The organism is Paenibacillus sp. LK1 (genome assembly GCF_002750415.1).
Lineage (GTDB): Bacteria > Bacillota > Bacilli > Paenibacillales > Paenibacillaceae > Paenibacillus > Paenibacillus taichungensis.
The window spans coordinates 576715-634385 of the sequence record NZ_PEII01000002.1; the positions used below are offsets into that span (position 1 = coordinate 576715).

45 protein-coding genes and 1 pseudogene (2 of these 46 only partly in view) are annotated in these 57671 nt (G+C 44.8%); 11 read left to right on the plus strand and 35 right to left on the minus strand.

Going from position 1 to position 57671, the window contains the following annotated elements; translation table 11 throughout:
- From CS562_RS06260 to CS562_RS06280, 6 genes and pseudogenes are all read right to left on the minus strand, one after another.
- Window positions 1–2, minus strand: partial view of a YheC/YheD family protein gene (locus CS562_RS06260; protein WP_099854400.1) — a 2-nt sliver only. 757 nt of this gene lie to the left of the window's left edge; a 2-nt sliver of its 759-nt coding sequence is all that appears in the window; only part of the start codon is in view: it crosses the left edge, with 2 bases visible at window positions 1–2; its stop codon lies beyond the left edge, outside the window.
- Window positions 3–229: 227 nt separating this feature from the next.
- Complete coding sequence (locus CS562_RS06265) at window positions 230–5428, minus strand: S8 family serine peptidase (protein ID WP_099854402.1); 5199 nt, start codon at window positions 5426–5428, stop codon at window positions 230–232.
- A gap of 652 nt (window positions 5429–6080) precedes the next feature.
- Window positions 6081–6290 (minus strand): annotated as a pseudogene (locus tag CS562_RS06270) (YkvA family protein); the annotation flags it as partial.
- Window positions 6275–6415, minus strand: a complete 141-nt coding sequence (locus tag CS562_RS32840) for a hypothetical protein (RefSeq protein ID WP_175382700.1) — start codon at window positions 6413–6415, stop codon at window positions 6275–6277. The gene CS562_RS32840 and the pseudogene CS562_RS06270, both read right to left, overlap by 16 nt.
- A 12-nt stretch (window positions 6416–6427) precedes the next feature.
- Window positions 6428–7663, minus strand: coding sequence for an RICIN domain-containing protein (locus tag CS562_RS06275; protein ID WP_099854406.1), 1236 nt, complete (start codon window positions 7661–7663; stop codon window positions 6428–6430).
- 249 nt (window positions 7664–7912) lie between these two features.
- Window positions 7913–9370 (minus strand): alpha-L-fucosidase, encoded by a 1458-nt coding sequence (locus CS562_RS06280; RefSeq protein ID WP_099854621.1) that lies wholly within the window; start codon window positions 9368–9370, stop codon window positions 7913–7915.
- A 122-nt stretch (window positions 9371–9492) separates the two neighbouring features.
- Here CS562_RS06280 and CS562_RS06285 point away from each other — a divergent pair, with 122 nt between their 5' ends.
- A complete protein-coding gene (locus CS562_RS06285) occupies window positions 9493–10389 on the plus strand; it encodes an AraC family transcriptional regulator (protein ID WP_099854408.1) in 897 nt (298 codons plus the stop codon).
- Here CS562_RS06285 and CS562_RS06290 read toward each other — a convergent pair.
- Entirely contained in the window at window positions 10384–11454 is a 1071-nt protein-coding gene (locus CS562_RS06290; protein ID WP_099854410.1) for a glycosyltransferase WbsX family protein, read from the minus strand. The two genes, CS562_RS06285 and CS562_RS06290, sit on opposite strands and share 6 nt — an antisense overlap.
- A 29-nt stretch (window positions 11455–11483) precedes the next feature.
- Window positions 11484–12617, minus strand: a complete 1134-nt coding sequence (locus CS562_RS06295) for a glycosyltransferase family protein (RefSeq protein ID WP_099854412.1) — start codon at window positions 12615–12617, stop codon at window positions 11484–11486.
- Between the two features lie 198 nt (window positions 12618–12815).
- Between CS562_RS06295 and CS562_RS06300 the strand changes: the two genes are divergently transcribed.
- Window positions 12816–13214: a hypothetical protein gene (locus CS562_RS06300; protein WP_099854414.1), complete on the plus strand. Its 399-nt coding sequence runs from the start codon at window positions 12816–12818 to the stop codon at window positions 13212–13214.
- A 78-nt stretch (window positions 13215–13292) separates the two neighbouring features.
- On the opposite strand, the gene CS562_RS06305 is transcribed toward CS562_RS06300, so the two are convergent.
- From CS562_RS06305 to CS562_RS06330, 6 genes are all read right to left on the minus strand, one after another.
- Window positions 13293–14642 carry a glycoside hydrolase family 30 protein gene (locus CS562_RS06305; protein ID WP_099854416.1) on the minus strand — a complete coding sequence of 450 codons (1350 nt, stop codon included), beginning with the start codon at window positions 14640–14642 and terminating at the stop codon, window positions 13293–13295.
- Between the two features lie 22 nt (window positions 14643–14664).
- Window positions 14665–16308: a type 2 periplasmic-binding domain-containing protein gene (locus CS562_RS06310; protein ID WP_076288357.1), complete on the minus strand. Its 1644-nt coding sequence runs from the start codon at window positions 16306–16308 to the stop codon at window positions 14665–14667.
- A gap of 67 nt (window positions 16309–16375) precedes the next feature.
- Window positions 16376–17263 carry a carbohydrate ABC transporter permease gene (locus CS562_RS06315; protein WP_076288356.1) on the minus strand — a complete coding sequence of 296 codons (888 nt, stop codon included), beginning with the start codon at window positions 17261–17263 and terminating at the stop codon, window positions 16376–16378.
- A 15-nt stretch (window positions 17264–17278) separates the two neighbouring features.
- The gene (locus tag CS562_RS06320) at window positions 17279–18271 is read right to left on the minus strand and encodes an ABC transporter permease (RefSeq protein ID WP_218642251.1); all 993 of its coding nucleotides are present in this window, start codon (window positions 18269–18271) and stop codon (window positions 17279–17281) included.
- Window positions 18272–18388: 117 nt separating this feature from the next.
- Window positions 18389–19411 carry a LacI family DNA-binding transcriptional regulator gene (locus CS562_RS06325; protein WP_063563590.1) on the minus strand — a complete coding sequence of 341 codons (1023 nt, stop codon included), beginning with the start codon at window positions 19409–19411 and terminating at the stop codon, window positions 18389–18391.
- A 196-nt stretch (window positions 19412–19607) separates the two neighbouring features.
- On the minus strand, window positions 19608–19952 hold the full coding sequence (locus CS562_RS06330; RefSeq protein WP_099854417.1) for a thioredoxin family protein: 345 nt from the start codon (window positions 19950–19952) through the stop codon (window positions 19608–19610).
- 168 nt (window positions 19953–20120) lie between these two features.
- Between CS562_RS06330 and CS562_RS32845 the strand changes: the two genes are divergently transcribed.
- The gene (locus tag CS562_RS32845; protein WP_175382695.1) at window positions 20121–20258 is read left to right on the plus strand and encodes a hypothetical protein; all 138 of its coding nucleotides are present in this window, start codon (window positions 20121–20123) and stop codon (window positions 20256–20258) included.
- 112 nt (window positions 20259–20370) lie between these two features.
- Here CS562_RS32845 and CS562_RS06335 read toward each other — a convergent pair whose 3' ends face one another.
- The 3 genes from CS562_RS06335 to CS562_RS06345 form a co-directional block, all read right to left on the minus strand.
- The gene (locus CS562_RS06335) at window positions 20371–20664 is read right to left on the minus strand and encodes a DUF3817 domain-containing protein (protein ID WP_076288354.1); all 294 of its coding nucleotides are present in this window, start codon (window positions 20662–20664) and stop codon (window positions 20371–20373) included.
- A 176-nt stretch (window positions 20665–20840) separates the two neighbouring features.
- Window positions 20841–22049, minus strand: coding sequence for a macrolide family glycosyltransferase (locus tag CS562_RS06340; RefSeq protein ID WP_099854418.1), 1209 nt, complete (start codon window positions 22047–22049; stop codon window positions 20841–20843).
- Window positions 22050–22135: 86 nt separating this feature from the next.
- Entirely contained in the window at window positions 22136–23104 is a 969-nt protein-coding gene (locus CS562_RS06345; RefSeq protein ID WP_076288352.1) for a LacI family DNA-binding transcriptional regulator, read from the minus strand.
- Window positions 23105–23270: 166 nt separating this feature from the next.
- On the opposite strand from CS562_RS06345, the gene CS562_RS06350 reads away from it, so the two are divergent.
- A complete protein-coding gene (locus CS562_RS06350) occupies window positions 23271–24704 on the plus strand; it encodes a glycoside hydrolase family 1 protein (protein ID WP_099854419.1) in 1434 nt (477 codons plus the stop codon).
- A 131-nt stretch (window positions 24705–24835) separates the two neighbouring features.
- On the opposite strand, the gene CS562_RS06355 is transcribed toward CS562_RS06350, so the two are convergent.
- The 5 genes from CS562_RS06355 to CS562_RS06375 all read right to left on the minus strand — a co-directional run bounded on the left by CS562_RS06355 (window position 24836) and on the right by CS562_RS06375 (window position 29426).
- Window positions 24836–25840, minus strand: coding sequence for an ROK family protein (locus tag CS562_RS06355; RefSeq protein ID WP_099854420.1), 1005 nt, complete (start codon window positions 25838–25840; stop codon window positions 24836–24838).
- 116 nt (window positions 25841–25956) lie between these two features.
- Window positions 25957–26544 (minus strand): sugar O-acetyltransferase, encoded by a 588-nt coding sequence (locus tag CS562_RS06360; protein ID WP_076288349.1) that lies wholly within the window; start codon window positions 26542–26544, stop codon window positions 25957–25959.
- A 41-nt stretch (window positions 26545–26585) separates the two neighbouring features.
- Window positions 26586–27161, minus strand: a complete 576-nt coding sequence (locus CS562_RS06365) for a sugar O-acetyltransferase (RefSeq protein WP_180287047.1) — start codon at window positions 27159–27161, stop codon at window positions 26586–26588.
- Window positions 27162–27385: 224 nt separating this feature from the next.
- Window positions 27386–28561: an MFS transporter gene (locus tag CS562_RS06370; protein ID WP_099854421.1), complete on the minus strand. Its 1176-nt coding sequence runs from the start codon at window positions 28559–28561 to the stop codon at window positions 27386–27388.
- Between the two features lie 106 nt (window positions 28562–28667).
- Window positions 28668–29426: a TrmB family transcriptional regulator gene (locus tag CS562_RS06375; protein ID WP_099854422.1), complete on the minus strand. Its 759-nt coding sequence runs from the start codon at window positions 29424–29426 to the stop codon at window positions 28668–28670.
- 205 nt (window positions 29427–29631) lie between these two features.
- Here CS562_RS06375 and CS562_RS06380 point away from each other — a divergent pair, with 205 nt between their 5' ends.
- Window positions 29632–29760, plus strand: coding sequence for a DUF4023 family protein (locus tag CS562_RS06380; protein WP_036664828.1), 129 nt, complete (start codon window positions 29632–29634; stop codon window positions 29758–29760).
- 135 nt (window positions 29761–29895) lie between these two features.
- On the opposite strand, the gene CS562_RS06385 is transcribed toward CS562_RS06380, so the two are convergent.
- A complete protein-coding gene (locus tag CS562_RS06385; protein WP_373561688.1) occupies window positions 29896–31932 on the minus strand; it encodes a catalase in 2037 nt (678 codons plus the stop codon).
- 232 nt (window positions 31933–32164) lie between these two features.
- Here CS562_RS06385 and CS562_RS06390 point away from each other — a divergent pair, with 232 nt between their 5' ends.
- The gene (locus CS562_RS06390; protein WP_076288346.1) at window positions 32165–32428 is read left to right on the plus strand and encodes a hypothetical protein; all 264 of its coding nucleotides are present in this window, start codon (window positions 32165–32167) and stop codon (window positions 32426–32428) included.
- A gap of 82 nt (window positions 32429–32510) precedes the next feature.
- Here CS562_RS06390 and CS562_RS06395 read toward each other — a convergent pair whose 3' ends face one another.
- Genes CS562_RS06395 through CS562_RS06405 form a run of 3 tightly spaced genes read right to left on the minus strand, consistent with a single transcriptional unit; the run spans window position 32511 to window position 36023 of the window.
- Window positions 32511–34124, minus strand: coding sequence for a type 2 periplasmic-binding domain-containing protein (locus tag CS562_RS06395; RefSeq protein ID WP_099854423.1), 1614 nt, complete (start codon window positions 34122–34124; stop codon window positions 32511–32513).
- 38 nt (window positions 34125–34162) lie between these two features.
- Window positions 34163–35059, minus strand: coding sequence for a carbohydrate ABC transporter permease (locus tag CS562_RS06400; RefSeq protein WP_240342896.1), 897 nt, complete (start codon window positions 35057–35059; stop codon window positions 34163–34165).
- 40 nt (window positions 35060–35099) lie between these two features.
- Window positions 35100–36023, minus strand: coding sequence for an ABC transporter permease (locus CS562_RS06405; protein WP_099854424.1), 924 nt, complete (start codon window positions 36021–36023; stop codon window positions 35100–35102).
- Window positions 36024–36358: 335 nt separating this feature from the next.
- Here CS562_RS06405 and CS562_RS06410 point away from each other — a divergent pair, with 335 nt between their 5' ends.
- Window positions 36359–38110, plus strand: coding sequence for a cache domain-containing sensor histidine kinase (locus CS562_RS06410; RefSeq protein WP_257219402.1), 1752 nt, complete (start codon window positions 36359–36361; stop codon window positions 38108–38110).
- Complete coding sequence (locus CS562_RS06415) at window positions 38091–39701, plus strand: response regulator (RefSeq protein ID WP_099854425.1); 1611 nt, start codon at window positions 38091–38093, stop codon at window positions 39699–39701. The genes CS562_RS06410 and CS562_RS06415 overlap by 20 nt, the downstream gene beginning before the upstream one ends.
- Window positions 39702–39774: 73 nt before the next feature.
- Here CS562_RS06415 and CS562_RS06420 read toward each other — a convergent pair whose 3' ends face one another.
- From CS562_RS06420 to CS562_RS06445, 6 genes are all read right to left on the minus strand, one after another.
- The gene (locus CS562_RS06420; protein WP_099854426.1) at window positions 39775–41418 is read right to left on the minus strand and encodes an extracellular solute-binding protein; all 1644 of its coding nucleotides are present in this window, start codon (window positions 41416–41418) and stop codon (window positions 39775–39777) included.
- Between the two features lie 119 nt (window positions 41419–41537).
- Entirely contained in the window at window positions 41538–43196 is a 1659-nt protein-coding gene (locus tag CS562_RS06425; RefSeq protein ID WP_099854427.1) for a response regulator transcription factor, read from the minus strand.
- Between the two features lie 4 nt (window positions 43197–43200).
- Window positions 43201–44952 carry a sensor histidine kinase gene (locus tag CS562_RS06430; RefSeq protein ID WP_099854630.1) on the minus strand — a complete coding sequence of 584 codons (1752 nt, stop codon included), beginning with the start codon at window positions 44950–44952 and terminating at the stop codon, window positions 43201–43203.
- Between the two features lie 76 nt (window positions 44953–45028).
- On the minus strand, window positions 45029–45919 hold the full coding sequence (locus CS562_RS06435) for a carbohydrate ABC transporter permease (protein ID WP_076288339.1): 891 nt from the start codon (window positions 45917–45919) through the stop codon (window positions 45029–45031).
- A gap of 15 nt (window positions 45920–45934) precedes the next feature.
- Entirely contained in the window at window positions 45935–46840 is a 906-nt protein-coding gene (locus CS562_RS06440) for an ABC transporter permease (RefSeq protein WP_064638694.1), read from the minus strand.
- Window positions 46841–47066: 226 nt separating this feature from the next.
- Window positions 47067–50918 (minus strand): alpha-L-arabinofuranosidase C-terminal domain-containing protein, encoded by a 3852-nt coding sequence (locus CS562_RS06445; protein WP_099854428.1) that lies wholly within the window; start codon window positions 50916–50918, stop codon window positions 47067–47069.
- Window positions 50919–51306: 388 nt separating this feature from the next.
- Between CS562_RS06445 and abnB the strand changes: the two genes are divergently transcribed.
- Window positions 51307–53721: an arabinan endo-1,5-alpha-L-arabinosidase AbnB gene (abnB, locus tag CS562_RS06450; protein ID WP_099854429.1), complete on the plus strand. Its 2415-nt coding sequence runs from the start codon at window positions 51307–51309 to the stop codon at window positions 53719–53721.
- A 98-nt stretch (window positions 53722–53819) separates the two neighbouring features.
- On the opposite strand, the gene CS562_RS06455 is transcribed toward abnB, so the two are convergent.
- Window positions 53820–54374, minus strand: coding sequence for a helix-turn-helix domain-containing protein (locus tag CS562_RS06455; protein WP_099854432.1), 555 nt, complete (start codon window positions 54372–54374; stop codon window positions 53820–53822).
- A 133-nt stretch (window positions 54375–54507) separates the two neighbouring features.
- On the opposite strand from CS562_RS06455, the gene CS562_RS06460 reads away from it, so the two are divergent.
- The gene (locus CS562_RS06460) at window positions 54508–55089 is read left to right on the plus strand and encodes a LysE family transporter (RefSeq protein WP_099854434.1); all 582 of its coding nucleotides are present in this window, start codon (window positions 54508–54510) and stop codon (window positions 55087–55089) included.
- A 65-nt stretch (window positions 55090–55154) separates the two neighbouring features.
- Here the strand turns inward: CS562_RS06460 and CS562_RS06465 are convergent, their stop codons facing one another.
- On the minus strand, window positions 55155–56126 hold the full coding sequence (locus tag CS562_RS06465; protein WP_099854436.1) for an MBL fold metallo-hydrolase: 972 nt from the start codon (window positions 56124–56126) through the stop codon (window positions 55155–55157).
- 172 nt (window positions 56127–56298) lie between these two features.
- On the opposite strand from CS562_RS06465, the gene CS562_RS06470 reads away from it, so the two are divergent.
- Entirely contained in the window at window positions 56299–56832 is a 534-nt protein-coding gene (locus CS562_RS06470; protein WP_099854438.1) for a DUF1572 family protein, read from the plus strand.
- Window positions 56833–57096: 264 nt separating this feature from the next.
- On the opposite strand, the gene CS562_RS32545 is transcribed toward CS562_RS06470, so the two are convergent.
- Window positions 57097–57671 carry the end of a discoidin domain-containing protein gene (locus CS562_RS32545; protein WP_125477241.1) on the minus strand. The gene runs 3733 nt beyond the window's last position, so the window shows 575 of its 4308 coding nt (coding positions 3734–4308); its start codon lies beyond the right edge, outside the window; its stop codon occupies window positions 57097–57099.

Here is a 57671-nt window from a genome sequence, read left to right on the forward strand (position 1 = left end):
ACAGTTCGTTCCTCCCGTCTTCATATCCAACACATATCGCTGTTTCATTAAGTTCATGCATCATATGCAATTTAATTGAACGAATCTTAGGCAATACTTCATGAATTTACACGCAAAAAGCCGACAAACCCTATTCTTTGGGCTTGTCGGCTTTTCAACTTAACATTTTCAAATCATCGTTCCCGTTTCAATTTGAAACTGGATTATAAGCATCTCTGTGATGCTTCAATTATGGCAACAGATTTTCGTCAACTGGCACATTCGCGTCCGGAACTTCTGCTGCAGATACGAACAACCGTCCGGGCGCTTCCACTTCGACTTTGTTCCCTGCTGCATCCTGAGCACGGATCACGATCACTCCACCCTCAAGTACCAGCGAAGAAGCAGTAGTGTAGGTGCCTGTATAATGACCAGGTTCTGTCTCCACCAATGGAATCTCTGCGCCAGCCTGTGTGCTCAAATTGGATGGCAGTTCAATCCGGAAAGAAGCCTGTAATTTGGGGGTACTATTGAACGAAACCGTTACGGTTTCTCCTGCCACAATGCGTACATCCTCAGCCGGAGAGATATTGGTTAGTTCAGGCAAAGACGTTTCAACATACACAGTCCGGGTCACGGTTGTTTTATTGCCTGCAATATCTGTCGCTATAATTGTAATCGTGTTCTTGCCCTCATTTACAAGTACTCGGTGATTAAAGCTGCTATCTTGTTCCAATTTCACCTTCTGTCCGTTAATGGTCACTTTGTCGAGGAATTGGTCCTGTACATTGCCCGTCACATGAACCACTTCGGTGTTGGTTTGACTTCCTTCTTCAGGTGTAAGGACCGTTAATACAGGTGCTGTCTGATCCAAGATGATCACAACTGGAAGGGAGCGATCTGTCGTTTTGCCGTTAACTACCGCCTCGGCAGTAATGGCATTAACCCCTGCACGAAGTTTAACATTCAGCTTGAATTTTCCATTTTCCACTGTCGTTGTTCCGGCTAGTTCTTTCCCGTTATATATCTTGATTTGAGCCCCAGAAGCCGGGGAAGTTCCCGATACAACAAATGTCGTCTGGTTGGTATAGGTGTTCGTCGGTTGTGTCAGTACAGGTGCATTCACCGGATATTTTACCACTGCACGAATCATATAATTACCCTCTTCTGCTGGTGCAGTACTCCATACGCCGCCTACACGCTGCCAGCTACGCCCTGCATTCACACCATTTTCATCGGTTGCGAGTCCCGGTGCGCTCGTTCCGACAGCAGTCTGTACATAGACGATATAGAAATCACCTTGTACCACTACAGGTTCAGGAAATTCAACGGTTGTCCACTGATCATTGCGCAATGCCGTACCATCGAACGGACCCGCCAGCAATCGGCCTGGCGCTCCACCTGATCCAGTGGCATCATAGACGGCATATTTGAATGCTGTTCCTCCTGGTACTGGCCATTGTGTATTCCAGAATCGAAGTGATGCACCTGTAAGTTGTGCTGTCTCCAATTCTGGCGTCATACGTACAGCCCATGCGTTATCTGCGGCCACAAAAGCTCTTGCATTTTCAGCCGATCCATCGTCATAAGCGATTTCACCAGGAAATCCGATAAATGGTTTTAAGGCAACTTTCGCTTCGACAGTACCGTTTCCAGGTACCGTTACATTTACAGTTTTGCTATAGTAGTCCGTCGCGATGATCGACAGTGTATAGCTTCCTTCCAGAACATCCAGAGCAAATTTACCGTCTGCTCCTGTGCGTACAGCACCTACTTGAGCATCTTCCAACACGAGGACGGATGCTCCAGAGATAGGTTTCCCTGTCCGCTCATCGCTCACAATACCTTCAATTTTTCCTTGAGGAATGGTTTCCAGATTAAAGTTGGCTGTTGCTCCACTTCCATCCGTGATGGTTACCGTCTTTGTTTGAGGATAATAGCCATAAGCCTCAGCCTTTAACGTGTAATCACCCGCCACGTGTGTAAAATTGTATTTGCCTGTCGTCGGGTCCGTCTTCACTGAACGTCCTGTTTCCAGAACGGTAACCGTAGCACTTGCAGGCAAGCTTTGAGGCGTTACAGAGCCTGTTCCAGGTTTCTGTACTTCGGGCTGTTCCTGCTTGGTTTTATTGAATTCAGCCTTGTCCGTACTTGAAATTTTGTACCAAGAAGTATCATATTCCGGCTTAGGTTTGTCGCTGTTCAGAACAACTGCCGTATCTTTCGTAACCGTCTCAGCGGCGATACCCAGTATGCGGAAGTCATCGAGGTACCAGCCTTGCTTGACGACACTACTGTCTGAAGTCAATCTGAACCGGAATTGAACTTCATTCCCCTTTAATGCTGCCAGATCGTAGAATACTGGAGCCCATTGTTTTCCATTTGAAGAATGAGAGAATTTACCAAGCTCCGACCATGTGTTACCACCGTCTTTCGTGGCTTCAACATAACCGTAATCGTATCCACTTTCGATTTCATACCAATGATTGAACGTCAGCGTAGCTTGATCCACCTGAGTTAGATCCACGACTGGCGATACCAGAGAATAGTTCGAACCATTCTCATAGGTGCTGTCCAGATCGGTTGCCCATACATTCGGCGGAGAAACTGCACTGGCAGGTCCAACGACGGGAACTCCGCGTTCCCACTCATCCTTGGTGCCCGAATGAGTCCACCCATTGTCACTGTTACCATCAAAGTGATCGATGAAGATATCTTCAGGGACCTCCACGGTCACGGATACCTCATTCGACTTGTCACTCTCATTGCCACTATAATCAAGAGCGGCTACCGTATAAAAATAAGTCGAATCTGTTACTGTAGCCGTATCCGTAAATGTCGTTGCAGATGTATTTCCGAGCAATTCATAACCTGAGCCGGAATTCGTTGAACGATACACGTTATAGGATTTCAGATCCTCATCGTCGGATCCCGTCCAGGACAAGTTTACATTCCCCAGAATGTCGGCAGAAGCGGACAATCCGCTTGGCGCTCCTGGAGCAATATCATCTGGAGCTTGTACTGAAAAGTCATCGATATACCAACCCGTCTTTTGAACGGAATTGTCACTGGTCAGATTAAACTTGATAAACACCTGTTGACCAGCGTATTCACGTAAGTCAATATATTGCGTTTTCCAGCCTCCACCTGCACCTGTAAAGCTCAATGCCTCTTCAAATACGAAGTCACTATCCTCTGTTGCAATGTACACTTTACCAAAATCGATATTGCTCTCCAAATCATACCAGTGCTTGAAGGATAACAACGCTCCATCAGAGCTCTCGGTAAGATCAATTGGTGGTGCGAGCAAGTAGGCATTGCTGTTGGCTGCATATGTCCCTGTCAGATTGGTTGCAATCACCTTGTCACCAGAGTAAGCACTTCCCGGTCCACTCGTTGGTACTCCCCATGCCCAGGTATTTCCAACTCCGCCCGAGGTAAAGCCCAGATTGTCTTCCTCAAAGTCTTGCAGATACCCAGGCTGAACTCCATTGGAGACAGCGACCTTATATACTTTACTCTCGAATCCGTTATTGCCATAATCATTGACCCGGATATAGTACTCCAAGCCTTGTGACTCGATCAGAAATGCCGGAATTGTCGCTGAGTAAGTTCCATCTTTGGCATCCCCAGCTACTCGATTCATCGGCAGATATACGTATTGGCTCGTGCCCGTTGTTTTGGCAAAAGCCTCCACTGTGGTTACACCGACATTATCGGTAACACGTGCAGTAAGTGGAATATCAAGCCCCGTAAAAGCAGAATTTACAGGCGTATGTTCCAGAACCGGTGCTTCCAGATCGTCACCTGCTGTGACAACCCTGCCGGATACCGTGCCTATACCTTCGAGGACGGAGCCCACTGCATCCAGTGCATTGATAATGCCGTGACCGTAGCCGTTATTGGGCGAAGTTGGATACCGGCTGTCTGTTCTCGGTGTCGCTGTATCCATAATAATTTGCTCCAACTGATCAACCGTAAGGGAATGATTGGCTTGAAGCAGGAGTGCGGCCAGTGCAGTGGTATGTGGGCCTGCCATGGACGTGCCGTTCCAGCCACCCTCATATACTCCGCCCGGAACAGATGAACGGATGTTAACACCTGGAGCCGAAACTTCCGGCTTAATTTCCTCATAAGGGGAAGGACCCAGTAGAGAGAACGAAGCCAGATTCCCGTTGATATCCGTTGCTCCCGTAGCGAAGCTCTCTGGATAGTTCGCAGGGTTCGCGACTGAACCTGGACCTCCCGGATTCGTTAGTGTCACATTCCCGGCTGAGAATTCCGGAAAGATCTGTGCATCACGCCAAGCTTGTACCATTGGACGGAACCACTCGTCCAATCCTACACCACCACCCCAGGAATTGTTAACCACATCCGGGGCAAGCTCGGGGTGCAAGTTTCCTTCAGCATCTACTGGAGCAATCAGCCATTGCCCGCCATCCAGTATAATGGCATCGGTCGTACTCGGATTAAAAATCCGAACAGCAATCCATTTTGCTCCGGGAGCAACCCCAATCTTGTTGGTGCCGTTCGCTTCGGAGCCTACCATTGTACCCATGGTATGTGTACCATGACCGTCTCCATCCGTAGGAAGGGAGGCATTACTATGGGGATCATACCAGCTTAGCTCGGGATCAACGATATTTCCCGAAGCATCCAGCCCTCTCCATTTGCTGCGGAGGGCTGGATGGGTATAATCAACCCCGCTGTCCAGGTTGGCAACAACAATTCCTGTACCGTCGATTCCTCTATCCCAGACTGCTGGCGCATTGATAGAATCGATGTTCCACTCAACGTTCTCTGTCTGCAGGCTCTTATCGTTAGCAGCTGCACTTTCCTTATTATCTGCCTCTTTGGCTGGTGCCTTGGCAGACTCCGTTGCTGGAGCAGCTGTTGCATTTTCGCTACTAATCTCGGTTTTCTGCATATAACGCTGCTCGTTAGGCAGTATTTTATCCACCTCGGGAAGAAGTGCAATCTGTTCCATGACTTCCTTCGTGCTCGTTACTGCGAGTGCATTAACGATGAAATAGCTTTTATATTCTTTGACCTTGCCAAGGTCAAGTTCCTTTTCAAGAAAACTTTCCAGGGTGTACTGAGATCGTGAGGCCGTTTCCCGCAGCGTACTGACAACCGTGCTTCGCACGGACAATTTCGTTGCCGAAGCCGTTTGCTTGTCAATTGTCGCCTTTTCCAAGGCTAGCTTGGATACTGAGGCTGTATCTACCTGTTCTTTCATTTTCACCAGATAAGTAACATAATCATTGCTCTCAAATTCCTTGCTCAGCTTTGCGTTGACTTTGGAGGTGGTGATTTTGCCCGAACTGGATTTCATGTCGATCTTCTGCGATGCGGCGTTTTCAGCTGAAACCGGATGAATGATAGATAATGCAAGGAGAAGCGACAGGCCCATGGAAAGCGGCTTGCGCAAACGATTCATCTTTATCAAACTTTTCCACTCCCTTTACCCGGTTTTTGTAATACAGTGATTCACTGTATCCAATTCTTTGAATAAATCGATGAAACAACCTCAACTTGACAGACTGATTGTGTTTATTTACATCAAGCCTCACCTCCTTTACAGGACAGGTTATTAAATTACATCGTATGTGAAAGATGATAGAGAGCCAATTTCAGCGTATATGGAAGAAATGGATTTGAGATCAATCCATCTTGTGAGCGGAAGTTTATTCGCATGCATTAAGGAGGGTACCACCGGCGTTAGCAAGAACGCATACTTTATATGGGAGTATTATGGACCTGGGTAGAACAGGAGATTTCTTGACCTATGTACAAACAAACTCTTAAACTTACATATAATATAAAATTTAGAATCAAATTGTATATTTATGGTATATTATAGAGTCATAAAATGAGATATACAAGCACTTTTATAGAAAAATATAGAAAATAAGCCTTTATAATGCTTTCATAAGTCTAATGACTCTCTGTAGTTCAACTTCATTTCGCAAATACGAAAACTCTGACATTTCGATTGATCCAAACAGTCCTTTTTAACTATATCTGATTCATTCGGACATCAAAAAGAACGATGCGAGAAGCTTCGCGCCGTTCTTTTGGGTTCTTCCAAACCAATCCTGTCATAAGCGTTGCTTCAGACGATCCAACACCAGATACACAACGATGGCATCATCCAGATAACCAATCGGAAAGAGATAGTCCGGGATCAAATCCGCAGACGAAATAAAGTATAATAACGGACTACCGATCAGAGTACGATCGTTCTCGGATGTAATCTCATCACAGTATTGAATATGCATTTCCTTCAAATGATCTATAAACGGTCCCGCTCCGTTAATCTGATTGATTTTTTAATATTCACGCGACCACTTGTATAACCGACAACGGTATTCACGAGTGTGAGTCCGGTAGCCGTCGCCGAGAACACCAACAATAGACGAGTCTGTGCAGTCACAGGGATAGCTGCCTACCGTTTGTTAAACGACCATCTTTGTGCATCTGTACCATTATCATTCCATTGCTGGATTGCTGCCCCATCTGCCGTTGAAGAGCTCGACACATCTACTGCCAATCCATTCACCTTTGAAATGATTTTATAGTAACCATTACCAGCATCCTGGATGCTCCACCTTTGGGCGTTAGAGCCGTTATCATCCCATTGCTGGAGCTGCACGCCTGGTGATGCTGTTGAGTTAGGCACATCCAGAACTTTTCCGCTGTGAACAGCCGTGAGTTTATAGAAACCATCCCCTGTGCTGTCGACTCTGAACGTTTGGTTGCTCGCACTGTAGTTGGTCCATTGTTGTACTTTGGCTCCACTTGCCGTGGATACATCCACGATATCCAACACTTTACCGCTTGCTTTGGAACCGATCGTATAGAGGCCTCCGCTGACAATGTTCGGTGTACTCGCTGCTTGATAGACCCGCACATAATCCACCAGCATTTGTGATGGGAAAGGTGTCGCATTATTAGGACTGCCAGGCCAATTCCCACCTACAGCCATATTCAACAGAAGGAAAAACGGACGTTGGAACTCCTCGGTGTTGCCTGTTCCATTTTCGATGTAAAACTCATTGAATTGTTTGCCATCCACAAACCATCTTATATATTTGGAATCCCATTCGATGCTGTATACATGAAATTGGGAAAAATCAAGATTCTCCGATATCTTTCCATAATCGGCATGCCCGTTAGCATCCCAATGAACGGTACCGTTTACAAATGCATTATTGTTGACCCGCTCCATAATGTCGATCTCTCCGCTCTTAGGCCAGCCGACGGAATTAATGTTGCTTCCCAGCATCCAAAAAGCAGGCCACAGCCCCTGACCGGACGGCAGCTTGATGCGTGCTTCAACTTTTCCGTAAGTAAAATCCTTCAAGCCTTGGGTTTTGATTCGTGCGGAGGTATAGCTGCTGCCATTATAATTTTCTTTGCGTGCAGTGATGACCAGATTGCCACCTGTAACTTGCAGGTTCTCGGTGCGATTCGTATAGTACTGCAATTCATTATTTCCCCATCCGCTGCTACCGGTACCAATCTCCGCAGACCAATTCGACGTATTCAGAGAGCTTCCATTGAATTCGTCACTCCACACCAGGTTCCAATTGGTTGCTGCGTTTGTCGTCGTGCCTGGCAGTAAAGCGATTAGGAAACTGAACAGCACCAGCGTACTTACGATTTTTCTTATTCTCAACAATCTTTTCCCTCCCCATATTAACGGACTGATTCTGAATGGGTATACCCCATTTTTCTCAATCCGTAACAACGTTTACATTAAATGTATTCTGTATGTAGCTCGATTATTTCTAACTGCGAACGGGATATACAATGGACAAGACGCCCTTCTTCAACCCGTAAACGAGTGTAATCCATTACAGAATCGCACAAAGAACAGGACTATAACCAGTACGTATTACTGTTGGTTATAGCCCTTCGATCTCACCTCTTAATCCAGTTCTAATTTAAATACGACGGGTGAGCCGCTATGCACGTTCCTTGTCGTTATCGTCAAGGACTCCTCCGTCCTGCTCCATTCCGGTTCTTCGTCGAAGCCCAATACTTGAATATCCCTGATCAATCCATGGAAATGATGAGAGTTTTCCTTCAGCGAACGAATATGAACGATCCCATTCTCCGGGTAGGCCATAACCGTGGCATAAAGGCAGCTTTCTTTTACAGTGAAACGAATGTCCTCACTTGTAAAGATCTTGGTCTCTCCATCTGTAAATTGCCCTTCCTTCACCTCGGTCGGCCCTTCCCCATACGTCCGCCAGAACGTCGTGTCATAGATCGCCTCCCCATTCACTTCCAGCCATTGACCTATAGCGAGCAAAATATCTCTGTCTTCATCCGGGATGCTGCCATCTGCTTTTGGTCCAATATTCAACAGCAGGCTACCATTTTTGCTCACAATGTCAACGAGGTCCCTGATGATCTCATCCGCTGTTTTATAGTTATTGTTTTCTGTATAACACCAGGAATTTTTGGCGACAGCCGTATCGGTTTGCCAGAAATACGGCTTCAGATCGGCGAATTGTCCGCGCTCCACATCCGGAACGGCACAACCAAGCATAAAAGCATCATGTTTATAGTTAATCGCTACCGGAATGCCCCACTCTTCACCTTTGTTATAGTAGTAGGCGCTGAATTTTTTCAAGTATGGTTTAAACGCCGCTGTCTGGATCCACCAGTCAAAATAAAAAACGCTCGGCTGGTACTGATCCACCAGTTCACAGCAACGAATCAACCAATCTTCCAAATATTCATCCGTTGGAGGGGAGCCATATAAGTCATGATGATCCGGTTCTGGCATGGCAGGCCAGTAGAAGTCCCCGCATCTGAGCGGCTCCTTGATATCTGAATCGAAGTTTTTTCCATGAGACATGAAAAACCAATGTTCAGCGCGGTGTGACGAAACACACAAGATAAGACCCTGCTTCTCATACGCGACCTTCATCTCACCCAGCAGATCACGTTTGGGTCCCATTTCAACTGTGTTATAGTGAGAGAAGGAGCTTTTGTACATTTGAAAGCCATCATGGTGTTCGGCTACAGGCATCACATAACGGGCTCCTGCCTTTTTAAAAAGCACAGCCCACTCATCTGCATCGAACTTCTCTGCTCGGAACATCGGAATAAAATCCTTATAGCCAAAATCCTTCGGATGGCCATAAACACTAAGGTGATGTTCATAAGCTTTGGAGCCCTCAATATACATATTTCGTGAATACCACTCACTATCATAAGCCGGGACCGAGTAAAGGCCCCAATGAATGAAAATACCGAACTTAGCGTTCTGATACCACTCGGGAACCTCGAATGCGCTAAGGGAATTCCAATTGTCCTTATACTTCCCTTTGGCAATGGTCTCTTCGATCTGTTGCAAATATTCATTTTTATCCATGATCATTCTCATTCCTTCCGTTATCATATCCACTTGTATTGTAGTGGCATGATCCGCGGATAGACATGCAGAACGTTAACTTTAGGATGGACAATAATAACCTTTGTAGGGAGTTGAGGATAATGAATCATAAGAACTTGCTCACGAACCACTTATCCAATCTGCAGGTTGATTTGTTCATGGTCAACTTCAATCGCTGCGATACGGATTGGAGGGACCTTGATTACACTCCCGATTACAGCAAATTTTATCTGATCTGTGAAGGCGAGGGCTGGCTCAAGATTGGTGATCAGGAGTATTACCCTGCACCGGGACAGCTTTTTTTAATGCCTGAGGGGGTTACGCAATCTTACTCAGCCATCAGTGATCGTCCTTTTCTCAAATACTGGTGTCATTTCAGTGCGAGAGTGGGAGGCATCAACCTATTTCAAATTCTTAATTTCTCCCACTTCTGTACATCGGATCGGCCCGAGCTGATACAGGAAATATTCAACAGCATTCTTGACTACGCCCGATCAGGTGAAGTCTATGCGCATATGATGGCAAAAAGCAAGTTAATAGAGCTATTGTCGCACTACATTATGCATCTGGATCAGGAACAGATTAGTTATATAAATGTGTCTGTTATGGAAAAAATCTCTGCCATACTGGCCTATATCGATTCCAACATTGAAGAAAACATTTCTGTACGGGATCTGGCTCAGATTGCCTATATGCATCCCAATTATTTTATTCGTTTTTTTAAACAGCAGATCGGCGTACCCCCCATCCACTATATTGCCAGCAAAAAAATGGATAAGGCAAAAGAACTTCTGACCTGTACGTCAAAAACAGTCACTGCCATTGCCGAACACCTTGGGTTTAGTGACTTATATTATTTCTCAAGGCAATTTAAAAAGCATACAGGTCTTAATCCAACGGAGTACCGCAAACAAATCATAGGAAGAACAGTGAAAGAGATGATCGATTGCCCACAGCCAAATGAAACGGAGCTCCACAAGGGAACTCCATTGTCATAACTTGCTGCGCTTTCCCGCTCCTTGCTCAACTACTCTTTTGACCTCTCTCAAGTAGGCGTACCCATAATCGTCATCCGGTTCAAGGTACGCTCCTTCCGCCCACTCATTCCATGCGTTGACGAACAGGAAGCCACTCCTGTTCAATTCCTTGGCTCTCGCTATCTGTCGCGATAAATACAATCCGAATTTTTCAGGTGTTGACCCTACTGTACTCTGTCCATCAATCGATCGGCGCGGCGTATTGTCCCAATTTACAAATGCACCAGGATATACGACCTCCCCGTTTCGGTGCGGTGTTCTTTCGAGAATGGATGACCATACTTTATCGTAATTCACCACAATGTGCTTCTGCCCCTTGATGTCCAGTTCAATCCATATTCCATTCATGTGACCATGCGCAAACGTATAGTGGGGCTCAAATTCCATGCTAGCGTCAAAGACAGGAGAATTAAATGTAGGAAAACCGCCTATCGTCTGCACAAAATGGATACCCTCCAGCCCCTGTTCTATCGCAAGCCTACGCCAATAATGAATCATTTCCTGACATCGAGGGATGCTGGCAGGCCGATAGATCAAAAATAGCGGTTTTCCCTCTACACAGATGTATCGTTTATCCTTAAACGCTCTGACCAGATAATCGAAATGTTCTTCCCAATCGCTCTCATCCCCGTAGTCTTGCGAAATAAGAATATCCTCTTCGCGTCCGTCCCATTTGCGTGTCCATGTTTCATTGGCCCATGACAAACAAAAAGGGAAATTCGGTTCTCCGCTGTCCAAAATCTCATCAAACGGTTTCTCAAGCAATCGTTTGCCTTTAAACCAGTAGTGATAATAACAAAATCCGTATATTCCATAGTTTTTGGCTGTCTCAGCCTGCCATTTGCGCACCTTGGGATCTGTTAAATCATAGTAGTTCTGATGCAACGGCTTCCTGGGTTGCAAATGGCCCGGATACAGGGGGATTGTTTTTTTTACATTCGTCCATTCTGTAAATCCGTTTCCCCACCACTTGTCATTCTCCGCAATTTGATGAAATTGGGGCAAATGTAACGCAATAAGCTTCAAGTAGGACTCCTCCAATTAAAAGACATAATTCATTGGAAAATAATATCCATAAGTTGCAAACATTTATGAAGGTAGGATTGATTGTACTTCATATAAGAAAGTGCCTGGGAGGCAGCCAATCTTCGTTGTTCCACATGGTCCCAATAATGTCCAAGCTTCTGTACGAGTTCTTTAATGGTTGCATAGCGTTGGAATGCATACGTGTTCTCAGGACCACTTGAGGCAGCCGAAACAAGTTGAAATGTGCCGCATGCCGCTACTTCCATGATTCGTCTCGCGGATGAGTTGTCCTGAACAACAAGTTTGCTGCCGTTGTACAACTTTTCCCGAAGCTCATGAGGTTGCACAGGCACAAATGCACCGAAATCCTTCCAACCCTCTCCCTCAACTCGCACTTTTTTATCCGATAACCACGCATGATTGGCAAGAGCGTACAGACAGCTACCAGGATGTGCATCCCCAATGATATAGACATCGGACTCGTATTCTCTTCCCACCACCTGTGGACAGAACACTGTGGGATTCGGTGGAAAAGGAAGTTCATGACATGAGACATTCCCCATATGCTGATCGGAGGGAATGTCAGCGGAATTCGGTGTAAAAACATAATCAAAAAAAGGGATGATCGATTCCATCTGTTTTAGATCCGACTGATCCGACAGCCAAATTGCCTTTTTGGCTGAGGATGCGCTCATTGCTTCCAAATTCTGATTCGATAGAACATCTTCTCCATGCAGGACTAGAATCAAATCTAATTGCTGTCCTGAAGTGTGATCTGCCACTGGCTGGATCGTTTTGATCTCATTGACATGTTGGACCAGATGCCTCAAGCTCTGTTCAATCAAAATAGAGTTCGCAGAGCTCTCTCTTTCCATAGCAGGAGTTATCAGGAGAACATTCAACTGTTTATATTGAACACGGGGAGAATCTGAAACTGCTCTCCTGTCTTTACTTTCCACGGTCTGTTCCTTGCCGTCTTGAATTATTTTCATAAGATGCTGCTGTAAGTCCGATTGCTGTACAACCAGATGATGCTGGATTGATTTGAGTTTACGGTTCAATGTTGCGTTTATTTGTCTAAAGTACACCTTATTGGGATGCTGGACAGTGCGCCGATTCTTTCGGGACTTTGTTGGCGTACTCCTCCTTTTTTTGATGACCATACCCTCCCATCACGAAACGGATTGATTCTCTTTGCCTACAATATGCATCTGTCTTTGGCTAGGTTTCTATCGAATGATTTTTAGGTGTTTAACTACTCAAAGATGGGCTTCATCCGTGTCTTTAAATGTGCCACAACCCCGTGTCCATCCGGTTCTTGTCCTCATAAAATATATTAAATCAGATAGGAGTTGATATGATTGCCAACATTCGATAGCATTCTTGTCACAGGAAACCAGACCATTAATCAGGATTTGCAGGTGAACGGTAATGAAACGATTGGATTGGACCTGCAGGTGAACGGAGACCAGACGGTTGCTGGCAGTTTGCAGATTAACGACAGCTCCTCCATTACAAATCACCTAGGTGTAGGTGGGGTTATTGAGGCGGGCGACAGTGTAAAAGCAACGACGCAGTTAATGGCCATGAATCAGCCGACTCTTCCAGCTGCCTTGCCGCTTGTAAAGCAACTGTTATATTATAATCCCGGTGTACTTAACCAGCCGGGTCTAGTGTTAACAGGCACTAGTGGAAATAAGTATGTTCTGTTTATTGATGAGAGTGGAGGAACACCAAATCTAGCAATCCAAAGAGTATAGGCTCACTGGATGCAATATAAAAAGGCGATACTCTGAGTTAATTCTCAGAGTATCGCCTTTTCTTTCATTACAACATGATTACTCTTGGTTAATCAAAATGGACAAAGCACTTTTGGATTCGAGTTGGAAACTTAACAGTTCTTCTTCTCTTAGCTGAACCTGCACATTTCCTGTTTCTTCTCCGTCATTGAAAAGCACGAGAGCAATTGAACCGTCTGTATTTTTGAAGGCAACGGAACGAATGGATGCCTCATTGGAGGATGAGTCAATACGTACAGCTTTGGGACGAATTAATGCACTGAAATGAGCCAGAGCATAATAGTCCAGTGTATAGGTAAGCTCTTTCGTTTGCTGGTTAACCTTCACAATGCCGCGGCATGTACTTTTCCCGAAGCCAGGAACGGTAGGACCGTTGTTCTCATCCAGTGCCATATTCCAGAGCACAAAAGATTTGCTGTAATTGCGAAGAATCTCAATACCTGTTCTGATCACATTGGAGAAAGCTTGTTCGAATGGAGGGATCCATTCTCCTCCTGATCCTTCGGTGAAATGTACCTCTTTACCGGCAAAAGCTTCATACACCTTTGTTTGTGCCGAGGCTTCGCCCCCATACCAGTGCCAAGCGACTCCATCTACCTCTTCTGCCGCCTCATCAAGCACGGTCAGCGGGTAATCCGGACGATCCCAGTTGTGATCATAACAAAGGATTTTGGACTGAATGTCATTTCTGACCAAAGCCGGCTTGAGATGATTTTTGATAAAGTCTGCTTGTGCTTCAGCTGGCATTAACATGCCTGGATAATGACCTGGTTCATAAAGTGCTTCATTCTGTGGTGTTACTGCATGGATAGGCAATCCATGGGATGCGTAGGCTTGGATATATTTCACAAAATATTCCGCATATGCCGGATACCACTCATTTTTCAATTGACCTGTAATCATCGAGCCGCTTGTTTTCATCCAGCCCGGGGCGCTCCAAGGTGAAGCGAACAGCTTCAGCTCAGGATTTAACTCCAAAGCCTTCTGAGTCAAAGGAATAACATCCGCTTCATCGTGTGCGATGCTGAACCCGGATAATTCCGGGTCCGTTTGATTTTCTGGCAGATCATTATAGCTGTATACCGTTCTGGCATAGTCTGAAGCTCCCATCGGATTGCGGATGACCGACAATCCAATGCCTTCCTCGGGATGGAACAACCGATTCATGACTTCCGCTCTCTGCTCATCGCTTAATACCTGGTTAATCAGATAGGCAGATGAGTCAGTAAAAGATGCCCCGAAACCATCCATTTCCTGATATGTTTGCTGATCATCCAAAAGGATAGTCGTTGTCTCCAAGCCGGAGTCCTGCGATTTCAATTGATCCTGGGACACGGATACAAACAATGCATCTTCTCCCGTGGATTTGTACATTTTGAATTTCGTCATATGCTTTCCCTCCACATTCCTCTTATTGGATACCCAATTTCTCTTTATTCTGTTTCATTTTCTCGCTACGAACCTTCAGGATTTCATCCCAACGGTTTTCACCTAAAAATGACTTGTAAGCGGCGAGCGCATTGTCAAAAGAGGCATCATCTTTGGCACGAACCATGCTTACCAGGGTTGAATTCCACTTGGCGTTGATCGCCGACAACGCACGTGCTTCAGGTGTTCCCTGATTTGGACTAATATTCTCCAGAATGAAGTGTGGTTTCAGTTTTCCTTTGCCCCACTCTTGCATTTGTTTAATCGCTTCTGGGAAAGCATCCGCACTCAGTGCTTTGTGACGGTCATGGCCAAAGAACATGAATTCACCCAATCGGTATTCCTTCTTGAATTTGTCAGCATTGTGCAGTTGCAGGTCTTTCACAGCCGGGAGCAACTCAACCGTACCATCTGCATTCTTTTCATACGTCTCACCTTCGATACCATAGTTCATTAGAAGCTGACCTTCTTCACTCAGCAGGTACGTGAAGATTTGAATCGCTTTGGCTGGATCTTTGGCGTCTTTGGAGATGAAGTTGATCATCCACCCAGTAATACCGGATTGATTGAGCGTCGGTGCATTACCCTTGGTGCTTTGTGGTCCATCAATGGCAACATACTCTTTGCCTTCATTGGCACTCAGATAAATTTGCAGATTCCCACCCTGTTGAGGTGTACCATCCATCAGCAATGTTGCATATTTTCCGGATTTCACTTTTTCCTCAAAGGCCGTACCATCATCAGCAAAGCTGTCATCACTGATATTTCCGTCTCTGTATACCTTATTTAAAGTCTTCAGCCATGTAAGATAATCTTCATCCTGATTGCGATCATAGAATTCTCCATTTTCAGTTTCAAGCGGCACACCAATGAAGTCTTGCAACACATCTCCGAGTGAACCTGTTCCTTCACCGATAGAGTTAAAACCAAATGGAATCAGCGTTGGGAATTTTTCCTTGATCTGTTTCATCACATTTTCGAATTCCTCTGGCGTTCCCATGACAGGACTTCCCAAAGCTTCATACACATCTTTACGGATGATAAATGCTGTTTTGGCTGGGATGTTGCCGCTATCATAATCGGCTTGCGTATTAGAGTAGTTTGGATAGCCATACGTCTTGCCGTCAGCCTGCTGGAACCAGTTCAGGGTATCGGCAGCCGCAACTTTATTGAAGTATGGATCATATTTCTCCGCAAGATCGTTCAGCGGCATAGCCCAGGTTGCGGCTTTCTGTACCACAGGAGAGTTAGAGTCAAATACTGTCAGCAGGTCAGGCATATCTCCACCGGCAAAGAACGTATTCAACTTCGTGTCATCACCTGTAATGAATTTGATATTGATGTTCAGATCTTCCTTGATCTTCTTGGTTACAATGTCTTTACCGAAATCCGTGTTCCACCAGTCGGCATTAACGTACCAAGTTAGGTCTGTAGCTTCTTCCTTTTTATCCAGCTGCCAAGCTGGTTTTTCCGGATCGACTGTATAGCGATCTTCAATGGAAACCCAGTTCCCATCGCTCGAACCCCCTGATCCACTACTGCAACCTGTAATCATGATCACCGCTGTCAGCAAAGCCGCGCACAGTTTGACTCCTTTTTTGCCTGCTGCCTTATTCATCTTGAACATATTGTTTCCTCCTTAAAGTTAGGTGAGAAATATTGAATAGAGCGAACTTTCGAGCAATAGATTTCCGTTACTCCTTAACTGCACCCAGCATCATACCCGAGATAAAGTATCTTTGAAGGACGGGATAGATTAGTACGATCGGCAGTGTTGTAATAACAATCGTAGCCAGTTGAACCCCTTTAGTCGTTGTTTCAATGACTGCCGAACCGCCGATATTTTGCATCGACTGCGTTTGGGACTGAACAATAATCTCGTACAGCATCATCTGTAATGGATACAGCGACTGATCGGTAATGTACAACTTGGTAGTCATAAAGTCATTCCATTGCCCAACCCCATTGAACAATGCAATGGTTGCCATCGCTGGCATGGACAGCGGGATGAAGATTTTGAGGAAAATATGCCAATCTCCTGCACCATCGATTTTGGCTGACTCCTCCAGGGAATCCGGTACATTCCGGAAGAAATTCATCAGAATGACGACATCATAGAAGCTGAACAATGCCGGAATAATGTACACCCAGAAGCTGTTGAGCAGGCCAAGTGATTTGATCAATAGGTACGTTGGGATCATTCCGCCAGAGAAGAACATCGTGATAACCCCCATGGCAACGTACAGTTTACGTCCACGTATATGCTTTTTGCTCAGACCATAACCGACCATGGCACAGAAGAACACGTGTGTAACGACTCCGATTGTTGTTTTGGATACGGAGATGAAGAACGCTTGCCAGATGCTCGAATCGTTGAATACAGCTCTATAATTCTCCAGCGAGAACTCCGGTGACCAGAAGATGAACCCGCCTTCAGCCAAAGCCTTGCCTGAGCTAAAAGAAGAGATAATGACATTCCAGAGCGGAACCACAATAATGACAGTACAAATAGCGAGTAAAATAATATTTAAGGTATCAAAGATCCGACTATCGAGATCTTCTTTAGCCACCTTTCCATTCACACGGGATGCCTCCTTCTACAGCACAGATTGATTATCGTTTAATTTGCTTGTAATTTTGTTCGCGGTGACTAACAGAATAACGGACACGATCGAGACGCCCAGACCAACCGCGGTCGCATACGAAAAGTCACCCTGTGACATCCCCATACGATATACATACGAATTGATGACTTCTGCCTTGTCACGGTTTTGCGAGTTCATCAGAACGAGCGTCTGGTCCAGATTGGAACCAAGTAAACCGCTTACAGTAAGAATCAGATTAAGGCTAATGATCGACTTCATGTTGGGTATTGTGATATTCCAAATTTGTCTGAGACGGCTTGCACCATCAATTTTGGCTGCCTCGTAATACGTAGGATCAATCTTGGACATAATCGCCAAATACAGAATCGTTCCCCAGCCGGCCTCTTTCCAAATATCGGATAAGACTGCAATCCACCAATACTTGCCTGCATCCAGCAAAATGTTTTGCGGTTGCGAGATCACTCCCAAGCTGAGTAACAGCTGATTAAACAATCCTGTTGTTGAAAACCAGGTGATCAGCATGCCGCCCAGTACGATCCAGGACAGAAAGTGAGGTAGATATGAAACCGTTTGCACGAACTTTTTGAAACGTCCGCTGTTTAATTCATAGATCATGATTGCCAGGATAATGGGAATGACGAACCCGATACCCAATTTCAAAAAGCTGATCCCTAGCGTATTCACTACGGCATCCCAGAAGTATTTGTCTGACATAATGATTCTGAAATTTTCCAAACCGACCCATGGTGCGCTAGACAGCGTATCAATAACGGTGTAATTTTTGAATGCAATCGTCAATCCGTATATCGGAATGTAACAAAAAATAATCATAAAAATGATACCGGGTATAATCATCGATTGAATTTCCCATTGTCTTCGATAATCGATGACGAACTCTTTTACTCTTTGTCCGATTGGCTTCCTTCCCCCCGGTTTTATAGGCTTTTTACCGGTTGACGATGTCTCTACGGCTAATTTACTCACGCTCTTTTTCTCCCCTCCAACTTAAGCATACTTTCATAAAAACGTTTTTATTTTCCGACAAAAAAACCCCCTAATCTCAAATCAATAATTAAAAAAGACCGGAAATGATTACATCCGCTATGTTAAAAAATCACTCCGGTCCATCTTCACATGACTTGAACCCCGTATGATAAGTTCACCCGCCAATTTCTGTGAAACCCCATGTTCCTTCTTCTTAATCATGCGAACCAGGTGATTGATCGCCAGGATACCCTGCCTTGCAATCTGGTTTCTTACGGTACTTAATGGTGGGGAAAAATATTGGGCAATATCAATATCATCGAAGCCTACTACACTTACATCTTGAGGAACTTCGAAGCCATGAGACTTCAATGCATGGATGCAGCCGATTGCACTCACATCATTTCCTGCAAGAAAAGCATCAGGCAGCTTGGCAGGATGCAGATGAAGAAAAGATTTCACAGCACTGTAGGTGCCCTCTTCCTCAAAATACCCCTGTAAGATGTAATCATCATCCAGCGGAAGCTGGTACTCACGCAAAGCAGCCAGATATCCATCTCTACGCTGATTACTGTCAAACATGGTGTCCACGCCGGATATGTATGCAATTTTCTTGTGCCCAAGTCCAATTAAATACTTGGTCGCTTCATAACCCGCTACATAGGAGTCAAAAATGACGCTTCCCATCGTATCACTCTGATAGACCCGATCCAAAAATACAGCCTTGATCTTGTCTTTCTCCATAGCGACAATATCCTGTTCATCAATTCGCAGCTCTTCGTAGATAATGACGCCATCCACACGCCGGCCCAGAATATTACTCATAATGACCTGCTTATCCTTGGTCACAAATACATTTAGTCCGTAACCTAGACGATCGCATTCACGAGACATGGATTCAACTAGCTTATAGAAATACGGACCCGACACACTTGTGGTAAAAAAGCCCAGCATCTTGGTTTGCCCGGATTTCAGCAGCTTGCCGTTCAGGTTGGGAACGTAATTTAAACGCTCTGCCACCTTCAGGACATGTGATTTGGTCTCCGGATTCAAGACATCTACGCCATTCAAGGCGTTGGAAACCGTTGAAATGGATACGCCGGCTTCCCTTGCAACATCTTTAATCGTAATCTTTCCCATAATTTTTTGGTCCTTTACTATAAAAACGTTTTTATATATTTTAAATTAGCATAAAACCGTTTTCAATACAACACTTTTTCTTTTAATTATTTTTCACATTCTTTTGCTTTGAAGATGGCATGGTTGCTTAGCACCGAAATTAGAGACAGAGATGCAAAAAAGCAGCTCAAATAGGAGCTGCCTTGAATCATGCTTCTTATTCCCCATTCTGGGTGTACATATAATAAATCTGCTGCACCTGCTCTTCCAATCGATCGAAGCGAACAAAGCGATCAGCTCGAATATATTCCTTCTGCTCCACCAACATAATCATCGTGGGTACTGTTAAAATAAGAAACCTGGACGCCACCTCTTCCACTTGGTTGGCATTGATGTGTGCCAGGTGCACCATCGGATAAGGCTCAAGTAACTCCCTAATCTTGGGGAGTATGGCGTGACATACGCTACATTCTGGCCGAGATACATATAAAAAAACCAATTCATGTTGTTGAATCATCTCTTCGATCATTTCTATGGATGTTATGTCATTAATCTCTTTCATAAAGGGTCATCCCTTTCAGTCATTTCGCGAGTGTGTTGTACAATCTAGTTTATCACGAATGTCTAACTGTACAAATTTTGCGTTCCCCTAAACATTTTCTTTTCAAACACAGCCTATCTGCATTAAAATATAGTTGGAAGATCATCCCATATGAAAAGAGGTTATTGTATGAAAAAATCATTTGTTTTTCTGCTTACTGCCCTGATTGCCGTTATCTCCTTCTCCGCGTATGCACCTGTATCTGATGCCTCTGGTGATATTGGAGTTAGCCTGCTATCGGATCGTCAGCAAGGTACTGTAAAATAACGCGTTCGCACTCTTTCCAAAAAAAGAATTTGCACAGAAACGAGCAGGCGACCAGTTCGGATAACATCCGGAGTTGGTCGACTGCTGTCATTGTTGTTCTTTTTTGCAAGCCTTACTTCCAGTCTCTCTTGCGAAGATAGGACTCGAATACAAATGTTCCGAAAGGCAATAAGCCTGCTACCAATCCCATGAACCAACGTGAAGCTTTCCACTTCTTCACAACAGCCAAATGCACAAGTGTAATCAGATATAGCGGAAAAAGAATACCGTGAATCATACCCATAATGGTTACTGGGGAAGACATATCGGCAAAATATTTTAGCGGCATAGCTATAAAAATCAACAGCAGCAATGATACACCTTCCCATATGCCTGCAATTCTGAATCGACCTGTGACTGTCTTCATCCTGTTCAATCTCACCTTTCCAGCGGCTAGTTTGTGAAATATGTAACTTGTTACAAGATGTTTCAACTTGAAGCCACATAATTTGTAATAATGCAGCTTCTCTTGAAACGTCTTGTTCAGTATACCGCATGGTTCTGGTCCGGAAATGCTTCAATTTTGAATAATTAATGACTGAACTATCCGTGAATGAAATGTTGAGTCTTAAATTCGAAAATCGCATCAACAGCACAATGATATCCGCCTGATTTTCGAAAGGATTCCCTCAAATTCGCAGCAGCTTTCTCAAAAGAAGGAACGCTCAACACATGATCCACAGCTTCACGCAGCTGATTGGCAGTCAAGGTTTGCATTTGTAAACGGAGGCCCGCTCCCCTACTAACAACCTGCTCTGCAATGATCGGCTGATCCGCGCTCTGAGGGAGTATAATGAGGGGAACCCCGTAATATAAACCTTCGTTGGTACTGTTCATCCCGCCATGTGTGATAAATAATTTAGCAGATTGCAATACATCCATTTGTGGAACATAACGTTTAACGATGAAATTTTCCGGAATTGCTCCCAGATCAGCAAGCTGTGTTCTATCCCCTACGGACATGACAATTGTATAATCGGTATTCCCCAATGCTTCCAAGCAAAGCTTATAGAAATCAAGAGCTTGGTTAAAAATTGTACCCCGTGAAATGTAAATCAGTCTTTTCCCTTTAATTCCTTCCATATCGAAGTCTTCATGGGATAGTCGCGAAACTATGGACGGTCCTACAAATTGATACGTGTGGTCGAATTCTTCTCCATAAGGCTGAAATTCCTTTGTTGTATATACGATGGTAAGTGGCGCGGGATTGCAAAACACCTCGTAGGGAGAAGCAATCTCCACCTCATATTTTTTCTGTAACCTCATCGTCAAGCTATGGAATGTATCGTTTATAGGTTGGGCGATTTCGGCAGGAACATTTAAGAAAAAGTGTTGCAGCAAATGATCGAAAGATTCTTCAGCCTGCGCAAAAGAAGTACACGAATTAATTGCAGGTAGCTTCAGAATTTGCGCAAGTAAACGTCCACAGCCAAACATGGAATCATGGATGATGTAATCAAAATGTTCACCCTTGATCTGTTCAAGCACACTTGGAATGACGATATCTGCCGTAAGCAAAAGACCGTTGACTCGTTCGAGCAAATAATCTCTGCCACCTGAGACAAAGGCTTTAATGATTTTTTGACCGTCAAAGGTTCGAACAATAGCACCCGTCTTCTCCATACGTTCCCTATACGCTTCTATAGTGAAGTACACAACCTCTTCCCCGCGTGAAATAAGCTCTTGTACCACGCCAATCGTTGGATTGACATGTCCCTCTGATCCACCGTTAATAAATAAAACACGTGCTATAACAATCCCTCCTTTGCAATGCTACGTTCTCTAATGGTGTAAGAATTCGTAAGCAATGATGTGCTTTCTTCCCAAAAAAATTCAATTCAGGTGGTCGCACGTTCAATCAGTTGAAATTCCAGTTGCTGAGGCTGTAACTCCTGCTTGCCAAGGACGGCCCATAATCGATGAAATGCCTGGGTGGCTTGTTCTGCAATTGGATTATGTATGGTTGTTATTCCAAGCACACGGGACAGCTCTATATCATCGAAGCCAACAATGGCAAGTTGTTCGGGAACTTGTATATTTTGTTTGCGTGCTTCGGACCAGATTCCGATTGCTGCATAATCATTTGAACATAACACCGCTTGAGGAAGTTCTGGCCCATTTGCCATTCTTCGCATCGCCTCTTCCCCGTCAGATGAACTAAACACGGAATATTGATAGGCCTCACGCAATACAGGCAGACCCTTATCTGTCATAAATGATTCATAGGCTTCACGCCGACTCTGGGTATTCAGACTTTCTGCTCTGCCAAAGGCATTGGCAATGCGGGAATAGCCTTTGGACACCAGATGTTCCAGAGCCAGCTTGTAGCCTTGCGCCTGATCCATAGCCACTGACGGAATTTCGTCATCTCCCATCCGCTGCCAAGATACAATCGGACCATACTCGCAGTAGGCTTTCAGTTTGTCTGGAGGATTGACACAGGTCATAATCACCAGTCCATCCACCCGTTTACTCCGCAGATCCTCGAACGCCTGCAATTCAATCTCTTTATCTCCACGCGAAGTATAGATCAGGGTCTGGAATCCATAATCCATCGCTGTATCAATGAATTGATTCATAAACGTAAGGATAATCTCGTTGGTGGCAGATGTGACAATTCCAATTTGCTTGGTCTGTCCGGTAGATAACGAAACGGCATTTCGGTTCGGGATATAGTTTAACTGTTTCATGATTTGTGTTATTTTCTGCCGGGCCTCGTCACTCACATGTGGTGAATGATTAATTACTCTGGACACCGTGGCCTTCGAGTAGCCGGACAGCTTCATAATTTCATCAAATTTGGACACATGAAGTCTCCTTTCTTGCTGACTTTCTATGATGAATTACAGTTTGCCTCAAAATAAATAAAAAGTAAAACTTGACGTGTAACCCGTTCCAACGTTTAAGCTTTTTTTATGCAGTGCTGCTGTATGTAATATTCACAACGAATTCATAACGATTGGAGCGATACACATGACTCATTCTCAACATCCATCATTTGATTTCCCCGAAAACTTTCTGTGGGGTGGTGCGATTGCCGCCAACCAGGCTGAAGGTGCATATAATTTAGGCGGCAAAGGTTTGTCTACTCAGGATGTGGCTCCCAAAGGTATCATGGGTCCCATTACTGAAGAACCGACTGAAAATAACATGAAACTAATCGGGATTGACCTCTATCACCGTTATAAAGAAGACGTCAAGCTGTTCGCTGAGATGGGATTCAAGGTATTCCGTACTTCCATCGCCTGGTCCCGTATCTTCCCTAAAGGCGATGAGCTGGAACCCAATGAAGAAGGCCTTCAATTCTATGATGATCTCTTTGACGAGTGTCATAAATACGGAATCGAACCACTGGTTACCCTTTCCCACTACGAGACACCTCTCCATCTCTCCAAGGAATATGATGGCTGGGTTAATCGGAAGATGGTCGGCTTCTACGAGCGTTATGTGACTGCTGTATTCAAACGTTATCAAAATAAAGTGAAATACTGGCTCACGTTCAACGAAATCAATTCGATTCTGGAGGCACCTTTTATGAGTGGTGGGATCTACACACCAAAAGAGAAATTGAGCAAGCAGGATCTTTATCAGGCAATACACCATGAGTTTGTAGCCAGCGCTTCTGCTGTGAAACTCTGTCATGAGATCATTCCAACTGCACAGATTGGTTGTATGATGCTCAGTATGCCGACTTATCCGCTAACACCGAATCCCGATGATATGATTAAAGTGATGGAATTCGAACACAGCAATTATTTCTTCGGAGATGTTCATGTGAGAGGCCGCTATCCTGGATACATGAAACGTTACTTCCGTGAAAATGGAATCCAGATTCAGATGGAAGATGGCGACGAAGACATGCTGCTCCATACCGTCGACTTCATTTCTTTCAGCTATTACATGAGTATCTGCCAAACGGCTGATCCGGATAAACAGGTTGCAGGTGAAGGTAACCTGCTTGGCGGTATACCTAACCCTTACTTGCCTGCAAGTGAATGGGGATGGCAGATCGATCCGCAAGGACTGCGTTATGTTTTGAACATGTTCTATGACCGTTATCAGAAACCACTCTTTATTGTGGAAAATGGGCTGGGCGCTGTGGACGAGCTTATTACTGGACCTGATGGTGAAAAGACAGTTGAAGATGACTATCGCATTCAGTACTTGAATGATCATCTTGTTCAGGTTGGGGAAGCCATTGAAGACGGCGTTGAAGTTATGGGATATACGTCCTGGGGATGTATTGATGTGGTCAGTGCTTCGTCAGCACAATTGAAAAAGCGTTATGGTTATATCTATGTTGATCGCCATGACGATGGGTCAGGAACACTCGAGCGGTATCGCAAAAAGTCGTTCCACTGGTACAAAGATATCATCGGTAGTAACGGCAAGAGCCTTAAACGTTAAGTAAGTGATACCGCTGTAGCAGGTACATTCCTGCTTTCCCCCAACAGAAAACAAGGACATACATTGCAATATGATGTGATGATGTATGGTTTGCTGCTGGGGGATTTTTACTAATATAGTGAGTCCCGATTTCAGTTAAATTGAACCTGATCGGGTTCCAACGCTTTCAATGTTAGCCATCGCATCCCTGCTTCAAAGTCTTCCCGGAAGGAATCGATCAGAATGACATTAGGATAAGATGGCATCGACAGATCCGCTTGATACATTTGCCACGCTTGAACCAAAGCATTTTCTTCAACCATCTTCTGGTAAATTACAACCTGATCTGGAGCAAGAATCGCATTTACCGTTTGAATCATTTTGCATACCGTTGCAATAAATGCTTCCTTTTCCACTGAATTATACCAATCAATCCCCATTGGAAGGTATTTAACCTCCCCGGCCATGCCAAGTTTTCCTTTGATCACTTTACCGTTCAGATAAATTCCCATGCCTGGAGGATATTTGGTTGGAAAATAAATTCCGATGATACATTGATCCTCGTCCAACTCTTTTTTTGCACAATATCCGCTAATTGCAGCGTTCACATCATTTTCCACCAGAACTGGTAATCCGAACTGTGCTTCAAGATCTTCAATCATGCGGATACCTTCTAACTGCCGGTGACTGCTCACCGTAATTTCTCCATTCACGGTCTGTCCCGGAATACCGATACCGATGACTTTAATGGAAGCATGCTGAGACAGTACGTTCCCAATGATTTCATAGAAGTGTCTCTGATCAAAGGCGGGCATTGTATATTCTTCTCTGAATACCATGTTATCCTCTAGATTAATGACGGTGGCTGTAATCAGATCCTGCCCCTGCTTTTCGTTGATATACATGACCAAAGCCAAGCTAAAATCGTAATTATATCGGTAGGTTAATGCAGGTCTTCCCCCGTTGGAAGGTACTGTCTCGTCCTCAAACAGTTCACCCAGTTCACACAACTCTTTTACCAGTGAATTGACGGTTACTACACTGAGCTTGGTCAAGGAGGCCAGTTGTGGCTTGGTTGCTGTTTCCACCCGTTTCATGACCTGGCGTACATGGTTTATATTAATTTCTTTCATCAAATACGCGTTCGCTATTTTCATAAGCACCCCTACTCCATAGTTTCTTCTCCAATGTAGTAACTATACAATATCTCCAGAGGTATTAAAAACACCCGATGAAAAACATCGGGCATTCTGAAGGTTCGTATACACTTGTGTTAGCTTCTTCTATACTTCGTTTTGTCTGCTTCCGTTATTTTGCGAATAACTCTGCATGGATTACCCGCAGCAATTACATCCGAAGGAATGTCTCTGGTAACTACACTTCCTGCCCCGATGATTGTGTTATCTCCAATGGTCACACCCGCAAGCACAGTCACGCCGCCACCGATCCATACATTATTGCCCACTGTGATCGGACCTACAATTTCAAGACCCTCGTTACGTTGCTCCACATCATAAGGATGACCGGCAGTGTAGAATCCACAATTTGGTGCAACAAAAACGTTGTCACCAAAACTAATTTTTGCCCCGTCCAGCATAACGATATTATGATTGCTATAGAAGTTCTCACCAATTTCAATGTTATAGCCGTAGTCACATACAAATGGCTGCTCGATCAGGAAACGATCCGTCGTTTTCCCAAGCAACTTTTTGAGCAGCGCCTCTCTCTCAGAGATCTTGCCAGGATGAAGCTGATTATACTCGTAACAAAGTCCCTTTGCGTACAACCGCTCATCAATTAATTCTTTGTCGTAATTCGCATTATACAGTAGTCCCAGTTGTGATTTCTCTTTTTCTGTCATGAATTCTTATGCCTCCAACTCTTCTGTCCAAAATGAATAGATTAAAGCTCTATCTCTCTAATGATTCTAGCAGGATTTCCACCAACAATCATATTGTCCGGAACATCTTTTGTAACTACGGCACCGGAAGCAATAACGACATTGTTCCCAATGGTGACTCCTGGATTAATAACTGCCCTACCTCCGATCCATACATTATTGCCTATGGTTACTGGCTTTCCATACTCTGCACCTGTTATCCGTTCGAATGGATTCAAGGGATGGGTAGCGGTATATATGTGAACGTCAGGTCCCATTAAACAGTTATCCCCAATGCGCACTTCACATACGTCAAGTATCGTACAGTTAAAGTTGGTATAGAAATGCTCTCCAACATGAATGTTGTATCCATAGTCAAAATGAATATTCGGTTCCATGCTCAGGTGTTCACCCGTTGAACCTAACAGCTCTTTTAATACCTTTGTACGGAGCTCACCCTCTGTTTCTGTGGTCTGATTGTACATGCGTGTCATTTTCCTTGCATATTCCCTGTCTTGAGACAATTGGGGATCGGAAGCCAAGTACAGCTCACCATCGATCATTTTCTGTTTTTCCGATTTTGTTGTGATATTGCTCATGATTGTTTCCCCTTTACGTCTATATTAATTTTCGAACTGATAAATTAAGATACTTTATAAAGCTATAATAATTATATGGGATAACCTAAATAAATCAAGTTCCTTTGCAAATTGAATATAGAGATATTATGCCTAATGTCATTCAAAAAACCTCTGCAATCCAATAATTATTGGACCGCAGAGGTTTTTTGAAGCTATATAGACCAATTTGGAAAAGATAACTTTTATACTAACGATTTTTCGGCGGCATGAACCGTTTGCTCTTTACGACTAATTGCATAAAAGGCTGACACCAGACCCATCAGGATTAGAACCGATCCCACCCATCCTGTATACATAATGGATGAATGATCGATAACCACCCCGCCGATATAAGTTCCGAGAGCAATACCCGCATGTGCAATTCCTGAATTGGTGCTAATTAACGTTTCAGCCGTTGCAGGTGAGGTTTTGATAATCAGACTATTCTGTACCGGGGTAACGGTCCAGCTTAGCGCACTCCAGATACTTAGCAGAATCAAGAAGGAAATTAAAGGCAACCCGGTACTAAATGGAATAACCGCCATGCTTATGATAAAGGGTATTAGCACGATGATAATGGCTTTGGCTGGGTGCAAACGATCTGATAATATGCCGCCGATTCCTCCCCCTGCCACAGCAGCGATACCAAACATCATATAGATAAAGGTGACCATTGTTGAGCTGGCTCCAAGCGCTTCCTGGAGAAATGGTGTGAAATAAGCATATAACGTCAAGTGTCCTGCGAGCACAAGCAATGTTGTAACATGGATTGCCAGCATTTTTGGGTTCCATAGAGCAGTAAGCTGCTTCTTCAGGGATACTGCCGGAATCGGCTGCACACGATCCATGGCAATGCCAATGGCAACCATGACTACTGCAGTCAAAATTGCGATCAACATAAACACTTCACGCCATCCAGCAAGATTACCCACAAAGATTCCGATAGGTACACCCAGGATCAGTGAAGCACTTCCTCCCATCGTGATAATCCCCACAGCACGCCCTTTATACTGCGGCTCCACAATACGGGCTGCGAGCGTCAGAGACAGGACAAAAATCAGAGATCCCGTTGCGGCCCCCAATGCTCTGCCTGCCAAGAGCATATAGAAATTGGCACTGAACGCAGAGATGAGATTGCTGATTAGAAAAACGAATAGAGTGCACATATATACTTTTTTACGTTCGAATCTGGCCGTCATATTTAACAAAATAGGCGCAGATAACGCATAGACAAGTGAGAAAATGGAAATTAAATACCCGGCTTTGGCCAAGGTCAGATGAAGATCTGTTGCAATCAAGTCCAGAATCCCACCTAAAATGAGTTCAACGGTACCAACCACAAATGCCGCGATTGCCAGGACATATACTTTTTTATTCATTTTTGAATCCTCCTCGAAAGTTACAACTACGATAGTAACTTAATCAAGAGGAGATTTCAATACAAAAAAGCTATTCTCAGAAAGAATAGCTTTTGGAACCCTCGTTTTAATAAATTAATCGCGCCAGCAGACGTGCAATTTCTTCATCCTGAAGCAGCTGGTCACCGTATTTTTTAGTAATTTGAGTAAGAGCGACGTCATGATAGAAATAATCCGTCATTGCTTTAACAATCGGTTTGGACGTTGTCTTGATCGCCTTCCATGAATCATGTTCGATTCCTGCAAACAAAAGATAACCATGGTCAACAATGATTAGCTGCGAGGGCTCAAGATTACTGTCCTCAAGCATTGGAATTAACGAATATTTATGGGCTAGAGACGTTTGCAGTCCTCCTACAGCCAGGACCTCTACATGTACACCTTCAGCTTCTTTTTGCTCCAGAAGCTCCCGGTACTTCTCCATTTGCTCATTCCAGGCCAGAAAAAGGATAGATGAATCCGCTTCCTCAATAAGCTGTTCAATATTCGATGCAATGGATGTTGCATCCTTCAATGTCCAGATATGTTCATCAGTGAATGTACGTTTGATTTTATACGTCTTTAATTCCTCAATATCCTTCTCAAAGTCAGCCCTTATTTTGAGGATAATGGACTGAAGATCAACCGCCATGTACAATTTTTTCTTCCCATGCATGGTTGTTAGTACGGTTCCCTTATCAATAAGCCGATTAAGCACTTCGTATATCTTAGCCTTGGGTACATTGGAGTAACTAACAATGGATGTGGCATCAAGCGGTGCATCCTGCGCAAATATGGCCTCATATACCTGACTTTCATATTGTGTAAAACCGAATTTCTGCAACATGGTTCGATTCGGGCTCCTTCTTGTTTGTATCGTTCTATACAGTTTAGACGCCTGAACTTCCCATGTCCAGTTTATCCCACCGACGTTTCATACTAGTCGTAATGATATTACAGTAAGAGTGGAGCATCCAAATATAATGACCTTCCAATGGTTATATTAAGATTCAGGCTACACATTTTGATTAATTGAAGGAGGTTTGCTTAACATGGAGAGCACCCATGATTTTGTAAAAAAAGTGAATGAGAACGCCGAAAAAGCACGTCATAACAAAAACAATGGTAAAGGTACACCAACGGATAAACTGCCGGCGAAACAGCATAGCACCAATAAGTAAGGAAATAATCAATTGCAGCAAATTAGGGAAATATCGCTCTTATTTTTTCAAGAACAAAAAAACAGGAAAAAGGATCTCTAGTGAGGTCCTTTTCTTGTTATTTGATGTCCACTCGTTTGAAGGCACACAAACCTGCTACGCTCGATTCCAGAAGCGTTGCTGGGTCATGGCTTGAATGAATTGCTCTACAAAAGCTGAAGGTTTCTGTTCCACAATGACACCAGGTTTGCCGATAATGCCGACTGGCTGAATCAGGACCGCCCCTGTCGGTGTAGCACCTATCGGTTTAAAATGATTGTACGTTTCAATGGCATAGGATCGGGTGTATTTCTGAAAATAATCATCTTCCTTCTGCCCTCCAACAATGAATAACCCATCATATACCAAGGGTGATCCGGTCAAAAAGCTGTCGTCCACTTTCAACTCCACACCGCCTGTTCCATGGACCACACCTAGTCTTTCATGAACAATGACTGGGCAAAGTCCAGCGCTCTTAAGCTCATCCAAAATGTATTGTGTGCTCGGACCATCAAATCCTTCACCGACAATCACCCCGACGCGCAGCGTTTTGGGAGAAAACACGGTATTGGCCATGCTTAACGCAGGGGAGGATTTTGTCACTGAAGATTCGGGAACTTTCGGTACAGCGACTCCAAGTTCGCGGGCCAGAATGGTCGCCAGCTCTGTGCTGATATTTCCTAACATATCAACGACCTGTTGACGAATCGAAACGTCCTTTACCTTCCCGAGCTCAAACGTGAGTGCCTGAATGATATGACCCTTCTCCACGCCTGTCATGCTGTTCCAGAATAAACGTGCTTGCGAGAAATGATCCAGAAAACTATCTGCCGTTTTTCGTTCCTTGAGACCTTGCACCGTGGAAGGACACGTTACAAACCCACCTTTTGTACCGGGCACAGTATAGGGAGAATTATTGGCAAGAGAGTTTTCGTGGTAGGCGACTCTTCCTCGATCAATGGTGTAACGGGAAGCTCCGTCTCTCTGGTTATTATGTACAGGGCACACGGGACGATTAATCGGCAATTCTTGATAATTCGTGCCCACCCTTGCCAATTGTGTATCCGTATACGAGAATAGTCGGCCTTGAAGCAGTGGATCATTGCTGAAATCAATGCCACGTACAATGTTGCCAGGATGGAAAGCCGACTGTTCCGTTTCCGCAAATACATTCTCGACATTTTGGTTAATCGTCATTTTGCCAATGATTCGTACCGGAATGTCTTCTTCTGGCCATAATTTCGTTGCATCCAAAATATCAAAATCAAACTTGAATTCATCTGCTTCCTCCAGCACCTGTATTCCAAGTTCGAACTCAGCAAAGTTGCCTGCATTGATATTCTCCCACAAGTCTCTGCGATGAAAGTCCGGGTCCGCCCCGCCCAGCTTCTGCGCCTCATCCCACACAAAAGAATGCATACCAAGTACCGGCCGCCAATGAAATTTCACGAATCTGGATTTACCTTCTTTGTTCACCAGCCGGAAGGTATGTACTCCAAATCCCTGCATCATTCGAAAGCTTCGCGGTATCGTGCGATCCGACATAATCCACATGACCATCGCTGCCGACTCCTGATTATTCGCGATGAAATCCCAGAAGGTGTCGTGCGCAGTGGAGCCTTGTGGAATTTCATTATTGGGTTCCGGCTTCAGCGCATGTATCAGATCCGGAAACTTAATCCCATCCTGAATGAAGAAGATCGGAATATTGTTCCCGACCAGATCAAAGTTGCCCTCTTCGGTATAAAACTTTACTGAAAACCCACGCACATCCCGATTCGTTTCGTTCACTCCTTTGGAGCCTGCGACCTCGGAAAAACGAACAAATAGCGGTGTTTTCACACCGGGATCCTGAAGAAAATGCGCCATCGTTAACTCTTCAAGTGACTCATATAACTCAAATTCACCGTAGGCTCCATATCCCCGTGCATGCACAACTCTCTCCGGAATGCGTTCACGGTCAAAGTGAGACAGTTTCTCACGCATCAGAAAATCTTCTAGCAGCGTGGGTCCGCGATCCCCAGCTTTTAGTGAGTTGCTATCATCCGATATTTTAATCCCTTCATTGGAAGACATTTCTTTTCCGTTATTATCCCGAAGAAAGGCATTTCGCTGCTCTATCTTTTTGTTCTCATCCATGGGTTCCTTGCTCATTCCAATCACCTCCAGCATTATATGTATGGGACTGGAAGAACACTTATGATTGCCTGATATACCATACTTTGATCCGAATCCCATGTGTGACTACAAATACGAATAACATGCGCTTAGCCATGAGGTTTACCTCGTGATTGTCCATTTATTAAATATCGCGTCTTTTGTCTAGCACCTTCTGAATCTGCTTTTCATTTACTATAAAGAATCTAATAGAAAAGAGATGATGAGGATGGCATGTGTAAAGGCTGTTCCACAACCGGATTTAGTATTGATCTATTGGTCCAGAAATCCGCTCGTTCCCGGTTCTGCACGCCGAATCAGAAGTGTACGTGTGATTGGGAACACATCCCCTTGTACCTTCACACTGGTGCGTGGTGCATTGCTGATTAATGCCTTAAACTGTTTGCTGGACAATGATATTGGTTTTAAAGTGGTCTATAGCAAAAAAACATCGAACATCAGTGGCGTTTTATTGTTGAAACGCAGATCATAAACGAACAAAAAGGTGCACTCCTTCAATAAGGAAGCGCACCTTTTTGTTATTTAATCAATGAATGATGTGACTGAACTCCACTCTATTTGACGTTCATATAACGTTCGAAGGCATTATTACGGATGGTCAGTAACTGTTCAAGTCCCATATCATTCAACTTTTTGATATAATCATCCCAGCCCTCTTCGATGCCGCCTTTGGTTACCCACTGAGCTCGCATTGTTGCTACATAACCGTCAATATCCGTTGTCAGCGTTGGCAGCTCCTGGAACTCTTCAGCATTGTACATAACCTTCGGATAAGGTGTTGTTACATCTGCACTGCCCAACTGATCGATTTCCAGCTTGAGACCGTCACCAGCCTTCGGATTAAGCTTAATTTTTTCTTCAAAGGAAGGGCTTACATATTTAGGTCCGAAATCACGCAAGGATTGATCCCAGTACCAAGCATCGGCGCTGGTGCCTGCCGGCGGGTCCATCAACGTGTATGTGCCATCATCATTTTTCTCAATTACAGTTCCAATCGCACCCCAGAAATTCTGAATGCTGGCTTCGTTGGAATAGAACTGATCTGCCCAGCGTGCGGCTACTTCAGGAACAGTACATGAACTTGTAATGAGCAGTTCATTACGAGCCAGATTCATGCCCCCAGGATCCCCAGGCTGATAGCGTTTGCCATCAGGTCCGGCAATAGGTGCAATCGCTTCATATTGGTCGCTCCACTTTCCAAACACAGCATCAGGCGTCCATTGGTTGCTAAAGCCGACGATTGGAATGTCTGCATTTTGCCATTTGGCTGATGTCATTGTATTGTCTTGTGTGAACAGCTCCTGATCAATCAACCCTTCTGAATACAGCTTATGTGTATAAATAAGAGCTTCTTTATACTCGTCAGTCGTTGGGAAGAAGACCGGTTTACCGTCTTGCACAATCATACTGCTGGCATTAATGTCAGTGATTCCGAATGGATTCAGGAAGTCCACATTCAGACCCGTTTCCGTGTACGGAATTTCGTCCTGTTTTCCATTTCCGTTCGGATCTTTTTCCTTAAACGCTTTCAATACCTGATACAATTCTTCTGTTGTCGTTGGTGCTTTCAGCCCCAGATTATCAAGCCAAGCCTTATTGATTACAGGCTGATTCCGGCTTTTCGGACGGGCAGGCAGTCTTGTTGGCATAGAATAGATTTTGCCATCAGGAAACGTGCTGATTTTCTTCATATCTGGCGTCTCTTGCATAGCCGCCTTCAAGTTGGGCATATACGAGTCAATGTACTCATCCAGTGGACGGAAATAGCTCAGGTTGTTTACAATGTCCGAATCGCTGAACACCTGGTCACCCAAGATAATGTCCGGGAGTGTACCACTGGCAAGCATAATAGATTTCTGCTCACCCCAGTCATTAGAGGACATGACCTGCCACTCAATTTTCACATTAGAATCCTTCTCCAAATCCTTGAGCCATTGGTTCTGTGTAAAGGTGTCGCCCATATTCCCCCAACGAACCGTCAGCACCTTGAGTGTGACCGGTTTGTTGACAATTGGCATACCTTCCTGATTAAAATCGCTTGATACCGTAGTCTCCGCAGGTTCACTACCATTTCCGCTACTACAGCCAACCACGCTGACTAACATAGCCGACGCGAGAATCAGGCTGCTCATTTTGGTGAATAACTTCTTCCCTATCTTTTTCCCCATTTGGGAACCCCCTTGATTCGTAATGAATTTCAACCTGCCTATTCCTTCACTGCGCCGATCATCACCCCCTGATTGAAGTATTTTTGGATGAATGGATACACACACATGATTGGAATTGTAGCGATAATAATAACGGAATACCTCATCAAATTGGCAAGACGCAGGGCAACTTGTGCTGCTTCTCCTGTACCCATGCCAGACTGCATCTGATTTGTGATGAGAATATTACGTAAAATGAGTTGCAGCGGATATAGATTCGGATCTTTCAGATAAATCAGGGCATTAAAATATGAATTCCAATACCCTACAGCAATCCATAGTCCAAGTACTGCGATGATTGCTTTGGACAGCGGCAATACGATTAGTACAAAATACCGCAGGTTACCACAGCCATCGATCTGGGCAGCTTCCCATAAATCTCCCGGAATACTGGTCTGGAAAAATGTCCGGGCGACAATCATGTCGAAAACAACTACAGAGAACGGAAGCACCATCACGAGGAACGTGTTATAGAGATGGAAGTCGCGGATCGTCAGGAAGGTTGGAATCAATCCCCCGCTGAAGAACATTGTAAAGATAAAGAACAGCGAGAAAAATTTGCGCCCAACCAGATCTTTTCTCGATAATGCATAAGCCGCCGAAATATTAACGACAAGCCCGAAGAGTGTTCCAACCACTGTATAAAGAATGGTATTGCGATATCCGATCCAGATATTTTCGTGTCGGAGAAGTTCCCTATACCCTTCCAGAGTGAATCCTTTGGGGAACACCCACACCTGTCCGTTAGCCACAGATGAAGGATCACTGAACGAGGCGATGACAATAAAATAGATCGGATAAATGATAGCAATTAGAAAAAGAACAGCAAAGGCATACAATATGACTTCTGCAACCGTAACACGTGGTCGACGTTTGATACGGGGAGTTCTGGTCATTGCTGCCGGTTCCATAACGCTCATCTTGTTTGTCTCCCCCCTACCATAGACTGTTTTCACTGTATTTCTTGGACAACTGATTGACCAGAATAAGCAAAATGAAATTAATGACCGTGTTAAACAGGTTTATTGCTGAGGAGAAGCTGTATTGACTGCTCAGCAACCCGATTTTGTATACATAAGTGGACAGAATTTCACTTGAGAGAATGTTCAGGTCGTTCTGCATCAGATACACCTTTTCAAATCCTACGCCGAGTAATCCACCTACCCGCAGAATAAGCAGCGTTATGGCAGTCGGCAGCAGCATCGGAATATCAATATAACGAACCTTGTGCCATCGACTTGCCCCATCAACCGTGGCCGCTTCATAAAGGCTTGGGTCTACGGCAGACAGCGCGGCAATGTAGATAATGCTGTCCCAACCGACATGCTGCCACACGTCAGACCATACATACACACTGCTGAACAGAGCTGATGAACCCATTAAGTCCGGTGCTTGTGCTCCAAACAGCTGATACATATTGCCAACAAGTCCTGTACTTGGCGAGAACAGGATTAGCATCAACCCGACCATAACTACCGTTGAGATAAAGTGAGGCATATAGGAGACTGTCTGAAAAAACTTCTTGAATCTCCCTGCTCTCATCTGGTTCACCAGTAATGCAAGCATAATTGGAATCGGAAAAGTAGCCAAGCTGTACAGACTGATCACAAGTGTGTTACGTATCGTATTGGTGAATTGATAGGATTTAAAGAATTTCTCAAAGTATTTGAATCCAGCCCAAGGGCTGTCTCCGATCCCAAGTGCCGGACTGTAGTCCTTAAAGGCGATTAATACGCCGTACATCGGCTTGTAGGCAAATAAAAGTGTCAACAGAACCGCTGGAAAAAGCAAAACGTAAAGACCCCAATTTCGCCTAATTCTCTCCAACGTTCTTCCAATATAAAGTGGATTGGTCCTCATGGTTCTTCCTTCCCTCCTGTAAATATACTGATGCTGCTCTCCCGTAGGACCTGTCATCTCTGGAATAGCTTCAGTATAAACTGCTTCACATTGGGTTTATCGGACCGCTAAGGACGTTATTCGGACTTCTATAGTTCCATCCATGAACTTTACAAGTAACCAAGATGCTTACGAGCAAAAATCATATCGTTATCCAGACTTTCGTGTGTGTAATTCGGACTTCTGAATCAAAAGATGCAATTCTTTATGTTTTTTTCAAATAAAGGTTTTATACTATTCCTGAGATATTAAAGCGTATTCATAACCAAGCAATCAAGAAAGTGGTGCATTGTTCCATGGCAAACCTGAACACCATCAAACCCTACCCCATCCGGCATTATATCCGCATGATGTTCGTCATTTCTTTTGTCGTACTCATCTTGGATCTTGTGATCAGCATTGCGTCCATCTCCATGGTCAAACAGCAGTCCACCCAATACTTGCAGGATGCAGCTGATCTGTACATCAATCGCATTAATCACGATTTTGCGTACATTAATCATTTCATGGGGTGGACACTGGCCAATGACGAGAATCTCGACAACATGAATACATATGGCGTGAACAGTATTCCGTTCCTGAAGGCCAACGAGAAACTACATTTGCTCTTCGCCGAACTACAGCGAAACTACGGGCAGTCGTACAATTTCTTTTATTATTTGGAGAATAGTGAATATTTCCTTAACTGCGCACCAATAAGTATCTCCTATTCGGATTATTCAGAAGTGAAAAAACAAATCATTACGCTGACCCGTGATAAAGGTGTATATGAGAAGTTCTATTCCCATTGGACACCAATTCACGTGAACGGCACTTCTTATCTTATCAATATTGTGCCGTACTACAACCGTTATCTTGTTGCCTTGATATCCGCAGACGAACTGATCGCCCCTCTCCAGCAGATTAATCTGGGTGCCAACGGGTACGCCTCTCTAGTAGACGAAAATGGAGTGCAACTTTCCGGACCTGCCGGCGGGGATCACATACCAGAAGAGAGACATTCATTTCTCGATCTGTTCCAGTCTCATAATATTGTCAGCAGCGACTTCTCCAATGCGGCATTCAGCGTGCATATGGCCATCAAGTTTGGCGCATTCGAGAAAATCATGGTAGCTCAGCTGCTCATTATGCTGCTTTTTCTGATCATCACCTCCACGTTAAGTGCGATCATCATGTTTTTCAGGAGAAATCTGCTCGTTCCCATTCAGAGATTCTCCAAAAATCTGGCGCGTATTAACGAAGGAGATGAAGCGACAGACTTCAAGAGCAGCCGGATAATGGAACTGGAGCAGGTCAATGCACAGTTTAAAGAACTGGTAAGCCAGATTAAACGGTTCAAGATCGATCGCTACGAGCAAGAATTGGAGAAACAAAAAATACGATTGGATTATATGAAATTGCAGATTAAACCTCACTTTTTCCTGAATTGTCTGACGAGCATGTACAGTATGGCACAGATGCAGATGTACGAGGAAATTGAGAGTATGGCACTAGCTACCTCTCGTTATTTCCGATATATCTTTCAAAGTGGGGAGAATTTCGTTCTTCTGGAGAATGAGATTGAACATGTGAGAACGTTTCTGGACATCCAGAAGTCGCGTTACCGCGACGCTTTTTCCTATCGAATCGAACAGCCTGAGGTCATCACGGGCATCGCTGTGCCCCCACTTGTCATTCAGACATTCATCGAAAATGCGGTCAAATATGGGGTCTCTCGAGACCGGGAACTATGTATTACTTTATCCGTGACGGAACAACGACAGGAAAGTGGCGATCATGTACTCATCCAGATTTCGGATACAGGACCAGGCTTCAGCCCAGATGTTCTTGACGCTTTGGTGCGTGGAGAAGCGCTGGAACAAACTGGCGGCAACCGGATCGGCATTATGAATACCATCCAACGTTTGGAATTGTTATATCGAGATGAAGCAAATATTATGTTTGCAAACGACGCAAGTGGCGCTCGGATCACGCTTTCCTTGCCTAAAATGATACTGAATTCAGATACTCCGGGAGAGGTGACAAACCATGAATGCATTGCTGGTTGATGATGATTATTTTGTTGTCATGGCTTTGGAAAAGAAAATTGATTGGGAGGCATTAGGGATTCATAGAATATTCACAGCCTACAATATTGCGCAGGCCAAGGAAGTGTTGCAAACTCATCCCGTACAGATTCTCATATGTGATATTGAGATGCCCCAGGGTAGCGGGCTGGAATTACTCGCATGGGTCCGGGAGGAATCGCATAATGTACAGACGATATTTCTGACCAACTATGCCGATTTCAACTATGCCCAGAAAGCAATCGAGCTGCAAAGCTTTGATTATTTTCTAAAACCAATCGAGTTTGACAAGTTAACTCTTATTATTCAAAAGGCAGTTGCTAAAGCCCGCGACCAGCAATTCATTGAGAAAGCCATTCATGAGGGTGAGCTGTGGCAGAAAAACCGAAGCAAACTGATTGAGGACAGCTGGCGCAGGCTAATCTCCGGTAAAGCTTTTCCTTCCAGCCCTGCCAACGTCTCTGCCTTTTTGACAGAACAAAATCTGCCTTATGAAACAACCGATCTGTTTCTCCCTATTCTGGTTAACCTGTTTCCGTACGATCATACGCTGGGCAAGACGGACAAGAACCTGTTCGATTACGCGTGTTTGAATGTAATGGTTGAGCGGTTCCAGAACACGTTGTTCTCCATTGAAGCCATTATCGAAATCAAGGATCATAACTGGATGATTATTCTAAAATGGAACGGGGCGCCGGATGCACAGCTGATCGAATCCATGTGCGGTTTGTTTATCCCCGAGGTTAATAATTACCTAAAGTCTGATGTTTGCTGTAGTATCGGATTCTCTCTACCACTGGGTCAGATTCGTCATACCATCAATGAGTTGTTGCTTATGAATGAAGAGCGAATCAAACATCGCAACCAAACTTTTTTACTGGAAAACTATAATAGACCCGAGTTGAATTACACACCGCCTGATCTGGGATTGCTGGAGAAATTGTTGAATGAAAATCGCTTCCAGGCTTTTCTGGATGAAACGGGTCGTTATATGCATCAACTGGTCCGTGAAGGTGTTGTAGGTACCGCTGTTCTAAGTTTGTTGCGTCTTGATCTGGTGCAACTTGTATATGCCCAATTGAAGAGTAAGGAGATCGAAGTGCACAAGCTGTATATGGGCAAAACGAATGATCAATTGTTCATGCAATCTCTGCATTCTATTGAAGATATGCAATCCTATATTGCCTACCTGGTTAATACGGCTGCGGAATATCTGAATGTTGCCGAGCAGCCCAAGTCGGTTGTACATGAGATTACCCACTATATACGCACGCACTATGGAGAAGATTTAACGAGGAATAATCTGGGGGAGATGGTCTATCTGAATCCGGATTATCTGGCACGGCTGTTCAAGAAAGAGATGGGCATTTCACTGGGCCATTATGTCATCCATACCCGTCTTGTGGCGGCCCGGCATCTCCTGGAGACCACCGCACATTCGGTGCATACCATTGCTGGAAATGTGGGTTATACCAACTACTCTCACTTCACCAAACTATTTAAACAAGAGATGGGCTGCAGCCCCAATGAATATCGCAAGAAGCAGAAAGAAGGCTCTCATGAAACCGGATGACCTTTATAGCTTGTAATACAAAATGCCACCCTGCGAATCGTACGCAGAGTGGCATTTGCTGTTTTACTATGGCTTAGTTATTCGCATTAATGACTTCATTCACTTCCTGAGTGATCTGGTCACCACCGAGTTTTTTCCAATTTGCAACAAAGTTATCGAACTCGTCAATAGACAGGTTGCCATAGATGATTTTCAGGAACGTCTCAGCACGCAGTTTATCCAGGGTTGCCTGTTTCGTGTTCATGGTTCTCGTCGGGGCGTAGATAAATTCATTCATGACAATGAGGTCGTTATCCCGGTAATATTTAATGACACCCTGCGAGCTTTCCGGTCCAAAAATACGTTCCATATGCCACTTATCCAAATTCCCATTGCGGTAATCCATAATATCATCGTAGAACAGCTTCGCTTCAAGCTCTAATCCGGAGGTATCTCCCGTTTTGAGCGCCTGCTCGACTTCGTCCTGTGCCTTCACGTTTTTGTTGGCGGGCAGATTGGATACGGTCGCATTATGAAAACCAAGTCCGGTCAAGCCGTTCAAATACGCAGCACGCTCTTCCTTGGCTGACTCACCGAACATTTTCTCTGCCTGAAAATTCAGCAGTTTAATCAATGCTTCCGGGTGTTCGTATCCTTTACGTACGGCAAATATTCCACCCAAGCTTAAGTGATTCTGCGTTTTGGCAGGCTGATCATCGATCGATTGAACCGGATAAGGCAGCCAGTCTACGTTCTTATCCTTCTTAATCATACTGCTAACCTGAAATGGTGCCCATTGTGGCAGAAAGAACATGCCTGATTTGCCTGCATTCACATCTTCCATCATCTTCGTAAAATCCTTAACACCAAACTCAGGGTCGAGTACACCCTTCGAATACAGATTTTGCAGTTCGCGTAATCCTTCCTTCACCTCAGGCTGAATGGTTCCATTCACAACCTGACCCGAAGCATCCTTGATCCAAGTTTCGAGATAACCATGATAACCAAGCAGGAACGCATTAATTGGCAAATCCTTGTTGAGTGCAATACCATACGTGTCATCTTTGCCGTTACCGTCCGGATCTTCGAAGGTGAAGGCTTCCGCAATCTTGATAACGTCCTGCATTGATTTTGGCGCTTCAAGCCCGACCTTTTTCAACCAATCCTGGCGAATCCAGATCATATCCGAGGAATCCAGCGAGCCTGGGAAACTGACCATTGCGTATATTTTCCCTTCCTTGGTTACTGGCTTCAAACCTGCTCCATCCTCAGCAGACATAAATTCCTTAACCAGATCGGATGCGTACTTATCATAGACCTCAGTCAAATCTTCCAGCATCCCCGCTTCATGCAGCTGCTCAAACTGCACAGCACTTACCTTCAATACATCTGGCAAATCGCCACTCGCCAGGGTGACGTTCATTTTGTCGTTATAATTGGCATCCGGGACAATCCAGTCATAGGTGACATCGATTCCCAGCTCGTCCTTGTATCCTCTGGTCCAAATGTTATTGGCGTGTGTATCGCCTTCAGCAAGCGATTCTTTCCCGGTTTCATTCATGGTTGATGTTAATTTAATGGGTGGATCATATTTCGTAAGCGGACCTCCGGCATCCTGCTGTGTGTTCGGTTGGGCTTCATTCTCAGCACTACCCGTACCCGATGAACAGGCTGCAAGCGTGGTTGCCAGAACCATGGTTAACGTTAACAATGAGAATTTCTTTAATGACATGTTCATGCGAATCCCCCTTTTTATTCCTCCCGTGAGGTATAATTTTATTGTATAAAGAAAGCGCTATCACTTCGAGTGTACCCCGTTGACATCTGGTATCTTTGATTTACCATTTCAGACTTGATCTAACTTTTTTGATCCCGATATTCCTGTGGCGTGCAGCCGGTGGCCTTTTTGAAGAAACGATAAAAATAGTGCTGATCACTAAATCCGACCTTGGCGGATATTTCATGCATTTTGCAGGCAGAGCCGAGAAGTAATTCCTTGCTGCGCTCGATGCGCCGGTCATGGATATAGTCGGATATACCTTTGCCAGTAATACGTTTGTACCAACGGGACAGATATGAAGGATTGAGGGAAACCTCCTGTGCAATACGGGTTAGCGATAGGTCATCCTCCAGATGATGCTTGATATAATGATGAATGGTAATGAGAATCTGCGACTGATCATGAATACGTGTAACACTTCTTTTGGAGATGATCCATTCATATGCCGATTGATAAAAAACGACCAGATCGGACCACGGCGTATGGATGTCAAAATAAAGCATACGAGATAACGCAATTTCCTCCATTGCTGATTCGTACAAGCCCAGTTCATGAACAAGCTCAATCAGTGCATTACCTGCGCCTGAATAGATCTTCATTCGAAAGAATGGGTCCTGAAGTCCTTCTTTTGAAGCCTCTGTCCATTTGTGAAACGACTCTATCCACTCCCGATCTCCTGCTGTAACGTGCTGCCTGATCTGATCCAGATGAAGAGTCGCAACACTCTGCTGATTCAATATATTGGGGGTGTATGGCGAATCATGCTGCACCTTGACCCGAAGAAGCTTCTCCATCCCAAGTCCAGGGCCCTCATGGATCGACAGACGTAGCTGTGCAATCGCCTGACTTAGCTCCACCCACTCCACCGCAAGTTCGCTCACCATAATGGAGACGGACAGATTCAGACAATCCACACAGGATTGCTGCACAGACTCCAGCGTTCCATAGACGAAACGAAGTGTCTGTTCCCACTTCTCCTGCTGTCCTGTAGGGAAGCTCGATGGCTCCGCCTTGGGCTGAACAAAGCAGGCGATCACCTGATAATCCAGATCAATAGCTTTGACCTTGGCCTTATCCTGGAGCAGCTCCTCCGCAACGTTTGCAACAGCATAGCGAATTAAACTCCGGTCCGCCTGGGATTGATAGTTGTTCCACTCCTCAACCCGTATGATGACCGGGATTACCGGCTCATTGGACATAAAAGGTAACTGGACTGCATCCAATTCTTCCTGAAGCGCGGCGATATCATGTCTTTCTGTTCGTTTTAGGAGATCCAGCAGCAACTGTCTTTGCAGCTGCGGCAGCGCTCTGGGAAGCTTGCTGCGAAACCAGGCATGCTGGTAACGAAAATCATTTTCCTCCGAAATTTGTGTTAACGCCCGCTCTACCGCTGCACGAATATGACTCATGCCCTCTGTCTTTAACAGGTAATCCACAACACAAGGGTTACGTATCGCTTGATGTGCATAATCGAATTCGTTATGACCTGTCAGCAATAGCACTTTACATCGTGGCCAACGATCCATAATCTTCTCGATCAGCTCCATGCCATCCATGCCAGGCATGCAGATGTCGCTGAGTACGATATCAATTTTGACAGAATTCAACCACTCGATTGCTTCAAAGGCAGAGTATGCCTTAATGATCTCCATATCCTGAAAATCCGCTTTTTGAAAGAAAGCATAAAGACCATCCAAAATAACCGGTTCATCATCTACAATTAACATCCGCTGCATACGATTACTCCCGTCTCCATGGAATATTTAAAATCATGCATAAACCGCCTAACTCACTGCGCTGAGCACAAAGGCCATTGCCCGCCCCGAATTTGATCCGTAAACGTTGATTCACATTCATTAGTCCCGTAATCTCTTCATTCCCATGTCTCTGATTCGCAGATTCTTGAAAGGATTCTTGCAGGCTGCTCAAGACCTCATCCGTTAATTGATCACCATCATCCTCTATCCGAATGGACAATTTGTCGTGTGCGACTTGATAGGATAATTTCAGAATCCCGCCTTGACTGCGTTTGGCAAGGGCGTGTTCGAAGACATTCTCGACAATTGGCTGAATAATGACTCTGGGAATGGCGATGTCTCGATACTCTCTACTTAGTTCCTCCAGCTGCAGTTGAACTCTTGAGCCAAATCGAATTTTCTGAATAGAAGCATAGACCAAAGCATGATCCACCTCTTCACCGAGCGATACTTCGGAATGAGAATCCCTGGACATATACCTGAAATATTGACCCAAATAGTCGGTGAATTCCTGAATTAATTCAACATTCTCGACTTCGGCCATTTGCTTGATGCTGAACAGACTGTTGTATAGAAAATGAGGCTGAATCTGGGACTGCAAATGTTTGAGTTCTGCCTCACTGGTTCGAATCCGGGCAACATAATTTTCATCAATCAAAATATGTAAGCGCTCTATCATGTGGTTGAAGCGAGAGTATAAATAACCGAATTCATCGCGTCTGGATTGCGGAATATGAATGCTTGTCTGACCTTGCTCCGCCATTCTGAACCCGCGAATGAGCACAGATAACGGCTTGTGAATTGACCTGTAGATTGAAAATGAGAAGATCATAATGATAACAATTGAAATAAGCGTCAACGTCCACAGCCACAGGTTGTATTGTTCCAGTGGAGCTTGGAGCACATCATTAGGGATACTGGCTGTCAGCGTGAACGAGTGATCGGGATCGTATAGCGAATAATACAGATATGGATCAGATTGATATCTCGTCACTTGCATGGATTCTGGTGAATCCGGTGATACCTTTTGCAATTGTACGGCCGATACAGGTTCATCCGAAGAAGAAATGAGCACATGGTGCTGCTCACCGAAGCTCAGTGTAATATCACTGCCTCCTGTTTCCGCTAGCTGCTGCAATCTGTGCTTCAGTTCTTCCGCAGACAAGCGGATGCCTAATATAAAATTGGGCGGTTCCTCATGATTCATGTTATACGGATTGCTTTTGAGAAAATAAAGATTGTTGTCCGAATAAGACAACTCACCATTCAGATTTCCCATAGTTGCCAGCAGATCCTTCCATTCTGTATCCTCCACATTGCGAATTCCGTCCACCGCGCTGACCCGTTTATGCAGAGCCGGAACGTAATATACAACATCACTGATATAGGGACTTGTCACCATGATCTGCCCCAGCTTGTTGTGGATATCATTGAGACTGGAAGTCACCTCATATCTGCTCATAATCGCAGCTCGTGTACTTAGGGTGGACATCGTATCATCGAACGAAAATTCGGTAACAAGTCCACTCATTCGCTCCAGTTCAAATTGCAGATGATTGTGGTAAAAATAAAGCTTAGATTCATGCGCCTTCTCCACTTCCGTCTGCATTTGCTTGGAGCTGGTATGCGTGATCATAATACTGATCCCATATAAGGGCAGAATGACGAGCACAAAGGCAATCATCAGTTTAACGACGATGGATGCATTTTTCCAACTCCCCACTGCGAATCTCATTTCCCCTTCACTCCTCTCCTCAACGGCAAAAAGGAGCCGGAAATCGGCTCCTCCCATTGGTTTTCCTCCATCGATCTTATCCCTTTACACTACCGACAACAAGTCCATGAACGAAATACCTTTGCAGGAACGGATACACGAGCAAAATGGGGATAACGGACAAAAAGATTTGGGATGCCTGGGTCGTTCTATCCGACACCTGACTTAACAGAGTTGCATCCTCCAGGGTCATCATTTCACTCTGAATCATCGTCACTTGCTGAAGCATCGATTGCAGATACGTGGCTAGTGGATAACCTTCCGGACTCTTCATATAGATCATGCCGTCAAACCAGGCGTTCCAGTGTCCCACCATGGCAAACAGTGTGATGGTTGCGATACTGGGCAATGAAATAGGAAGGTAAATGCTCCATAGTGTGCGGAAATGACCTGCGCCATCCATCCAAGCCGCCTCTTCCAACTCCTTCGGCAAACCCCTGAAGAAATTCAGCATAAGCAATACATTAAAGATCGGAACCGCTCCCGGTAATATCAGGGCCCAGATCGAATCCAAAAGACCTGCTTCCTTGACGATCAGATAACCCGGGATTAATCCTCCACTGAACAGCATGGTAAAGACAAAAATCCACGCATAAAACGTTCTTGAACGAAACTTCGCTGCCTCTTTGGAGAGCGGATAGGCTACAAGAATCGTGAAAATCAAATTTGTCGCAACTCCGAGTACAACACGGAGAAGACTTGTACCGAATGAATTTAGAAACTGCTGATTTTCGAGAATGTATTTATACGAAGACAAGGTGAAGTCCACCGGCCAGAATGTGACACTCCCTGCCTTGACTGCATCACTCGAACTAAACGAAATTGCCAGAATATTCACAATGGGAAACAGACACAGCAAGGCAAGAAGGGTCAGGATGACATAATTCATTCCCAGAAACCAACGATAGGCTCTCGAAGCGTGATGCATGTTCTTGCCTCCTTTCTAGAAAATCCGATAATTGGCTAATCGATAGGCGAGAAAATAACCAAGCCCTATAAAGATAAACGAAACGACTGACTTAATGAGACCCAATGCGGTTGATACCGAATATTGCGCATCCTGCAGACCGATCCGATAGATCATCGTATCCAGAATGTCTCCGGATTCATAGACCAGCGGATTGTAAAGGTTGAACACTTGGTCAAATCCACCGTTAAGCACGTTACCCAGACTCAGTGTAACCATCAGAATCACGATGGGACGAATGCCAGGAAGCGTAATATGCCAGGTCTGCTTCCATCTTCCTGCTCCATCCATTACAGATGCTTCGTACAGGGATTTATCAATGTTTGTCAGTGCGGCCAAATATATAATCGTGCCAAATCCGAATTCTTTCCATTGGTCCGTAATGACGAGTATGTAAGGAAACCATTCGTTACTGGCCAGGAATTGAACAGGTTCAACCCCTATCGCCTTAAGCAGCATATTTACAATTCCTGTGCTAGGGGACAATACGTCTACAATGATACCGGCCAATATAACCCAGGAAAAGAAATGCGGCATATAGATGACCGTCTGAATTGTTCGTTTAAAACCTGTTTTGCGCACCTCATTCAGCAGCAAGGCCACAAGTACGGGAATGACCAAACCGGACACAATTTTCATCGCGGAAATAAATACCGTATTCCATACGACCTGACCGAACCCCGGCAGATCGAATAGATACCTGAAATTGTCCAGGCCGACCCAGTTCATATTTTTGAATCCGGCAATGGGAGAGAAATTCTGAAAGGCAATGGAGAGTCCCGCCATCGGAATGTAACCGAATACAATAATAATGATCAATCCAGGCAATATCATGAGATGAAGCGGAACGTTTCGTATAAATTGTCTGTAGTTGGAACGCATGAGCTGTCTCCTCCTTCAAATTCATTATAGAATCCGTCAGGAATCGGCAATAGTGTAGGCTATTTACTTTAGGTATCTTTTGTTGACTCTCTTCCCGGAACACCAAAAAACCGCGAGTATCGCGGTTCTAAGGCTGCAACATATAAACCTGGGGATAACAGCGATCGGAAGATGGTTCTGACCACGTAGTGACTTTGTGTGAAAATTATTGGTTCAACTTATATTATTATTTTTGGATATCCATAACCAGCACATTGACCGAATGAGCAGGAAGCTGCAAAACAACCGAATCCCCCTGCAGATGTATCACTTGTTCTTGTGGAACAATTTTCTCATCATTCTTCTGGTTCACATTAGGCACATGTAGCAAGGCTTCATCTCCACCAAGTGTTATCCATTTCGCAACAGAGGTAACGTTCAGATCTTGAAGGTGAATTTGGGTTGCTTTATCCACCCCATCTGCGTTCACCAGTTTCACATACACATGCTGCTCGTCTCTCGTAACGGAATGGAATACATCCCGGTTGTATGCTTCCAGCTTGTAATCCAGAATTCTGCTGGTCGTGTGACCATCGGTATAAGAGCAGATCAGATTCTTCCCTGTTTCACCACCATAATTGACCGTAATCGTATAATTCGTATCGTTCTCCAGCGGTTCATAGTTGGCTGCCCGGAGATTTCCCGCCGCGGAACTGGAAGAATAATCGCCCAGAGTGTAGCCTTCTACCCCTTGTTTGTATACTTTGACTCCCGTTGCATTGCCGCCATATCCGATTGCGTATTCGATGACATCCTTTTTCTCAGGTGAACTATCCGTCAATCCCACACCGATGGTGAAGCCATCCTCACCCGATATGCGCTGAGCCTCGACTTCCACTTTATAATTCGACCATTCATCGTTCAGAAGATACAACCCATTCAGGCCGCTTGCCTGGGCTTTCAAAATCAGTCCTTTACCCGTCTCCAACGTGTACCCTACCGATCCCGGAATCCAATTCCACGACTCATTCAGAGCTGTCCGCTCCCTGAAATCTTCTGTAAACAGCACACTGCCATCCTGGTTCGATGTGACCGTAATCCGTTTCACCACAATGTCGGCATTGCCTGTCGCAATCTCGATACCGCCTCGTGGAATGAGTTCCATCGGTTGCCCCTTGCTGTACGTTGAAAATGAAGTGCCCAGCACCTGCTCACCCACATATTTGGCAAAAAGCTGCTGCACATAATAATTCGGTGTATACCACACCGTTTCATCATCAAACCAGATGCAGTCCGGCGTCCAGCGATAGGTACCGTCCGTCAGTACTTTATTGAACAATGGCGCATAGGCAGCCAGGCGAACAACGTCCGCATTATTTTCAAAACCGGTCATGACTGCAGCTTCTGCGATCGCACCTGCCAGTGTATTTTTGTCCGTGGATGCATATTCTCCCACAAATACCTTGGATGTCTCTGTCCAATTCATACTGCCATCTTCATGATAAGCCCGCTCATAATAGTTGTACCGGTCCACGTTGTTCAGCAAATAGTCATTGGAGCGATAGTAGTGCTCATCCGCAATGGTATCCATATAGTTGTCCTGATTCTCATACCAAGTGACCGTCTCCTCGATGACCTCTTTGCCGTCTGCAAAAGCCACCTGAGCTGATCCGGTCAGATTGCCGCTCAGGAATTTCCAGCCCTGCTGGTACGCATCATCGTCCGCCTGTGCGCCAACTGTCGAAATGATATGAAGCTCATGATCAGGATAATTACGTTTCATATACTCATCAATTGACGTCTTGAATACTTCAAAGTTGGCAAAAAATTCGGTTCCCCAGTTCTCATTACCTACGCCAAGATAACGCAGATCGAATGGTTCAGGATGTCCCATGCTGCTTCGAATGGCAGCCCATTCGTTATGTTTAATATCCGTGCTGAGCGCGAAATCGATCAGGTCTGTAAAGTTTCGGATATAGTAGTCCCTCAATGCGCCACCCGCCGGGTGTGCATAATCCGAACGAGCCTGGCACAGAACGCCACAGGCCATGACCGGAACCGGAGCAGCATTCAAATCTTCTGCCAGTTGGAAATACTCCATATAGCCGAGGCCCATCGTCATCATGTAACCCCAGACGTTATAGTTCTCTTTGCGAAGCTCTACCGCTCCCACCGAATCCTTCCAGTCATACACATTGTCCCAAATGAACGAACCTTCGGAAATGCATCCCCCTGGAAAACGCAGAAACTTCGGATGCAGATCAACAAGGGCTTGAACCAGATCTTTCCTAAGCCGATAGTTTGGATTACCCGTGTAGTTGGTATGTGCTGAAGCGGATACTCCCTGCTCTTTCGGATCGGCTCCCCATACATCCTGCGGAATCAACGACACCATGTCGATGGAAATGTCTCCTTCAAAGGAAAGTACCAATTGCCCAAGCGCGGTCTCCGTTCCGGTCAGGGCCACGTTGGAATTGGTGATGTTGGGAGAATTGGGGTGAGTCAACACATGGCTGCCACTTGCATGACCGCTGAATTCGGCATTAGCCACAAGGACACGGGTATCGGAATAGGCGATCCCGTACTTCTTCCATGTGTTACCGCCCTCAACTTGCAGGGTAACAGAATCGCTGATGGCATCACCGTTCCCGTCCTGCAATTGAACCGTAATCGTTCCTGCGGATACAGCCTTGGCCCAGATGGTAAAATCATATGCCTCTCCTTTCTTAATGGACATGGCACAATGCTGATTGGAATCCGAGAATCCGCGATTTCGAATGGTCGCACCCGCCTGAACCGTTACATAATAAGCGTTCACTTCCGGGTCTTCCACGTTAAGATGAGTGTTTATTCCGTCGGTATGCTGTACGATCATTTTCTCGGTATCCCCGGACCAGGCAAACAAAGGATCACGGTTCCGACCTGTCGAACAACCACATTCTCCAGAGTCATGTGAGTACGTATCGAATGCAAAGGATTCGAACGAACGGTTCTGAACTAACTCCGCATAGATTCCCCCATCTGCTGCATTGTTGATATCTTCGTAGAATAGGCCATACATCACTTCACTAATATCCGCCACCTGCTGATCCCCGTGTATTGTCACGGTATAAGGCGGGAGATGCTCTGGCACAACGGACACATTAAAACTTTTATTCAGCGTATTTCCACCTTTGGTTAAAAGTGCGTTCAAACGAATCTCCTGTGCCGAGCTAAGAGGTTGAACTTCTCCATTCGCTGACAGAACTTCAGGCTGACTTGAATTCCATTGCACGTTTACCTTGCCCCCCAGTAAATCTACAGGCAATGACACATCTTTGGTAATAATCCGGGCTGGAGCGGATAAATATTTATCTCCTGCCAGCTGCACAATCTCTTCATCCGTCAGGGACTCGCACATAACTTCAATCACATCATCCATGGACAGAGCGGCCTGATAAATCCGGAAATCGGACAGTGAGCCTGCAAAATCTACATCTGCCGCGTACTGTGAACGTCCAATATAATTGCGGCTATAATTCGCTGGGTCCACGAAGGAATCAAACCATTTGCGCAGCTTGGCATAATTGCCACTGGATGTCTGACTGATGGAACCGTCTGCCACCTTCTCACCATTCACATATACAACCGGCCCCGCACTGCTGCGTGTGCCGCCCTGACTGCCTGCCACCGATAAAGCAATATGCATCCATTCCCCGCTGGCAAATCCGCGTCCCGGGTCTACAACCAGATCATCGCCTGCGTATAACGTGCCTCGCATCTGACGAGTCAGAAATAAATAGGGACCCTTCTCGCCTTTACCGAAGTCGAAAATCCGCTCCCACACGTTCGATCCTTTGCCCAAATGGACCCATGCTGCAACAGTCACTCCGGTGTTGTCTCTTACATTTTGCAGTAAATTTGATGGCAGCTCCAAATACGATGTTCCGTTCAATCCACCAGTAAAAGTCACCGCCCATCTGCCATTCACTTCAGAAATGTTGGGTGATTTCTCTCCTGCGGCAGCTCCAACGTGCCCGTTTCCTGAGCTATCCTTGCCAATGTCGGCTGCATCTTCAAACTTATAGTGTGCGATTAGTTGATTATGAAATGTAGTCATGTTCATTCCTCCTATGTAGGTTAAATTATCGTAGATGAACTTTCTTTAATTCGTATAAATATAAATTGATTAATAAATATATAAACACATAATCTAATCGTATAGTATCTTATTTCGAGTAAATATTTCAATCCCAAAATTACAAACAATCTGTTATATCATAGGAATTCATACGAATACATCGACCTTTTGCCTATCTCTCTCTCCATTATCAAGTCACACTAACTCTGATATTTATAGTTTACAAATATATAAATTGATTGATAATATAACAAATGAAAGCGCTTGATCATTCGTGGTAATCAAAAGGAGGGCTGTCCAACCAGTTAACGTTTGCGGCATTGAATAGGGCTATTTTTCATTTTATGTATTGGGAAAGGGGAAACGTATGAAAGGTTATTGGGTAAGCGTACTTCATATTTCTTTACTGAGCTCTGCATTACTTACGACAACAGCTTTGGCTCCCGTCTCCGTATTGGCGGACAGTCCGGGGGCAATGAGTTCCAAATCGCAAGTTTCCACATCCATTGAAAATACGGTTCCAGCATTCAGGAATGTTTCCGTTCATGACCCTTCCGTTATCAAGGTGGGAGATACCTTTTATATTTTTGGTTCACATCTTCAAGTAGCAAAGTCCAAAGATTTAATGAATTGGGATTCGGTCGCCTCCGGGGTTACAGATAACAACCCTGTTGTGCCTAATGTAACCAAGGAATTTGCTGAAGCCCTGCAATGGTCGCAGACCGATACGTTATGGGCAGCAGATGTCATTCAGTTGGCGGATGGCAAATTTTATATGTACTACAATGCGTGCAAAGGGGACTCTCCCCGCTCTGCGTTAGGCGTTGCTGTTGCAGACAACATTGAGGGGCCTTATAAGGATCAGGGTATTCTGCTCAAATCTGGCATGTGGGATGAGATCAGTGAGGATGGCACCATATACGATGCAACCATACATCCAAATGTGGTCGACCCTGATGTATTTTTCGATAAAAACGGCAAGCTCTGGATGGTGTACGGTTCCTATTCCGGGGGGATTTTCATTCTGGAGATGGATGAAACGACGGGAAAACCTCTCCCTAATCAGGGGTATGGCAAAAAACTGACCGGAGGCAATCATAGCCGAATTGAAGCACCTTATATGCTCTATAGTCCCGAAACCGACTATTATTATCTGTATCTGTCGTATGGCGGATTGGGTGCTGACGGGGGATATAACATTCGGGTAGCTCGCTCCAAAACACCTGACGGTCCTTTCCTCGATGCTGAAGGAAACGATATGATTAACGTCAAGGCGGACAAGGACAAACCCTTGTTTGATGACCGCTCGATCGAGCCTTTTGGCGTCAAATTACTGGGAAACTTCCTGTTTCAAAGACAGATCGGTGACCCAGGCACAGGTCAAGGTATCGGCTATGTATCACCAGGACATAACTCCGCTTATGTTGACGCTGAAACGGGAAAACAATTTCTGATCTTCCATTCCCGCTTTCCAGGACGCGGCGAAGAGCATGAAGTCCGCGTACATGAGATGCATATGAACTCGGAAGGATGGCCTGTCGTTTCTCCTTACCGCTATGCGGCATTGGAAGAAAACACTGCCCAACTGACAACCCAGGAGATTGCTGGTCAATACAAATGGGTGAATCACGGGAAGGAAATTACGGCCGAGATCAAATCTTCACAGACCGTTCAGTTCACACCAGATGGGCAGATTAGTGGTGCGGTGACGGGAACATGGAGTCTTGAAGCAGACAATCAGGTGCAAATCACATCGAATAATGTTGTGTATAAAGGTGTCTTCACGCATGAATGGGAGCCAGATTCCCAAAAGACGGTTCTGACCTTTAGCGCTCTCTCCTCCTCTGGCGTGGCAATCTGGGGAAGTCAGATGACTGCAATGAAGGATCAGGATATTGTCAATGCGGTGAAAAAGGATCTGAGTATCGGCGACACAGGGAACGTATTCTTCAACCTGTCCCTCCCGACCAAGGGAACACGTGATGCAGAGATTACGTGGAAATCTTCCAACACCTCTGTGCTGTCCGCTACCGGAGTAGTGAATCGTCCTCGCACGGGTAAGGGAGATGTCAAGGTGGCATTAACGGCAACGATTCGCAAAGGTAGTGCGGTAAGCTCCAAAACGTTTAACGTTATCATTCCACAGCAAGCGGTAAGTCCACTGCTTGGAGAATATACTTTTGAACAAAAGAAACTTGCAAAAATCGCACAGGATTTCAGCAAAAATGAATACCATGGCCAAGCCTTTAATGTGGCGACTTCTGCTATTAGCAGCAAGAATCAGGCTGCTGCTTTTAACGGAACCGACAGCTATATCCAGCTGCCCGGAATTATTACCGATACGACGGATTTCACCTTTAGTGCATGGGTCAACTGGAGTGGCGGCGGAGCCTGGCAGCGAATTTTCGACTTTGGAAATGGCCTGACTAGACATATGTTCCTGACTCCCGCCCAGCATACCGGAGCTCTGCAATTCACCATTCATGATCAGGGACGAGATCAGAGCCTGATTGCTGCTGAACCGCTGCCCTCCAATCAATGGGTGCATGTCGCTGTTACCCTTCAAGGAGATAACGGCACTATGTATGTGAATGGAAAAGTCGTAGCAAGCAGCACGGAAATCACGTTTAACCCGAAAGATCTGCAAGTAACTGAAGCTTATTTGGGCAAAAGCCGCTATACAGCCGATCCCTTCTATAAAGGCTCAATGGATAACGTAAAAGTATATGATAAAGCGTTAACCTCCAACGAAATTCAGCGTCAGGCAAAAGAAAAGCCTTAATTCATTCAAAGCCTTACGCATGGAATTGATTTGAAATAACAAAAACGCCAATATATCGGTCGAATTCACAGACTGCTGTATTGGCGTTTTATTTTATTTCACTTTGAATAATGAATGACCATGCTTAATTTATTCGCAGAGGCTCCCGAATTTTTATAGCCATGAGCCTTATCCGCGCGAAAACGAATCGATTCCCCTTGCTTTACCGTATAATCCTCCTCCCCAACCCGAATCGTTACTTCTCCTTCAAAAACCGTAATAAATTCCTCTGCCCCTTCTATATGCGGTTCAGCATTCAAAGAAGACTCTTCATCCATTTCCATCATGTACATTTCAAAACGACGCCCCTCTTCGAAGGTAAAATGCGGATAAATGCGAATCTTCCCCTCATCCTCCATCAATGCTTGAATATCACTGCCCGTTATGACAGTTGTATCCGACTTCGGTTCGTGGATCAGAGCGGTAAAAGAAATTTTTAAGCCGTTCGCAATTTTCCAAACTGTCGCAATTGTAGGGTTGGATTCACCCCGTTCAATCTGACCCAGCATCGTCTTGCTAATTCCAGACATCTCGGCTACCTTGTCCAGACTAAGTTTTCTTTGTTCCCTGAGCTGCTTCAAATTCTGTGCCAGAACAACATTAATGTTTTTCAATATACTGTCACCTCTGTTTTAAAGATTATATTGTGCTTTATAGCGCACATATTGTACAATCATAAAGGGCGTACGTTATACCGCACGTTTTAGTTAAATATAACACACAACAAGAATGAAATGTGGAGGACTTATGAATATTATTCCGTTACTGACTTACGCAATCGTGGCTTCATTCACACCGGGTCCAAATAACATCATCGCCATGACGCATGCAAGAAACGAAGGGTTCAAAAAAATTCTTCCGTTTATTGCCGGCGTAGCAGCTGGCTGCCTGCTTATTATGTTTCTGTCCAGTTATTTCAACCTTATTCTGCATCAATACATCCCTAGGATCAAACCGGTCCTGAACATATTGGGGTGTGTATACATGATTTATTTGGCGATCAAAATTATGCGAAGTAAACCTGCAAATGCCAAAGATCCCAAGGTCAATCGATTTACGTTTCTCTTTGGCTTCACCCTGCAATTCATCAATCCCAAAGTCATTCTGTATGGTCTTACGGCCATCTCGGTATTTGTTATGCCTCTCGGAGACTCTCATGTTCATATGATCGTATTTTCGTTACTTCTAACCATCATTGGCATTAGTGCCAATATGACTTGGGGGTTATGCGGTATGTTATTTCAGAGCTTTTTATTGAAATATGAGCGTCCTTTTAATATTCTAATGGGTGTTTTGCTCATCTATAGCGCCCTATCGATATTAAAATAAATGCAAGAGAAAAAGCGTCCTCCCATTTAATGAGCTGGACGCTTTTATATTTATTTCAAATTTCCTCAGTTTGATCTCCACCACGGTTGGCTTGGGTAAGCTCCCGTATTCAGCACAACCTTCTCACCGATTTTGGGCGTTGCAATAGTGACATTCAAGTCATGTGCAGCCTTGGTGATCCGTTCAACCGGCTCGTTCCAGGCATGATAGGCCAACGTAAATGCTGCCCAATGAATCGGAATGAGCAGCGCTCCCTTTACATCCAAGTGTGCCTGTACCGTTTCTTCTGGCATCATATGAATGTTGGACCAACGCTCATCATATTGCCCGCATTCCATCAGGGTCAGGTCAAAGGGTCCGTACTTACTGCCGATTTCCTTAAAATGAGGACCGTATCCGCTGTCGCCACTAAAGAAAACCTTCGTTTCTTGTCCAGCAATGACCCACGAACACCATAGTGTCGAATTGCGGTCCAATAACCCCCTGCCGGAGAAATGCCGCGCTGGCGTGCAGGCTAATGTCAAACCTTTGAAGGATAGCTCATCCCACCAGTTATGTTCGGTAATCTGTTCCGAGGGCACACCCAGTTGAATTAGTCTTCGACGCACGCCCAGTGGGACGATAAACCGCTGTGTTTTATTCTTCAATCTGCGGATAGAGGAATAGTCCAGATGATCATAATGGTCATGCGATATAATGATCGCATCCAAGGCTGGAAAGTCTTCGGGTTGAATCGGTAGGTTAGTGCTGTATCGTTTCGTACCCGCCCAGGATACAGGAGATGGACGGTTGCCCAGCATTGGATCAAATAACAATCTGTGTCCTTCGATCTCAAGCAAAAAAGCCGAATGACCAAACCATGTCACCTGCGGATGATCGGATACATTTAACGATTCCGCTGGTTCATATTTCTCCACCGGAATGTTACCCGCAGGCCTTCGCTCTATACTTCTCCGCATGGAATCTTTCAACATGCTCACGAGGGAGCTGAAGCTCATACCTGCGGAGGTCGGAACCTGATTTTCGTATTTTGTCATTATTCATACCTTCTGTTCTCTATAATCAATAATTCAAGCGATCATTCAATCTTGAGTAAAACAAGAGCAATATTAGACTTTATATTAAATCATTGTTCGTTTATAATCAATTCGCCTTCGGTTATCTGAATTTGATATCCAATCAACCCTAATGAATGGAGGACATGTTATCATGATTAAACTTATTCAGGACGTAGTTGAGGACATGAACAAGCAGCTAGAACGTATTGAAACCAGCTTGAACAGGTTGAACGAGGATCAGATTTGGACCAGACTTCAGCCTGGTATGAACAGTGTGGGGAATTATTGTCTGCATTTGGCGGGCAATGAATATCAGAATCTGGTGACAGGTATCGGGAACCAGCCTCTAATCCGGGAACGCTCTGCTGAGTTCAATACCAATAGTGGTTTGAGCCGGGAGGAATTATTAGCCAAGCTTCACCAGGTGCGAACAGAATCAACTGCGATATTATCTAGTCTGGTAGAGGAGGATTTATCCAGAGAAGTGACCATTCCCTATGAGTTGACCGATTGGAATCGTATGAACCGTCGTGAGGATGAAGCCAAAGATGCGCATGAGCATAAATTTGTACGTTCTCTGTTAATAAAGGTCTCTTCCCATTACGGATACCATACCGGCCAGATCGTATTGCTGTCGAAGCTTTTACAGCCCAGCGACGAACATCTCACCGGACTGTATCACTAATTTATTCGAGTAACCCAAAACAAAAGAGTTTTTCTATAAAGAACTGCATGACGGTAGGTGAAATATCCACTCCTCAAAACCGTTAAATAAAAAAAGATAGTGTCCCTTCTTTGCAAGGACACTATCTTTTCTATCTTTATCATATTAATCAGTACGAAATTTACTTCCTTATATAAAGTTCCATCTGTACATCCTGAATCTAGCTTCTGTTCATTCTACTAAATGGTATCAATTGAGTTATTGCAACTGCCTGGTCTCCTTCATTCAAATGGAAACCAGACCACCCAGCGCCATCTTCAAACTATTCGCAGCGGAATCAACATCGTCCTGGTTTGCTTCCAGATCCGTATCAACCACGGCTGCACTCGTGACAGCAGCCTGTAACTGCGCATAGCTCTCTCCGGAGTAATCCTCCTCATTCATTGCATTTGCCCGTTCCATCAGCAGTGTAAGGAGCGTTCTGTCCACAATCTTCTCATAGAACTCCAGCTCACCGATATTGGCAAAGCCGTTTGGCGTATAATAGCGCAAATAACGATAAGCATTGCTGCTGCTCAAAGACTGCTTATACCACTTGATCTCGCTTACACCACTTATGGTATAAAGCGTATCAAAGTTCACCCCATCAGTGGATCCCTGGATCAGGGCTCCACTCATACGGGCGGCATTGCCGGTGCGTGGGATAAACCTGATACTGCCAACTACTTTGGCGTGATCTGCTCCCAGATCAACTCGGGTCCAGCCTGCTGCTGTTTTGGTATCTGGCGATGTGGCAGGATCACCGTCAAATGCGCGCCATCCGTTATTAATTGCATCAACCTTTCCATCCCATGAAATGG

What these genes read in the sequence shown, in the direction of transcription:
- CS562_RS06280 (WP_099854621.1), bottom strand. Translation starts at nt 9,370, where the DNA reads ATGGATAAAAATGAATATTTGCAACAGATCGAAGAGACCATTGCCAAA.
- CS562_RS06285 (WP_099854408.1), top strand. Translation starts at nt 9,493, where the DNA reads ATGAATCATAAGAACTTGCTCACGAACCACTTATCCAATCTGCAGGTT.
- CS562_RS06295 (WP_099854412.1), bottom strand. Translation starts at nt 12,617, where the DNA reads ATGGTCATCAAAAAAAGGAGGAGTACGCCAACAAAGTCCCGAAAGAAT.
- CS562_RS06305 (WP_099854416.1), bottom strand. Translation starts at nt 14,642, where the DNA reads ATGACGAAATTCAAAATGTACAAATCCACGGGAGAAGATGCATTGTTT.
- CS562_RS06310 (WP_076288357.1), bottom strand. Translation starts at nt 16,308, where the DNA reads ATGTTCAAGATGAATAAGGCAGCAGGCAAAAAAGGAGTCAAACTGTGC.
- CS562_RS06325 (WP_063563590.1), bottom strand. Translation starts at nt 19,411, where the DNA reads ATGGGAAAGATTACGATTAAAGATGTTGCAAGGGAAGCCGGCGTATCC.
- CS562_RS06330 (WP_099854417.1), bottom strand. Translation starts at nt 19,952, where the DNA reads ATGAAAGAGATTAATGACATAACATCCATAGAAATGATCGAAGAGATG.
- CS562_RS32845 (WP_175382695.1), top strand. Translation starts at nt 20,121, where the DNA reads ATGAAAAAATCATTTGTTTTTCTGCTTACTGCCCTGATTGCCGTTATC.
- CS562_RS06335 (WP_076288354.1), bottom strand. Translation starts at nt 20,664, where the DNA reads ATGAAGACAGTCACAGGTCGATTCAGAATTGCAGGCATATGGGAAGGT.
- CS562_RS06350 (WP_099854419.1), top strand. Translation starts at nt 23,271, where the DNA reads ATGACTCATTCTCAACATCCATCATTTGATTTCCCCGAAAACTTTCTG.
- CS562_RS06355 (WP_099854420.1), bottom strand. Translation starts at nt 25,840, where the DNA reads ATGAAAATAGCGAACGCGTATTTGATGAAAGAAATTAATATAAACCAT.
- CS562_RS06360 (WP_076288349.1), bottom strand. Translation starts at nt 26,544, where the DNA reads ATGACAGAAAAAGAGAAATCACAACTGGGACTACTGTATAATGCGAAT.
- CS562_RS06365 (WP_180287047.1), bottom strand. Translation starts at nt 27,161, where the DNA reads ATGAGCAATATCACAACAAAATCGGAAAAACAGAAAATGATCGATGGT.
- CS562_RS06370 (WP_099854421.1), bottom strand. Translation starts at nt 28,561, where the DNA reads ATGAATAAAAAAGTATATGTCCTGGCAATCGCGGCATTTGTGGTTGGT.
- CS562_RS06375 (WP_099854422.1), bottom strand. Translation starts at nt 29,426, where the DNA reads ATGTTGCAGAAATTCGGTTTTACACAATATGAAAGTCAGGTATATGAG.
- CS562_RS06380 (WP_036664828.1), top strand. Translation starts at nt 29,632, where the DNA reads ATGGAGAGCACCCATGATTTTGTAAAAAAAGTGAATGAGAACGCCGAA.
- CS562_RS06385 (WP_373561688.1), bottom strand. Translation starts at nt 31,932, where the DNA reads ATGAGCAAGGAACCCATGGATGAGAACAAAAAGATAGAGCAGCGAAAT.
- CS562_RS06390 (WP_076288346.1), top strand. Translation starts at nt 32,165, where the DNA reads ATGGCATGTGTAAAGGCTGTTCCACAACCGGATTTAGTATTGATCTAT.
- CS562_RS06395 (WP_099854423.1), bottom strand. Translation starts at nt 34,124, where the DNA reads ATGGGGAAAAAGATAGGGAAGAAGTTATTCACCAAAATGAGCAGCCTG.
- CS562_RS06400 (WP_240342896.1), bottom strand. Translation starts at nt 35,059, where the DNA reads ATGACCAGAACTCCCCGTATCAAACGTCGACCACGTGTTACGGTTGCA.
- CS562_RS06405 (WP_099854424.1), bottom strand. Translation starts at nt 36,023, where the DNA reads ATGAGGACCAATCCACTTTATATTGGAAGAACGTTGGAGAGAATTAGG.
- CS562_RS06410 (WP_257219402.1), top strand. Translation starts at nt 36,359, where the DNA reads ATGGCAAACCTGAACACCATCAAACCCTACCCCATCCGGCATTATATC.
- CS562_RS06415 (WP_099854425.1), top strand. Translation starts at nt 38,091, where the DNA reads ATGAATGCATTGCTGGTTGATGATGATTATTTTGTTGTCATGGCTTTG.
- CS562_RS06420 (WP_099854426.1), bottom strand. Translation starts at nt 41,418, where the DNA reads ATGAACATGTCATTAAAGAAATTCTCATTGTTAACGTTAACCATGGTT.
- CS562_RS06425 (WP_099854427.1), bottom strand. Translation starts at nt 43,196, where the DNA reads ATGCAGCGGATGTTAATTGTAGATGATGAACCGGTTATTTTGGATGGT.
- CS562_RS06430 (WP_099854630.1), bottom strand. Translation starts at nt 44,952, where the DNA reads ATGAGATTCGCAGTGGGGAGTTGGAAAAATGCATCCATCGTCGTTAAA.
- CS562_RS06435 (WP_076288339.1), bottom strand. Translation starts at nt 45,919, where the DNA reads ATGCATCACGCTTCGAGAGCCTATCGTTGGTTTCTGGGAATGAATTAT.
- CS562_RS06440 (WP_064638694.1), bottom strand. Translation starts at nt 46,840, where the DNA reads ATGCGTTCCAACTACAGACAATTTATACGAAACGTTCCGCTTCATCTC.
- CS562_RS06445 (WP_099854428.1), bottom strand. Translation starts at nt 50,918, where the DNA reads ATGACTACATTTCATAATCAACTAATCGCACACTATAAGTTTGAAGAT.
- abnB (WP_099854429.1), top strand. Translation starts at nt 51,307, where the DNA reads ATGAAAGGTTATTGGGTAAGCGTACTTCATATTTCTTTACTGAGCTCT.
- CS562_RS06460 (WP_099854434.1), top strand. Translation starts at nt 54,508, where the DNA reads ATGAATATTATTCCGTTACTGACTTACGCAATCGTGGCTTCATTCACA.
- CS562_RS06465 (WP_099854436.1), bottom strand. Translation starts at nt 56,126, where the DNA reads ATGACAAAATACGAAAATCAGGTTCCGACCTCCGCAGGTATGAGCTTC.
- CS562_RS06470 (WP_099854438.1), top strand. Translation starts at nt 56,299, where the DNA reads ATGATTAAACTTATTCAGGACGTAGTTGAGGACATGAACAAGCAGCTA.